The 56,764-nt window shown below is 73.9% G+C and carries 49 protein-coding genes and 1 pseudogene (1 of these 50 only partly in view); 24 read left to right on the top strand and 26 right to left on the bottom strand.

All coding sequences use genetic code 11. The features are described from left to right. From OG689_RS37785 to OG689_RS37765, 5 genes are all read right to left on the bottom strand, one after another. Window positions 1-804: the 5' portion of a hypothetical protein gene (locus OG689_RS37785; RefSeq protein ID WP_266326035.1), read on the bottom strand. It extends 93 nt beyond the left edge of the window; the window shows 804 of its 897 coding nt (coding positions 1-804); it begins with the start codon at window positions 802-804; the stop codon falls past the left edge of the window. Window positions 805-881: 77 nt separating this feature from the next. Beyond that, window positions 882-1,577: a 4'-phosphopantetheinyl transferase superfamily protein gene (locus tag OG689_RS37780; RefSeq protein ID WP_266326033.1), complete on the bottom strand. Its 696-nt coding sequence runs from the start codon at window positions 1,575-1,577 to the stop codon at window positions 882-884. 113 nt (window positions 1,578-1,690) lie between these two features. Next, window positions 1,691-2,725, bottom strand: a complete 1,035-nt coding sequence (locus OG689_RS37775) for a hypothetical protein (protein ID WP_266326031.1) — start codon at window positions 2,723-2,725, stop codon at window positions 1,691-1,693. A 4-nt stretch (window positions 2,726-2,729) separates the two neighbouring features. Further along, a complete protein-coding gene (locus OG689_RS37770) occupies window positions 2,730-3,017 on the bottom strand; it encodes a phosphopantetheine-binding protein (protein ID WP_266326029.1) in 288 nt (95 codons plus the stop codon). 153 nt (window positions 3,018-3,170) lie between these two features. Further along, window positions 3,171-4,103 carry a 3-oxoacyl-[acyl-carrier-protein] synthase III C-terminal domain-containing protein gene (locus OG689_RS37765; RefSeq protein WP_266326027.1) on the bottom strand — a complete coding sequence of 311 codons (933 nt, stop codon included), beginning with the start codon at window positions 4,101-4,103 and terminating at the stop codon, window positions 3,171-3,173. A gap of 97 nt (window positions 4,104-4,200) precedes the next feature. On the opposite strand from OG689_RS37765, the gene OG689_RS37760 reads away from it, so the two are divergent. The 5 genes and pseudogenes from OG689_RS37760 to OG689_RS37740 form a co-directional block, all read left to right on the top strand. Continuing rightward, window positions 4,201-4,518 carry a hypothetical protein gene (locus tag OG689_RS37760; protein WP_266326025.1) on the top strand — a complete coding sequence of 106 codons (318 nt, stop codon included), beginning with the start codon at window positions 4,201-4,203 and terminating at the stop codon, window positions 4,516-4,518. Further along, complete coding sequence (locus OG689_RS37755; RefSeq protein WP_266326023.1) at window positions 4,515-5,714, top strand: glycosyltransferase; 1,200 nt, start codon at window positions 4,515-4,517, stop codon at window positions 5,712-5,714. The genes OG689_RS37760 and OG689_RS37755 overlap by 4 nt, the downstream gene beginning before the upstream one ends. Window positions 5,715-5,807: 93 nt before the next feature. Continuing rightward, window positions 5,808-6,782, top strand: coding sequence for an ATP-binding cassette domain-containing protein (locus OG689_RS37750; RefSeq protein ID WP_266326021.1), 975 nt, complete (start codon window positions 5,808-5,810; stop codon window positions 6,780-6,782). Window positions 6,783-6,977: 195 nt separating this feature from the next. Then, window positions 6,978-7,742: an ABC transporter permease gene (locus tag OG689_RS37745; RefSeq protein WP_266326019.1), complete on the top strand. Its 765-nt coding sequence runs from the start codon at window positions 6,978-6,980 to the stop codon at window positions 7,740-7,742. A gap of 596 nt (window positions 7,743-8,338) precedes the next feature. Next, window positions 8,339-8,647 (top strand): annotated as a pseudogene (locus tag OG689_RS37740) (transglycosylase family protein); the annotation flags it as partial. A 97-nt stretch (window positions 8,648-8,744) separates the two neighbouring features. On the opposite strand, the gene OG689_RS37735 reads toward OG689_RS37740, so the two are convergent. The 4 genes from OG689_RS37735 to OG689_RS37720 all read right to left on the bottom strand — a co-directional run bounded on the left by OG689_RS37735 (window position 8,745) and on the right by OG689_RS37720 (window position 13,301). Further along, entirely contained in the window at window positions 8,745-10,211 is a 1,467-nt protein-coding gene (locus OG689_RS37735) for a PLP-dependent aminotransferase family protein (RefSeq protein ID WP_266326017.1), read from the bottom strand. Continuing rightward, window positions 10,208-11,143, bottom strand: a complete 936-nt coding sequence (locus OG689_RS37730; RefSeq protein ID WP_266326015.1) for an alpha/beta hydrolase — start codon at window positions 11,141-11,143, stop codon at window positions 10,208-10,210. Before OG689_RS37730 ends, OG689_RS37735 begins: the two co-directional genes overlap by 4 nt. 92 nt (window positions 11,144-11,235) lie before the next feature. Then, on the bottom strand, window positions 11,236-12,009 hold the full coding sequence (locus OG689_RS37725; RefSeq protein ID WP_266326013.1) for a methyltransferase domain-containing protein: 774 nt from the start codon (window positions 12,007-12,009) through the stop codon (window positions 11,236-11,238). 173 nt (window positions 12,010-12,182) lie between these two features. Next, window positions 12,183-13,301: an alpha-hydroxy acid oxidase gene (locus tag OG689_RS37720; RefSeq protein WP_266326011.1), complete on the bottom strand. Its 1,119-nt coding sequence runs from the start codon at window positions 13,299-13,301 to the stop codon at window positions 12,183-12,185. Between the two features lie 183 nt (window positions 13,302-13,484). Between OG689_RS37720 and OG689_RS37715 the strand changes: the two genes are divergently transcribed. The 13 genes from OG689_RS37715 to OG689_RS37655 all read left to right on the top strand — a co-directional run bounded on the left by OG689_RS37715 (window position 13,485) and on the right by OG689_RS37655 (window position 27,969). Beyond that, window positions 13,485-14,906 carry an AMP-binding protein gene (locus OG689_RS37715; protein WP_266326009.1) on the top strand — a complete coding sequence of 474 codons (1,422 nt, stop codon included), beginning with the start codon at window positions 13,485-13,487 and terminating at the stop codon, window positions 14,904-14,906. 117 nt (window positions 14,907-15,023) lie between these two features. Beyond that, window positions 15,024-15,305, top strand: coding sequence for an acyl carrier protein (locus tag OG689_RS37710; protein WP_073926500.1), 282 nt, complete (start codon window positions 15,024-15,026; stop codon window positions 15,303-15,305). Beyond that, window positions 15,302-15,616 (top strand): acyl carrier protein, encoded by a 315-nt coding sequence (locus OG689_RS37705; RefSeq protein ID WP_266326006.1) that lies wholly within the window; start codon window positions 15,302-15,304, stop codon window positions 15,614-15,616. Before OG689_RS37710 ends, OG689_RS37705 begins: the two co-directional genes overlap by 4 nt. Next, complete coding sequence (locus OG689_RS37700) at window positions 15,613-16,788, top strand: beta-ketoacyl synthase N-terminal-like domain-containing protein (RefSeq protein ID WP_266326004.1); 1,176 nt, start codon at window positions 15,613-15,615, stop codon at window positions 16,786-16,788. The genes OG689_RS37705 and OG689_RS37700 overlap by 4 nt, the downstream gene beginning before the upstream one ends. Further along, on the top strand, window positions 16,785-17,375 hold the full coding sequence (locus OG689_RS37695) for a hypothetical protein (RefSeq protein WP_266326002.1): 591 nt from the start codon (window positions 16,785-16,787) through the stop codon (window positions 17,373-17,375). Before OG689_RS37700 ends, OG689_RS37695 begins: the two co-directional genes overlap by 4 nt. 197 nt (window positions 17,376-17,572) lie before the next feature. Next, window positions 17,573-19,192: a class I adenylate-forming enzyme family protein gene (locus OG689_RS37690; RefSeq protein WP_266326000.1), complete on the top strand. Its 1,620-nt coding sequence runs from the start codon at window positions 17,573-17,575 to the stop codon at window positions 19,190-19,192. Beyond that, window positions 19,189-20,496, top strand: coding sequence for a beta-ketoacyl-[acyl-carrier-protein] synthase family protein (locus tag OG689_RS37685; protein WP_266325998.1), 1,308 nt, complete (start codon window positions 19,189-19,191; stop codon window positions 20,494-20,496). Before OG689_RS37690 ends, OG689_RS37685 begins: the two co-directional genes overlap by 4 nt. Window positions 20,497-20,533: 37 nt before the next feature. Further along, window positions 20,534-21,529, top strand: coding sequence for a 4-hydroxyphenylpyruvate dioxygenase (hppD, locus tag OG689_RS37680; RefSeq protein ID WP_266325996.1), 996 nt, complete (start codon window positions 20,534-20,536; stop codon window positions 21,527-21,529). 92 nt (window positions 21,530-21,621) lie between these two features. Further along, window positions 21,622-22,557: a phytanoyl-CoA dioxygenase family protein gene (locus OG689_RS37675; protein ID WP_266325994.1), complete on the top strand. Its 936-nt coding sequence runs from the start codon at window positions 21,622-21,624 to the stop codon at window positions 22,555-22,557. Continuing rightward, window positions 22,554-23,546: a thiamine pyrophosphate-dependent dehydrogenase E1 component subunit alpha gene (locus tag OG689_RS37670; RefSeq protein ID WP_266325992.1), complete on the top strand. Its 993-nt coding sequence runs from the start codon at window positions 22,554-22,556 to the stop codon at window positions 23,544-23,546. The genes OG689_RS37675 and OG689_RS37670 overlap by 4 nt, the downstream gene beginning before the upstream one ends. After that, window positions 23,543-24,517 carry a transketolase C-terminal domain-containing protein gene (locus tag OG689_RS37665; RefSeq protein WP_266325990.1) on the top strand — a complete coding sequence of 325 codons (975 nt, stop codon included), beginning with the start codon at window positions 23,543-23,545 and terminating at the stop codon, window positions 24,515-24,517. Before OG689_RS37670 ends, OG689_RS37665 begins: the two co-directional genes overlap by 4 nt. 97 nt (window positions 24,518-24,614) lie before the next feature. Next, a complete protein-coding gene (locus OG689_RS37660; protein ID WP_266325988.1) occupies window positions 24,615-25,406 on the top strand; it encodes a DUF3050 domain-containing protein in 792 nt (263 codons plus the stop codon). A 1,012-nt stretch (window positions 25,407-26,418) separates the two neighbouring features. Beyond that, entirely contained in the window at window positions 26,419-27,969 is a 1,551-nt protein-coding gene (locus OG689_RS37655; RefSeq protein WP_266325986.1) for a pectate lyase, read from the top strand. A 191-nt stretch (window positions 27,970-28,160) separates the two neighbouring features. On the opposite strand, the gene OG689_RS37650 is transcribed toward OG689_RS37655, so the two are convergent. The 5 genes from OG689_RS37650 to OG689_RS37630 form a co-directional block, all read right to left on the bottom strand. Continuing rightward, on the bottom strand, window positions 28,161-29,510 hold the full coding sequence (locus OG689_RS37650) for an acyltransferase (RefSeq protein ID WP_266325984.1): 1,350 nt from the start codon (window positions 29,508-29,510) through the stop codon (window positions 28,161-28,163). A gap of 268 nt (window positions 29,511-29,778) precedes the next feature. After that, window positions 29,779-31,404, bottom strand: a complete 1,626-nt coding sequence (locus OG689_RS37645) for a CehA/McbA family metallohydrolase (RefSeq protein ID WP_266325982.1) — start codon at window positions 31,402-31,404, stop codon at window positions 29,779-29,781. A 149-nt stretch (window positions 31,405-31,553) separates the two neighbouring features. Further along, on the bottom strand, window positions 31,554-34,328 hold the full coding sequence (locus OG689_RS37640; protein ID WP_266325980.1) for a molybdopterin-dependent oxidoreductase: 2,775 nt from the start codon (window positions 34,326-34,328) through the stop codon (window positions 31,554-31,556). Beyond that, window positions 34,325-35,152 carry an FAD binding domain-containing protein gene (locus tag OG689_RS37635; RefSeq protein ID WP_266325979.1) on the bottom strand — a complete coding sequence of 276 codons (828 nt, stop codon included), beginning with the start codon at window positions 35,150-35,152 and terminating at the stop codon, window positions 34,325-34,327. The genes OG689_RS37640 and OG689_RS37635 overlap by 4 nt, the downstream gene beginning before the upstream one ends. Before the next feature lie 889 nt (window positions 35,153-36,041). Then, on the bottom strand, window positions 36,042-37,481 hold the full coding sequence (locus tag OG689_RS37630) for a helix-turn-helix transcriptional regulator (RefSeq protein ID WP_266325977.1): 1,440 nt from the start codon (window positions 37,479-37,481) through the stop codon (window positions 36,042-36,044). Between the two features lie 128 nt (window positions 37,482-37,609). Here OG689_RS37630 and OG689_RS37625 point away from each other — a divergent pair, with 128 nt between their 5' ends. Further along, window positions 37,610-38,998, top strand: a complete 1,389-nt coding sequence (locus OG689_RS37625) for a M64 family metallopeptidase (RefSeq protein WP_266325975.1) — start codon at window positions 37,610-37,612, stop codon at window positions 38,996-38,998. A 219-nt stretch (window positions 38,999-39,217) separates the two neighbouring features. Then, the gene (locus tag OG689_RS37620; RefSeq protein ID WP_266325974.1) at window positions 39,218-40,027 is read left to right on the top strand and encodes a hypothetical protein; all 810 of its coding nucleotides are present in this window, start codon (window positions 39,218-39,220) and stop codon (window positions 40,025-40,027) included. A gap of 57 nt (window positions 40,028-40,084) precedes the next feature. Here the strand turns inward: OG689_RS37620 and OG689_RS37615 are convergent, their stop codons facing one another. Together OG689_RS37615 and OG689_RS37610 are read right to left on the bottom strand one after the other, a co-directional pair. Continuing rightward, window positions 40,085-40,444: a barstar family protein gene (locus tag OG689_RS37615; RefSeq protein WP_266325972.1), complete on the bottom strand. Its 360-nt coding sequence runs from the start codon at window positions 40,442-40,444 to the stop codon at window positions 40,085-40,087. Beyond that, window positions 40,422-41,261 carry a hypothetical protein gene (locus OG689_RS37610; RefSeq protein ID WP_266325970.1) on the bottom strand — a complete coding sequence of 280 codons (840 nt, stop codon included), beginning with the start codon at window positions 41,259-41,261 and terminating at the stop codon, window positions 40,422-40,424. The genes OG689_RS37615 and OG689_RS37610 overlap by 23 nt, the downstream gene beginning before the upstream one ends. A 185-nt stretch (window positions 41,262-41,446) precedes the next feature. Between OG689_RS37610 and OG689_RS37605 the strand changes: the two genes are divergently transcribed. Further along, window positions 41,447-43,360, top strand: a complete 1,914-nt coding sequence (locus OG689_RS37605) for a M12 family metallo-peptidase (RefSeq protein ID WP_266325968.1) — start codon at window positions 41,447-41,449, stop codon at window positions 43,358-43,360. A gap of 138 nt (window positions 43,361-43,498) precedes the next feature. Here OG689_RS37605 and OG689_RS37600 read toward each other — a convergent pair whose 3' ends face one another. Both OG689_RS37600 and OG689_RS37595 read right to left on the bottom strand, forming a co-directional pair. Continuing rightward, a complete protein-coding gene (locus OG689_RS37600; protein WP_266325966.1) occupies window positions 43,499-44,563 on the bottom strand; it encodes a 2-dehydropantoate 2-reductase in 1,065 nt (354 codons plus the stop codon). Window positions 44,564-44,662: 99 nt separating this feature from the next. Next, window positions 44,663-45,472, bottom strand: coding sequence for a class II aldolase/adducin family protein (locus OG689_RS37595; protein ID WP_266325964.1), 810 nt, complete (start codon window positions 45,470-45,472; stop codon window positions 44,663-44,665). Between the two features lie 185 nt (window positions 45,473-45,657). Here OG689_RS37595 and OG689_RS37590 point away from each other — a divergent pair, with 185 nt between their 5' ends. Beyond that, window positions 45,658-46,287, top strand: a complete 630-nt coding sequence (locus tag OG689_RS37590) for a TetR/AcrR family transcriptional regulator (protein WP_266325962.1) — start codon at window positions 45,658-45,660, stop codon at window positions 46,285-46,287. A gap of 121 nt (window positions 46,288-46,408) precedes the next feature. Here the strand turns inward: OG689_RS37590 and OG689_RS37585 are convergent, their stop codons facing one another. After that, window positions 46,409-46,549, bottom strand: a complete 141-nt coding sequence (locus tag OG689_RS37585) for a hypothetical protein (RefSeq protein WP_266325960.1) — start codon at window positions 46,547-46,549, stop codon at window positions 46,409-46,411. A 427-nt stretch (window positions 46,550-46,976) separates the two neighbouring features. Here OG689_RS37585 and OG689_RS37580 point away from each other — a divergent pair, with 427 nt between their 5' ends. Next, window positions 46,977-47,552 (top strand): GNAT family N-acetyltransferase, encoded by a 576-nt coding sequence (locus tag OG689_RS37580; protein WP_266325958.1) that lies wholly within the window; start codon window positions 46,977-46,979, stop codon window positions 47,550-47,552. A gap of 95 nt (window positions 47,553-47,647) precedes the next feature. On the opposite strand, the gene OG689_RS37575 is transcribed toward OG689_RS37580, so the two are convergent. Together OG689_RS37575 and OG689_RS37570 are read right to left on the bottom strand one after the other, a co-directional pair. Then, a complete protein-coding gene (locus OG689_RS37575) occupies window positions 47,648-48,781 on the bottom strand; it encodes a pyridoxal phosphate-dependent aminotransferase (protein WP_266325956.1) in 1,134 nt (377 codons plus the stop codon). Further along, window positions 48,778-49,422 (bottom strand): PAS domain-containing protein, encoded by a 645-nt coding sequence (locus OG689_RS37570; protein WP_266325954.1) that lies wholly within the window; start codon window positions 49,420-49,422, stop codon window positions 48,778-48,780. The genes OG689_RS37575 and OG689_RS37570 overlap by 4 nt, the downstream gene beginning before the upstream one ends. 162 nt (window positions 49,423-49,584) lie before the next feature. Here OG689_RS37570 and OG689_RS37565 point away from each other — a divergent pair, with 162 nt between their 5' ends. Continuing rightward, window positions 49,585-49,995 carry a hypothetical protein gene (locus tag OG689_RS37565; RefSeq protein WP_266325952.1) on the top strand — a complete coding sequence of 137 codons (411 nt, stop codon included), beginning with the start codon at window positions 49,585-49,587 and terminating at the stop codon, window positions 49,993-49,995. 130 nt (window positions 49,996-50,125) lie between these two features. Here the strand turns inward: OG689_RS37565 and OG689_RS37560 are convergent, their stop codons facing one another. The 5 genes from OG689_RS37560 to OG689_RS37540 form a co-directional block, all read right to left on the bottom strand. Then, window positions 50,126-50,845 (bottom strand): phosphate ABC transporter ATP-binding protein, encoded by a 720-nt coding sequence (locus tag OG689_RS37560; RefSeq protein WP_323189396.1) that lies wholly within the window; start codon window positions 50,843-50,845, stop codon window positions 50,126-50,128. A 252-nt stretch (window positions 50,846-51,097) separates the two neighbouring features. Beyond that, a complete protein-coding gene (locus tag OG689_RS37555) occupies window positions 51,098-52,033 on the bottom strand; it encodes a sortase (RefSeq protein WP_266325950.1) in 936 nt (311 codons plus the stop codon). Beyond that, a complete protein-coding gene (locus OG689_RS37550; RefSeq protein WP_266325948.1) occupies window positions 52,030-53,925 on the bottom strand; it encodes a hypothetical protein in 1,896 nt (631 codons plus the stop codon). The genes OG689_RS37555 and OG689_RS37550 overlap by 4 nt, the downstream gene beginning before the upstream one ends. A 132-nt stretch (window positions 53,926-54,057) precedes the next feature. Beyond that, complete coding sequence (locus OG689_RS37545) at window positions 54,058-55,650, bottom strand: Ig-like domain-containing protein (RefSeq protein ID WP_266325946.1); 1,593 nt, start codon at window positions 55,648-55,650, stop codon at window positions 54,058-54,060. A 61-nt stretch (window positions 55,651-55,711) separates the two neighbouring features. After that, window positions 55,712-56,713 (bottom strand): substrate-binding domain-containing protein, encoded by a 1,002-nt coding sequence (locus tag OG689_RS37540; protein ID WP_266325944.1) that lies wholly within the window; start codon window positions 56,711-56,713, stop codon window positions 55,712-55,714. Between the last annotated feature and the right edge of the window lie 51 nt (window positions 56,714-56,764).

Genomic DNA, 56,764 nt, shown 5'->3' with positions numbered 1-56,764 from the left:
GATCCCGAACGCCATGCAGGCGGTGTTCCCCGGAGCGCCTTCGCCGGTGAACCCGAAGACTTCGCCGAAATGGTCCTTGTGGAAGTTCGCCGAGGCGATCGCCTGCACCAGCCCGTCCGCCACCGGCACCTTGAGTTCGTACTTCAACTCCTGGGCCCGCTGGGCCGCCTGGAACAGCCGCCGGGTCGGGCCGAAGAACGGGTCGTCGGCCACCTCGATCTCCACCTTGAGCGACATCCCGCGCATCCAGCCGGCCACCGTCTCCAGCCAGGCCGCGCGCCAGCTCAGGCAGTGCGCCTCGGTACCGGCCGTGACCAGCTCCACCATCCGGAAACTGCGCAGCCGGCCCGGCTCGCTGGTCGCCTCCTGCCGGAAGCACTGCCCTTCCACGGCGAATCGCTCGGGCTGCGCCAACTCCCTTCCGGCCAGACCCGCGTAGACGGGGTAGCAGGCGGCGGGCAGCAGCACCAGGTCGCTCGCCCGCTGCGCGGAGTCCCAGGCACCGCCCTCGAGGGCCTGCGGGGCCAGCTCCTTCCACTCCGCCGGCGTGCCGGCGAAGCTGTGCACCGTGCCCAGCAGTTGCGGGAAGGCCTTCACGTAGCCGGCCCGCTCGACCAGCGCGCGCGGGACCACCGGGGGGATCGCCAGCCGGGGAAAGCCCTCGTCCGCGGCCAGGGCGTCGATGCCCTGGCGGAGCAGTGCGACCACGGCCTCGAACGGCGCCGGGTACAGCTGGACACCGGGCGCTCCGGCCGGGATCGGGGCGGCCTCGCCGTCGGGCATCGTGAAGTGAGTGCTCGTCATGTCCTGTTCTTCCCTGCTCGGTTCGGCGGAGGCACGGGGGCTCAACGGGTGGCCGGGAGGCCGGGGTGGCCTGGGGCTCAACGGGTGGCCGGGAGGCCGGCGGATGCGGTCCACCGCAGGCGGCGGACCAGGAACGGGCGGTCGCCCTCGACCGCGACGGCGGCACGGAACGGCCCCGGCACGGGGACGTCCCGGACCCAGCAGGGCCCCGGGTCCAGCGGGCCGGCGTCCGGCAGCCGCAGCGGGGCCGGGCCGGCCATGGGCAGCCCGAGGCCCTGGGCGAGCCGCCCGCCGTACACCTTGACGCAGGCCTCGCGGCGGCACCAGAGGCGGGTGAAGCGCTCGGCCCGGGCGCCGGGTGAGCGGGCCGCCGCCACGAACCGCACGTCACTGTCGGGGAAGTAGCGGCTGGCGACCCGGGCCGCCACCCGTTCGTCCCTGATCTCCTCGACGTCCGCACCGACCCGCCGCCCCTCGGCCAGGGCCAGCACGGCGAGAGCGCCGGAGGCCGACCAGCTGAGCCGCAGTCGGGAGCCGGCCGCAGACTCGTCGGGCACCGGCTCCGGCTTGCCGTGCGGGCCGCGGCGCCAGGCCAGGTCGCCGGGGGCCACCCCGAGCCGCTCGGCGGCGAGCAGCCGGACGACGCCGTGCACCACGGTGAACCGGTCGGTCCGTTCGGGGTCGCGGCCGGCGCCGGCCCGGTGGAGTTCGGTGCGGTCGAGCAGTTGGCGCAGCCGGTGGACGACCGGTGCGGGCTGGTCGGTCCGGATCACCCACAGGTCCACCGGATCGGGTTCGAGATCGGGCGCGGGTTCGAGATCGGGCGCGGGTTCGAATTCTGCCTCTGGTCCGGCGCCCTGGTCAGGGGCCGGAACCGCGCCGGCGGTCATGGCGCGGCCGCCGGCAGCAGGGTGAGGGTGCTCAGCCGCCCGAGCCGCCGGTCGAGGTCGGCGAGCAGCACCGGCCGCCGTTCGGCCCGCCAGCCGGGCAGCCGCTCGGCAAGCGCGGTCCAGATCCCGGTGAGCGGTTGCCCACCCCTGGCCGCCACCGTCCGGTCGGGGTCGGGCCGGCCGAGCGGAACGGGGTGTTCGGGTCCGCCGGGCCGTACGTCGGCCCCGGAGTCCCGTCCGTCGGGCGGCAGGTCGAGTTCGGGCCCGAGGACGAGGGCCGCCGCCGGCCCCAGCGCCGCCCACTCGGCCCGGACCAGTTCCGGGGCCGGATCCGCGGCCGGGCCGGAGGACTGGCGGACCACCGCGTCCACCCCCTCGCCGTCGTCCCCCTTACCGTCCGCCGCCTCGCAGACCAGGACGACCGCGCAGTGCCGCTGCGGCAGTGCCACCGGCCGCGCCGGTTCGTGATGCAGGTGGGCCGCCTCCATCACCAGGACCACCGCCCGGCGGCAGGCTCCCGTCCGGGCGTAGTCGGTGGCGATCCGGAGCGCCGTGAACGGGGCGGCCGAGCCCTGGTCGCAGACGGCGAAGGCCAGCGGCGAGCCCGGGCAGAACCGGCTGAGGTGCAGGGCGGCGGAGCGGCCCGGCCGTACGTCGGGGGACGAGAAGGCGAGGATCAGCAGGTCCACCGGCTCGTCCGCCGGCAGGGCGTCCCGCAGGAGGCCCTCGGCCATCTCCCCGTAGGAGTGACCGACGCCCTCGGCCAGCAGGTCCTCGCGGAGCGGGACGCCGTAGGGGCGGGTCAGGTCGGCGACGAAGACCCGCAGGTCCGGGTCGAGCGAGGTTTCCGACCGGCCGTGGAAGTCCCTGCTCAGGACCCGGGCGACGCGCAGTCCGGGCCCCGCCGGGCCGCCCGGCCGGGCGGCGCTCCGAGCGGCGGCGCTCCGAGCGGGTGTGGTCGGAGCGGCGGTGCTAGGAGCGGCGGTGCTAGGAGCGGCGGCGGTCGGAGCGGGGGCGGTCGCACCTGGCATCCGGTCAGTCCTCGGGGATGACGTGTCCGGCGACGAAGTCGGCCAGGCTGGCGACCGACCGCAGGTCGTCCTCGCCAATCTCCTCCACGTCGACCTGGATGTCGAGCGACTCCTCCAGCTCCAGGATGAGTTCCAGGGTGCCGGCCGAGGTCAGGCCGAGGTCGTCGAAGAGGCAGGCGTTCTCCGGTACCTCCGCGAGTTCCCGCTTCAGTACGCGCGGCAGCAGGTCACCGATGCTTCGGAGGACCTGGCCGCGCAGTTCGGCGTCGGTCGTTACCGCGGAGTCTGACATGGCTATCTTGTCCCGTCATGCGTGGAGGAGTGGACTCTGTCCGGGCCGGACCGGAGCTCGCCGGCGCGCGGCCCGGTGGTCGCGGGCAGCGGTCCGGGCGCCGGCGGGCGGCAGCGGCTGAGGTACCTACGGGGCAATGTGGCTGACGGTCCGTCAGTGACTGACGACCATGGCCGAGAAGGTGGCTCCGATGCCGGCGGCGGCGATCAGGTAGCGGTCACCCTGGTGGAGCAGGCCCCGTGTGGTGGCGGTGTGCAGATTGATGAAAGCGTCCGCAGCGAAACTGTGCCCGACCGATGGCACGTTGTCCAGCACCACCTTGTCGACCGGATAGCCCATCCGGCGGCAGATCGCCTTCCAGGAAACCTGGTTGACGTTGTGCGGAAGCAGCAGCGCGATGTCCGACAGGTCTAGTCCTGCCTGGTCGAGCGCCGCTTCGACGGCCTCGGCCATCACCTCCGGATACTCCCGCTGGTAGCGCGCCAGCAGATCCGGATCCTCGGCCAGCCGGCCGTCGAATTCCGGTCGCTGCCGGACGGCGTAGGCGAGCACGCGGTCGCGTTCGCCCTCGGCCCGGACCAGGCAGGCCGCCGCGCCCTCGCCGAAGACGGACGTCTCCGGCACCAGTTGGGCATCCCTGGTGAAGGTCTTCTCCCCGGTCAGCACCAGGGCCAGGGCGTCCGGGTCGGGTTCGCCGGCCAGCAGTCGGCCGGCCAGGTCGACCGCCAGCAGTCCCACCGCGCAGGCGTGGTGGGTGACGGTGAAGGCGTTGGCACCGCTGAGGCCGAAGCGGTCGAGCAGTTCGTGCAGGGGGTTCAGCGGGTAGGGCACGGCCACCGGCATGCTCCGCGCGTGCAGCACGAAGCGGACCTGGTGCTCGCGCCCGCGCAGTTCCGGCAGCGCCTCCAACGCGCCGGTCAGCAGGTCGAGCAGCGTCCCGTCCGGATCCAGGCGCACCTGGTCCAGGCCGTGGAAGCGGCGGAAGAGTCGAAGTTGACGTGGGGTCAGGCCGATCCGGGCCCCTACCGCCTCGATGGGAGCGGTGTGGCGGGGCAGGTGAACGGCCACTGCCTCCAGTGCGGTCACCCGGGCTAGTATTCCGACGCCCGCCGGGTCGCACAAGTGATCACGGGCTGTCGCCGCAATTCCCCGCCCCCGTGCCGTCGAGCAGGTGGAGCCCCCCATGGAACACCCCGAACCGTCCCCTGCCCGGGCCCCGGGCCGGGGCGCCGAAGTGCACCCCGAACTGGTCGCGCTGCTGGTGGCGGCCGCCGAAGCACCGCCCGGATGGGCCGCCTCGGTGACGCCGCAGGCCCGGCTGGACGGCGACCTGAGGCTGGACGAGTGCGAACTCGCCGCCCTGGCCGGCCTGCTGCGCGAGCGCTTCGGCGCCGGCGCCGACCTGGCGGCGCTCCGCGCGCGGCTGGACCTGGCCGGGCTGGAGTCGCTCACCGTCGGCGACCTGGAGCAGGCCCTGCTGCCCGGGCGGGTGTCCGGATGAGCCGGTTCCTGCTGGTGGTGCCCCCGCTGACCGGGCACGTCAATCCGGTCGTCGGCATCGCGCGGGAGCTCACCGCCCGTGGCCACGAGGTCGCCTGGACGGGTTCGGAGGCCGTCCTGCGGCCGCTGCTCGGACCCGACGAGCAGGTGCTGGGGACGGGCAGCCGGCTGTTCCGGGCCCAGGGCGGGCACGGCCTCGCCGCGCTGCGCTCGCTCTGGGAGGGCTTCATCGTCCCGTACGCGCGGTTCACCGCGAAGCCGCTGGACGGCGTGGTGCGGGCGTTCCGGCCGGATGTCCTGCTCGTCGATCAGCACACCCCTGCGGGGGCGCTGGCCGCCCACCGGCACGGCCTGCGCTGGGCCAGTCTGGCGCCCGGCGCGATGGAACTGGGCCGCCCGCTGAGGGCGTTGCCGCAGGTCGAGGCGTGGATGCGTGGCCTGCTCGGTGACCTCTGGCAGCGGGCCGGCCTGCCGCCGGAGGAGTTCACCGACCCACGCTTCTCGCCGGATCTCGTCCTGGCGCTGACCGGGCCCGCGCTGACCGGCCCGGCGGTCTTCCCGGCGCATTTCGCCCTGGTGGGGCCGGTGCTGTCGGAGCGTCCGGCCGATCCCGGGTTCCCCTGGGAGCGCCTGGACCCGGGCCGCCGCAAAGTCCTGGTCACCATGGGCACCCTGGCCGGCGACGTCGGCGCGGACTTCCACGCCCGGGCGGCGCGGGCACTGGAGCTGTGCGGGCCGGGGGTGCAGGCCGTCGTCGCCGCGCCGCGCGAGCTGCTGCCGGCCGTACTGCCCGCCGGGACGGTGGCCGTGGACCGGGCGCCGGTAGTGGAGTTGATGGCCCGTGGACAACTGGACGCGGTGCTCTGCCACGGCGGGATGAACACCGTCGGCGAGGCGCTGGTGCACGGAATTCCGATGGTGGCGGCGCCGATCCGGCACGATCAGCCGTTCGTCGCGGCGCAGCTGGTGGCGGCCGGCGCGGGCCTGCGGGTGTCGTTCCCCCGGGTCACGCCCCAGGCGCTGGCGGCCGCTCTGGGCACGGTTCTGGACGGAACGGCGCACCAGGAGGCGGCCGTTCGGGTGGGTACGGCCCTGCGGGCGGGCGGCGGGGCAGCCCGGGCGGCGGACCACCTGGAGGAGCTGGCCGCGGTCGGTGCAGGTGGCGGGACGCGATCAACCCGTTTTCCAATGGTCTAGGCCATTGTTTTCGGCGGTGCCGGAGCCCTAGGGTGGCGCGCAGCACCGAATCCCCAGGTGCGCCGGCAACCCATCCCCTCCCGGGAGTTCTGGTTGATCGAGACCAAGGGACTGCGTAAGTCCTACCCGTCCCGGAAACGCAGCAAGGCCGCCACCGTGGACGCCGTCCGCGGCATCGACCTCTCGGTGGCGGCAGGTGAGATCTTCGGTTTCCTCGGCCCCAACGGCGCCGGGAAGACGACCACGCTCCGCATGCTCGCCACCCTGATCAGGCCGGACGGCGGCGCCGCCCGGATCGCCGGCGCGGATCTGCTCACCGACCCCGGTGAGGTCCGCCGCCGGATCGGCTACGTCGCCCAGGGCGGCGGCACCGCCGACGCCGTCAGCGCCCGCGAGGAGTTGGTGCTGCAGGCGCGGATGTACGGCATCGGCAAGGGCGATGCCCGGCAGCGGACCGAGGACGCGGTGAAGTCCTTCGACCTCACCGAGTTCGCCGACCGCCCCTGCAGCAGCTACTCCGGCGGTCAGCGCCGCCGGCTCGACATCGCCCTCGGGGTGATCCACGGGCCCGACGTGCTCTTCCTGGACGAGCCGACGGTGGGCCTCGACCCGCCCAGCCGCAGCCAGGTCTGGGACGAGATCCGGCGCCTGCGCACCGAGGGCATGACCGTCTTCGTGACCACCCACTACCTGGACGAGGCCGACGCCCTCTGCGACCGGATCGCGATCATCGACCACGGCGGGACGGTGGCCGAGGGCACACCCGAGGAGCTGAAGCGCGAGATCGCGGGGGACGTGGTCCTGGTCGGCCTCGAACTCCGCGACGGCACGGCCGACCGGTCCCAGCGGGCCGCCGACGCACTGCGCGCCGAGCCCTATCTGCACCGGCTCGAACTCCAGGGTGAGGACGGCCTGCGGCTCTACGTGGAGAACGGCGCGGCCGCGATCCCGCAGCTGCTGCGGACGCTGGAGGGCGCGGGCCTGGCGCCCGGCACCGTCCAGCTCCAACGGCCCAGCCTGGACGACGTGTTCCTGGCCCGGACCGGACGGTCGCTCAAGCAGGACTGACACCGGCACCCGGCGGGTCGGGACGGCCCTCGGAGGCCGCCGCCCCGCCGTGCCTGCGCCTGCGCGCCCCGCTTCCCGGTCGGCCCGCCGTGCCCGGACATGTCCGGCCGGCGGGGAGTCGACCGCGCCGAAAGCCGTACCGCGCGAAACCCCATCGCACGACAGCCCAACAGCCCAATCGAGGCAGGGACATCGTTGAAGCTCGCCCGCGACACCTGGCTGGTCTTCCAGCGGCAACTGCTGCTGATGGCCCGCACCCCGGTCTGGATCGCCGTCGGGGTCATCCAGCCGCTCTTCTACCTGCTGCTGTTCGCCCCGCTGCTCAAGCCGGTGTTCGCCCCGATGGGAGCGACCACCTACGCCGAGACCTACCAGATCTACGTCCCCGGCCTGCTGGCCGTGCTGGTCATCTTCGGCGGCCTGTTCACCGGTTTCAGCCTGCTCGGCGAGCTGCGCGCCGGAATCATCGAACGCTCCCGGGTCACCCCGGTGAGCCGGCTGGCCCTGCTGCTCGGCCGGGCCCTGCGGGAGGTGGTGGCCCTGCTGGTGCAGGCGGTCATCATCACCTTGCTCGCCCTGCCCTTCGGGCTCCAGGTCCGCCCGCTGGACCTGCTGCTCGCCTACCTGCTGATGGCCCTGCTGGCCCTGATGACCTCAGCCATCTCGTACGGCATCGCCCTGCTGGTGCCGAGCGACTCGGCGCTGGCCCCGGTGGTCAACACCATCGCGCAGCCGATCGCCCTGCTCTCCGGAGTGCTGCTGCCGTTGACCCTGGCGCCGCACTGGCTGCAGGCGGCCGCCCACTGGAACCCCTTCTACTGGGCCGTCGAAGGGATGCGCGCGCTGTTCTCCGGGCACCTCGACGACAGCGCGGTGTGGCAGAGCCTGCTGATCGTGGCCGCCATGACGGTGGCCGCCGTGTTCTGGTCGGCCCGACTGTTCTCCTCCCGGGTGCGGTGACCGGACGGTCCCGACAGCCCGCGCACAGCCCGGACGGGCCCCGACGGACCGACGTCGGGGCCCGTCCGGACGTGCTGCGACCGCGCGCGAGCAGGGCCGGCGGGCCCGGAATCCGCATCCTCGGACCGCGATGTGACCTGGGCCATTCCGGCGGCCCGGCCCGGGGCCCCGAGCTTCGGCGGTCCGTCCACGCCGGGTCACGCTCGGTCGACAATGTGGCCGAGGTCACCCGCCCCGGCCGGTGACGGGGGCCACATCGAGGCCGTCCGGAGAGCCGCAAACCCCGAGAACTCGGGGCACCGAACGCCCGAATACCGCCGGTAACAACGCTCTGAGCTGGGTCTTTCCTTCGAAACCTTGATGCGGGCACTTGAGGTCCGTAACTTCGAAACCAGTGCGGCGAGCACAACGGCCACTCGGCCGGGAGCACCGCCGTCGCACTCCCCCCAAGTACCGAACGGGCCCTGCCGGGCCTGCTCACACCTGCCCGTGCCAGGGCGCCCGAGAGGATATACATGACCTTCCGTAACGAGACCGCCGCTGCCACCACCAAGACCGCCGTCAAGCGCAACCGCGTGCGGACGGCTCTGATGGCGGGCGCCGTGCTGGCCCTGCCGGTGGCAGGCCTCGTCACGGCCACCTCCGCCTCCGCCGCGCCGGCGTCGACCTGGGACAAGGTCGCGCAGTGCGAGGCGACCGGCAACTGGGCGATCAACACCGGCAACGGCTTCTACGGCGGCCTGCAGTTCACCTCCTCCACCTGGGCGGCGTTCGGCGGCACCGCCTACGCCCCGCAGGCCCACCAGGCCACCAAGGCCCAGCAGATCGCCGTCGGCGAGAAGGTCCTCGCCGCCCAGGGCCCCGGCGCCTGGCCCGTCTGCTCCGTCAAGGCGGGCCTCACCAAGTAAGCAACACCCCCGGCGGCAGCCGAAGAGGGGCCCTGCCCCGCTCTCACGAGCGGGGCAGGGCCCCTCTTCCGCGTTCCACCCCAGGCCGGCGGCCCTACCGCGCCTCGTCCCGGACGAAACGGGCCAGCCCGGCGACGCCCGCCACGATCTCGCGCTCGGTGAGCGAGCTGATCGACAGCCGCAGCCGGCGTTCGCCGCCGCCCGCCGGGTAGAACGGCGCCATCGGCGTCCAGAGCACCCCGTAGCCCCGGGCGCAGCGCTCCATCGCGGCCTCGTCGGCCGTGAACGGCACGCTCAGGACGGCGAAGAAGCCGCCCTCCGGGTGGTTCCAGTCCAGTCCCAGCCGGGTGCGCTCCGACGCCGGGAAGTGCCGTTCGAGCTCGCGCAGCAGGGTGCCCAGATTCGCCGCGTAGAAGGCGGTGGCCGGGGCGTTGGCCTTGCGCAACCGGCAGTCGTTGCGCAGCAGCATGCCACCGATGACGGCCTGGCTGAGGGCGGGCGTGTTGACCGTCGTCATACTCTTCAGCTTGGCCAGCTCGTCGGCCAGCAGCGACAGCCGCCCGCCCGGCCCGGACACCTGCTGGTCGGCGACCACATAGCCGAGCCGGGCCCCGGGGAAGCAGGTCTTGGCGAAGGAGCCCAGGTAGACGACCTGCCGGCGCCGGTCGAGCGCCTTGAGCGTGGGCCTGGCCCCCGGTTCGCGGGTGAAGAAGCCGTACGGGTTGTCCTCCACCACCAGCAGGCCCTCGGCGGCCGCCACCTCGAGCAGCCTGGCGCGGGCCGGTGTGGGCATGCTGGCCCCCGAGGGGTTGGCGAAGTCGGGGACGACGTAGAGCGCCCGGGGCCGCCGGCCCGCCGCCCGGACGTCGCGGGCGGCCGCGGCGACGGCGTCCGGATCGGGGCCGTGCTCCGGCCCCTCCGGCACCGGCACGGTGCTGAGGCCGAGCAGCCGCGCGGCGCCGGTGACGCCGACATAGCAGGGCGAGCTGACCAGCAGGACGTCGTCCTGGTCGGCGCAGAGCGCCCGGAGCACCAGCAGCATGCCCTCCTGGGCGCCGACTGTGAGGACCAGGGACTCCGCCGGCACGTCGAGACCCTCGTCGTTGGCCAGCGTGCGGGCCACCAGGTCGGCGATGATGCCCTTGGTCGGCCCGTACTGGAACAGGGTGGTGCGGACGGCGTCGCGGCTCAGCCCCCGCTCGGCCAGGTGGGCGAGGTAGGCGTCCAGGTGGCCGTGCACCTGCTCGGGCTCGAAGAAGCCCTCGTAGGGGCGTCCCGGGGCGAAGGAGACGGCGTCGGGGTAGCGCTCGGTGACTTCGTTGAGGAAGGTCATCGCGTCGAGCAGCGGGTCGGAGAGCGAGCCGTGCAGCTCGGTCAGCGGGATCGGCGCGACGGCGGACGGGTCCGGGGCAGAGGCGGGCGGGATCGGCGCGACGGCGGACGGGTCCGCCGTGGTGGCCGGCGGGATCGGCGCGACGGCGGGTGGTACCTGCCCGGTGGGGCCGGCTCCGCCGTCCCGGGCCGTGTCCACGACGGTGTCCCGGGCGGGCCCGGCCGTCACCGGAACGCCTCGCGCAGCCGTTCGGCGGCGTAGCGCTGCGCCTCCTGGGCGGCGTCCAGGACGCCGGCCATGGCGAAGAAGCCGTGCGGCATCCCCTGGTAGCGGCGGAGGTCGACCGGTACGCCGGCCGACCGCAGCGCCTCGGCGTACCGCTCGCCCTCGTCGCGCAGCGGGTCGTACTCGGCGGTGATCACGGTGGCCGGCGGCAGCCCCGCCAGGTCGGCGGCGCGCAGCGGGGAGGCCAGTGGGTGGGCGCCGTCGGCGGCGTCCGCCAGGTAGTGGTTCCAGTACCAGCGGACCGAGCGGCGGTTGAAGAGCGCCGGGTCGTCGTTCTCGCGCAGCGAGGCGGTGTCGGCCCGGTGGTCGGTGTTGGGGTAGACGAGCAGTTGGTGCCGCAGGGCGGGGCCGCCCTCGTCGCGGCGGAGCAGGGTGACGGCGGCCGCGAGGTTGCCGCCCGCACTGTCGCCGCCGACGGCCAGCCGGTCCGGGTCGACGCCCAGGTCGGGGGCGTACCGGGTGAGCCACTGGAGGGCCGCCCGGCAGTCCTGGACGGCGGCGGGGAAGGGGTGCTCGGGTGCGAGCCGGTAGCCGACGGAGGCGGTCACGCAGCCGGCCGTGTTGGTCAGCCGGCGGCAGATCGCGTCGGAGGTGTCGGGCGAGCCGAGGGTCCAGCCGCCGCCGAACAGGTAGAGCAGCCCGGGGAGCGGTCCCGGCGGCGCCGAGGGCCGATGGAGCCGCACCACGAGCGGGCCGCCCGGCCCGTCGATCCGGTGTTCCTCGAGCGCCGCGACCGGCTCCGGGTTGCCGGCGGCGGCCCGGATGTCGGCCAGGTCGGCGGCCCGGGCCTCGGCCAGGGTCAGGGTGTAGAGGGGAGGCGCCCCGGAGCGCGCGCGGCGGTCGCGCAGGTCCTGGGCCTGGGGGTGCAGTGGCATGGGTGTCCCGTCGGTCTGTGCGGGGAGTCGCGGTTGCGTAGGGGGTCGGACGGCGGTCCCGTGCGGCGGCGGGGCTGTGGGGCCCCGGGAGGTCAGCGGTCGGCCTCGACGTAGATCGTCTCGTCGGTGCGGAAGGCGGTGTCGAGGTCGGCGACGTCGGGGCGCACGCCTTGGCGGTAGGCGCACTCCCGGACCTGTCCGGCCTCGAAGCCGGCCCTGGTGAGCACGTGTCGCAGCTCGTCCAGGTCGTAGATCCACTGATGGCCGTAGTAGCGGAAGATCTGGTTGACCAGGAAGGCGGGCCGGGCCGGCATCGGCGGGCCGAAGCCCAGCATCCCGAGCCGCCGCCGGTGCCGGGCCAGGAAGCCGTCGTCGTCGGCGTAGCCGCGCAGGTAGCGGGCCAGGTCGGGGGTGGTGATCCGGAGGACGCCGCCGGGTCGCAGGACCCGCCGGGCCTCGCGCAGCCAGCCGACCGCCACCGGCATCGTGACGTGCTCGATCAGGTGCTCGGCGTAGACCCACTCGACGCTGCCGTCGGCAAAGGGCAGCGGCTCGGAGATGTCCAGCTGGGTGAAGACGCGGTCGTCGTCCACCCGGTACAGGATGCCGGGCTCGCTGGTCAGCTCGGGGCTGCCCAGGGCGGCGAGGTCGGTGCCGAGGCCGGCCGGGTGCGCCGTCCGGAAGGCGGCGAACTCGATGCCGGTGAGTCCGAGTTCGAGGAACTCCTCGCGGTCGCGCGGCAGCCCGGAGGCGATCGGTTCGAGCTTCCCGCAGTTGGCGACCTGTCCGCTGAAGTCGTCGAGGAGTACCGCGAGAGCGTCCGGATCGTCCCAGTCCCAGCCGGGAAAGGAGGCCTTTTTTGTCATGTCCGCTGCTCCGCCTTGTCTTTCTTTGGTGCGCCGATGACCGTTCATGTCAAACCGTCGAAAAGATTGTTCGCCGACATACCACCGTCCGATCTCCGGGCCGTCGGGCGGCGCCCGGCGGCGTGCTGGGAAGCGAACTGGTACAGCTCGATATCGGGCGCGCCGTGCGCGTCCTACCCGGCGAGGCCGCTGCCGACCCGCGCCCCCGGCCAGGGCGCCAGGGCGCCCGGATCCAGGTCGCGCAGCCCGGGGCGTCCCAGCAGGGCCATGGCGTCCTCGAGTTCGCTCCGCAGCAGGCCCAGCACCTGGTCGACCCCGGCCTCGCCGCCGGCGGCCAGCCCCCAGAGGACCGGACGGCCGACCAGCACGGCGCGGGCGCCGAGGGCCAGCGCCACGGCGACGTCCGTACCGGTGCGCACCCCGCCGTCGACCAGGGCCGGGATCCCCGGCGGCAGGGCGGCCACCACCTCCGGCAGGGCGGCCAGGCTCGGCAGGGCGCCGTCCAGTTGCCGCCCGCCGTGGTTGGAGACCACGACGGCCGCCACCCCGTGCTCGGCCGCCAGCCGGGCGTCCTCCGCGGTGAGGATCCCCTTCAGGACGAGCGGCAGGCTGCTGCGCTCCCGCAGCCAGGCCAGGTCCGACCAGCTCAGCGCCGGGTCGAACTGCTCCCTGGCGTGCGCCTCGATACCGGAGGCGCCGGCGGCGCTCCGGTGGCTGGCGGCCATCAGGCCGGGGTCCAGGTTGACGGCGCGGATGTCCGCAGGAACGGCGAAGCCGTTGCGGGCGTCCCGCAGCCGGCGGCCGACCCGGGGCGCGTCCACGGTCAGCACCAGAGCCCGGTAGCCGGCCTGCTCGGCGCGCTCGACCAGCGCGGCCAGCGCGTCGCGGCGGCGCAGCCAGTAGAGCTGCAGCCAGAGCGGGCCGGTGGCGGCGGCCGCGATCTCCTCCAGGGTGCGGCTGGCGAAGATCCCGGCGATCAGCAGCGCGCCGGCCCGGCCCGCCGCGCGCGCCGTCGCGGTCTCCCCCTCCTCGTCGACCAGCCGGTGGTAGGCCATCGGCGCGACACCGATCGGTACGTCCAGGGCCGATCCCAGCAGGTTGAGACGGGTGTCGCAGGCCGAGACGTCGACCAGCGTCCGGGGGCGCAGGGCGTGGCGGCCGAACTGGGCGAGGTTGGCTGCCAGGGTCCGTTCCGATCCGCTGCCGCCCTGGATGAAGTCCCAGACCTCGGCGGGCAGTCGGGCACGCGCTTCGCGCTCGACCTCCGCGAGTGTGAAGGGTCCCACGGGCATCCTCGGGCTTCCTCTCCCGGACGGCCGCACTCGGACCAGTCCCGGATCGGCAGCGTAGGAGGTCCAGACCTCATTGGTATAGACCTTGATTTGACGATTCGTCTGTGCGATTGTCTGGATTCGGAATTGACCGTACTGCTTGTGAACCGACGTCCATATCAACCTCCTCTGTGTGGAGTGGCGTTGACCGGCTTTCCCTCCTCTTCACATCCGCACGCCGAAGCCCCGCACGACTGGGTGGAGCACGTCCTCCTGGCCGGCCCCGGGGACGAGGAGTGCCTGCGCTTAGGCGCACCCGTCGACCGGCGGACCCTGCGCGGCCTCGTCGCCGAACAGGCCGCGGGGCTCACGGCCGCCGGCCTGGCCGCCGGTGGCACGGTGGCGCTCCGCCTGCCGCCCTCGCTCGGATTCGTCACCACCCTGCTGGCCGGCTGGCAGCTCGGCGCCCAAGTCGTACTGCTGGACCATCGCTTGACCGACCATGAGATCGGCCTCGCGGTCGAGCGGCTGCGGCCGCAGGTCCTGGTAGGTTCGCGGCACCGCCCGTCGGCGGCACTGCGGGGCTGGGCCGAGGCCGACCCGGTCGCCGAACCCGTGGCGGGCGGCCGGCCGGCCGGCACCGGCCACGCGCTGGTCCAGCTGAGCTCCGGCTCCACCGGTCCGTCCAAGGTGATCGCCCGGACCGCCGGTGACCTGATCCGCGAACTCGACTGCTACGCAAGCCTTCCCGACTTCCCCCGGGCGGGCGGGCGGGTGGTGCTGCTCTCCTCCGTGGTGCACGTCCTCGGACTCGTCGGCGGGCTGCTCAACAGCCTGCACGCACGGGTACCGCTGTGCCTCCCCGAACGGATGACGGCGGCCGGCATCCTGGCCGCCGTCGCCGCCGACGAGCGCCCGACCACCGTGATCGGCGTCCCGTTCCACGCCGAGCTGCTGGCCGCGGTCCCGGCGCCCCCGCCGCTCCCGCAGCTGCGCCGGATGATCGTGGCCGGCGAGCTGGTCCGGGCGGGGCTGCCCGCGGCCTTCACCGCGCGCTACGGCGTGCCGCTGGGCACGATGTACGGCATGACCGAGCTCGGGGTCATCGCCACCGACCTGACCGGCGCCCTGCATCCGCAGACGCAGCCGGTGCCCGGCGTCGAACTCCGCGAGGAGGCAGGCGAACTGCACATCCGGATGGCCGCCTCCCCGTACCCGGGGCTGCTGGATCCGGGCCACTGGTCCGACGGCTGGCTGCACACCAGGGACGCCGGTCTGCTGGACGCCGGCACCGGGCGGATCACCGTCCTCGGCCGGCGGGACTCGCAGGTGTCCATCGGCGGCCTCAAGGTGGACCTCACCGAGGTCGAGCAGACGCTGGCCGGGCTTCCCGAGGTGCGCGAGGCCGTGGTGGTCTTCGCCGAGGGAGCCGTCGAGGCGTACCTGGCCGCGGACGAGGCCACCGACGCGGACGCCGTCCGCGACGGCGTCACCCGCCTGCTCGCCCCCTACAAGCGGCCGCGGCGCCTCTCCTTCCTCGCGGCCCTCCCCCGGACCGCGACCGGGAAGCTCCTGCGGGACCCGGTGGCCCTCCGCGACGCCGCCGCGGCGCCGACCGCGCCCTGAACTCCCCCGCGCCCGACCCTTCTCCACGCCCTGCCCTCCCCGCTGTCTTCCCCTCCCCCGCTTTCCCGCCCCCCGACACCCGTGCGCCGGCGCACAGCACCCCCCAAGGAGCCCACCATGCAGGACCGGATCCGCGAGTTCGTCCTCGCGGCACTGACCGAGATGCAGTACGACGTGTCCGAGGTCACCGGTGACACCGACCTCGGCCCGGCCGGGCTGGACCTGGAGTCGCTCGCGCTGGCCGATCTGTCGGTGCAGGTCGAGGACGAGTTCGGGGTCAAGTTCGACCTGGACGAGATGGAGGGCACCGCACTGATGACCCTGGACGAGTTCACCGCCGACGTGGCCGCGCGGATCGCCGCCGCCGCGACCCCGGCCACCTCCGGCAGCCCCGCGTGACCCGGCTCGCGCCGCCGGACCGCACGGACGTCCTGGCCATGCTCGCCACCTTCGGCGAGCGGTCCCCCGGAGCCGTCCAGGATGCCCTCGGGTCGCTCGAACTGACGTGGCTGATAGCGGAGTTCGAGCAGCGCTTCGACATCGAGCTGGAGCTGTCGGACGAGCGGTTCGAGACGATCCGGACGGTGGACGACGCCACCGAGGTGCTGCGCGCGGCCGTCCTCGCCGCCGGCCCGGCCACCACCGAGGCGGCCGCCGACACCCGGCCCGCCGCCGACAGCACCCGGCCCGCCGGAGCCGCCCGGCCATGAGCGGCAACGTCCCGCCCGCCGCCAGGCCGGTGATCACCGGCCTCGGCGTGCTCAGCGCCTGCGGCTCCGGCCCCGGCCCGCTGGCCGCGGCGGTCAACCACGGCCGGACCGGCTTCGCCGAGGTGCGCCGCTTCGACGCCACCGGGCGCCGGACCCGCCGGGCCGCCCTGCTGCCCGACCCCTTACCGCTCGGCGACGCCGTGGCCGGTGTCATCGCCGACGCCTGCCGGCAGGCCGCCCTCGACGCCGTACCCGACGGCGGCTCGCGCAGCCCGGATGCCGAGCCCCCGGATGCCGGGACCGCCGCCGCCGGCACCCCGATGCCGCTGCTGCTGGCCCTGCACAGTGACCTCCGCACCCAAAAGGTCGCCGCGCGGGTCGCGGAAGCGGTGGCGGGACGCTGGGGCGTCCCGGGCGTCACCAGGGTGTACACCGGCGCCTGCGTGGCGGCCGGCACCGCCGTGGCGGACGCCGCCGCCCTGATCGCCTCCGGCCGGCACACCCGCCTCCTGGTGGCGGCCGGACACCTGGTGGAGCCCGGGGTCTTCGCGGCCTTCGACGCCGGACGGGCGCTGGCCCGCGACGGCGAGCTGCGGCCGTTCAGCGCCGGGCGCACCGGCACCCTGCTGGGGGACGCCGCGGTTGCCGTCGTCGTCGAGGCGGAGTCGGCCGCCGAACGGCGCGGGGCACCCGTGCTGGCCCGGCTGGCCGGCTGGGGCAGGTCCGGGGACGCGTACCACGTCTGCCGTCCCGTCCCGGACGGCGAAGGACTGGCCCGGGCCGTCGGTTCCGCGCTCGCCCGGGCCGGCGTCGACCCGACGGAGGTCGGGTACGTCAACGCCAACGGCACCGGCTCCCCGCTCGCCGACCGGGCCGAGGCCCTCGCCCTGCGCCGGGTGTTCGGCCGGCATCTGGAGCAACTCCCGGTCAGCTCCAGCAAGTCCGTGCACGGACATGCCCTGGAGGCATCCGCCCTGCTCGAACTCGCCGTCACGGTGAGGGCGTTGCGCGACGGTCTGCTGCCGGTGAACGCCGGCTGGCTCGGCCCCGACCCGGATCTCGGCCTGGACCTCGTGCTGGACGGCCCGCGCGAGAGCGCCACCCGGTACGCGCTCAGCCTCAACTCCGCCTTCGGCGGCGCCAACACGGCACTCCTGGTGGCCGCCGGGTGAGCGGGCTGCGCATCCTCGCCGAGGGCCGCTGGCCGGGCCCGGAGGCCCTGGACGGCTGCGGCCCGGCGGCCCCCGCGGCGCTGCCGCCGCTCCCGGGGTTCACCGCCTCCAGCTTCAACCCCCTGGTCGCCGAGACCGCCGAGCGCTGCCTGCGGGCCCACTACGGGCCGGCCGACGCCCCCGACCGGGCCCCGAGCCGGACGGCGCTGCTGCTGGCGAGCGGCAGCGGCGACCGCGCCACCGCCCGGGCGATCGACGCCGCCGCGGCCTCCGGGCGACGGGTTCCACCGCTGCTGTTCTTCCAGTCCAACCCCAACGCCGTGCTCGGACTGGTCGCCGCCCGCTGGCAGCTGACCGGCCCGGTGGTGGCCGTCAGCCCGCTCGGGACCGTCCCGGGCGAAGTCCCGCCGGACGCCCTCGAACTGGCGGCGCTGCTCCTCGCGGACGGCGACGCCGACCAGGTCCTCGTCATCGCCGCCGAGCAGACCGAGCCGGCCGACCAGCCCGAGCAGCCCGGGGAAGGCGAAGCGTCCGGGCCGACCCGCCCCGGCGACACGGCCGTCGCCCTACTGGTCACCCTCGCCTGACCCGCACCGCCGCCGAAGCCCCGCCCCGGCCCCACCGCCGCCCCGAGCCCCGCCACCCCGGAAACCCCGCCCGCGCACCCCCGCCGGCACCGCAGCCACCCCGAACCGAGCCGCACACCCCGTCACCCGCCCCGAGCGGCTCCCGCACGCCGCCTCTCGCACCAACATGGCCCCCGCCATGGGAGGGATCCATCACCATGAGCATCCGCAGCATCCGCAGCCTCCTGGCGGACGATCCGCAGGTCGGCGCCGGCAACGTGCTGACCAGCAGGATCGCCCTGGGCGTGGGCCTGGACGAGCCACTGCTGACCTTCGACACCCCGGTGGACGAGCACGCCGCCTGGCAGCCCTTCACCCTGCGCGAGCTGGACCGCGCCGTCCGCGCCCGGGCCGCCGCGCTGCACACCCTCGGCGTCGTCCCGCGCGACCCGGTGGTGGTCTGGGCGAGCGACGCCGCCGACCATGTGCTGTCCTTCCTGGCCCTGGCCCGGCTGGGCGCGATCCCCGCCCTGCTCAACCCCAACCTGGACGGCGAGCGGGCCGCCCGCTACATCAGCCGGCTCGGCGCCACCGGCATCCTCGCCGACGCCGAGCACCTGGCGGCGCTCGCCGGGCACGAAACCGGCACCCCGGCGCTGCCGGAGATCGCCACGCTGGGCGCCGGCGACCCGGACGCCGCCCCCGAGCCGTACCGCCACTGGTCGGGGGACCCGGTCGCGATCACCCACTCCTCGGGCACCACCGGCCTGCCGAAGGCGGTCGTGCACTCGCACGCGAGCCTGTACGCGGCCATCCGCCACCGCCTCTCGCTGCCCCGCCCGCAGGGCTCCGACCGAATGCTCAGCGCGCTGCCCGCGCCGCACGCCGCCACCCTGATCGCGGTGAACCTCGCGCTGAGCACCCAGGCCGAGATCGCCCTGCTGTCCCGGCAGGCCGGCGCGGGCGTGCTCGACGCCATCGAGAGCTGGCAGCCGCGCGGCGTCATCGGCTTCGCCGCCACCTGGTCCGAGTTGGCCCACCACGACCTCGCCGAACGCGAGCTCGACTCCGTCGCCCTGTGGTGGAACACGGGGGACTGCGCCCACGAGGTGCACATCAGGCGGCTGATCGCGACCGGTTCGCGGGAGACCGTCACCCGGGCCGGCCGCGGCCGCGCACCCGGCTCGCTGTTCGTGGACGGGCTGGGCTCGACCGAGATGGGCCACTCGCACTTCTTCATCACCCACGGCCCCGGCACCGAGCGCTACGGCCGCTGCGTCGGGCGCCCGCACGCCTTCGTGGACTGCGCCGTACTCGGCCCCGAGGGCGAGCCCCTCGGCCCGGGCGAGGTCGGCGAGTTGGGCACCAGCTCACCCACCCTGGCGCTCGGCTACTGGAACGACTCGGCGACCACCTTCCGGACCCGGGTCCGCGGCTACTTCCTCACCGGCGACCTGATGTACCGGGACGAGGAGGGCTACTGGTACCACGTGGACCGGGCCGTCGACTCGGTCGAACTCGGTGACGGGAAGCGGCTGTTCACCTCGATGTCGGAGGAGCGGGTGCTGGCCGCCTGCCCCGAGGTGCTGGACTGCACGGTGGTCGCCGTCAAGGACGGCGAGCGGGTGGTCACCGACGTCCTCCTGCAGCTCGCCGCCGGCGCCGACCCCGCGACCGACCGCACCAAGGAGGTGACGGCCGCGCTCGACGAGCACAGCGCCGCCACGGTCCGCCAGGTCCTGGTGGTCGACGGCGACCGGATCCCGCTCGGGCCGACCGGCAAGGTCCGCAAGGTGCTGCTCCGCCAGCAGTACCTGGACTCGGTGGCCGCCCGGTGACCGCCGGACCCGGGACGCCCGCACCCGGGCGGGCCGCCCCCGCCCCCGCGCAGGCCCGGCCCGGCGCCGTGATCACCGGTATCGGCCTGGTCACTCCGGTCGGCCGGGGGCCCGCCGAGGTCTTCGAGGCGCTGGCCGCCGGCCGCTCCGGCCTGCGGGCCGTGCCGGAGGGCCACCCGGCGCACGGCTGGCTGGAGGCGGCGGGGATCGCCCCCGCGATCGCCGGCCGCGAGGTGCTGCCGCCGACCGAGACCCGCTGCGTGGACCGCTTCGTGCTGCTGGCCCTCGCCGCGGCCGACGACGCCCTGGCCGACGCGGGCCTGGTGGTCGGGCGCGACGCCGACCCGCGCCGGGTCGCGGTGGTGCTGGCGACCGGCGGTGGCGGCCTGGAGACCTTCGAGCAGCAGTCGCACCGGCGGCTGGACCGCGGCCGGCCGGGCGTCAGCCCGTACCTGCTGCCCGGCATGCTGTCCAACATGGCGGCCGCCCGGATCGCCATCAAGCACGGGGTACGGGGCTACAGTTCGGCGGTCGTGACGGCCTGTGCGGCCGGCGCCCAGGCCGTCGCGGAGGGCCTGCGGCTGATCCGCGCCGGGGACGCCGACGTGGTGGTGTGCGGCGGCAGCGAGTCCTCGCTGCACCCGACCATCGCGGCCGCCTTCACCAACGCCCGCGCTCTGGCCCACGGCTGGGAGGACCCGGAGGCCTCCAGCCGGCCCTTCGACGGGGGCCGCAACGGCTTCGTGCTCGGCGAGGGCAGCGCCGTCCTGGTGCTGGAGCGCACCGCCCACGCCGACGCCCGGGGCGCGGCCGGGTACGCGGACCTGATCGGCTGGGGCGCCTCCACCGACGCGCACCACCCGACCATGCCCCGCCCCGACGGCGAGGGCGCGGCCGACTCCATGCGCTCGGCACTGGCCAACGCGGGCCTGTCGCCCGCCGACATCGGCTACGTGAACGCCCACGGGACGGGCACCAAGCTGGGCGACCTCGCCGAATCGGCCGCCCTGCGGGCCGTCTTCGGCGACGACCAGCCCGCCGTCAGCTCCACCAAGGGGTCGACCGGCCATCTGCTCGGCGCCGCCGGCGCCGTCGAGGCGGCGGTCACCGCGCTGGCCGTGGCCCGGGGCCTGCTGCCGCCGACGGCGAACCTGGAGAACCCCGACCCCGGCTGCGACCTCGACCATGTGCGCGGCCGGGCCCGGGCCGTCCCGCTGCGCGCCGCCCTGAGCAACGCCTTCGCCTTCGGCGGCCACAACATCAGCCTGATCTTCGGCCCGCCGTCCACCTGCGCCGCGAAGTAGCGGTCCACCAGTCAGACCATCAGTCCGGGGAGATCCGTTGTCCATCCAGGCCATCACCCACGTCGAGTACCACTGCGCGGACGCCGCGCAGTCCGCGGCCGACCTCGGCGCGGGCTTCGGCTTCACGCCCGACACCCACCAGCCGGCCCCGCAGCCCGGCCTGCACACCGTCCACCTGCACCAGGGCGCGATCCGGCTGCGGCTCAGCTCGGCCAGCCACACCGACCACCCGATCGCACGGTTCGTGGACCGGCACGGGGACGGCGTCGCCGTGATCGCGCTCGGCTGCACCGACCCGCAGGCCGCGCTGGAGCGCGCGGAGCGGCACGGCGCGATCGTCCTGGACCGCGTGGGCGGACTGGTCGCCGGCTTCGGCGACGTCGCCCTGCGGTTCGTCGCCGACGCCCCGGCCGAACCCGAACCCGCCGCGCCCGAGCACCTGTTGGAGGCCCTCGACCACGTCGCGATCTGCGTCCCGGCCGGTGAGCTGGCCCCCGCCGTGCAGTTCTGCGAGGCCGCGCTTGGCTTCCACCGGATCTTCGGCGAGTACATCTCGGTCGGCGAGCAGGGGATGGACTCCAGCGTCGTGCAGAGCGGCTCCGGCGAGGTCACCTTCACCCTGATCGAGCCCGACACCACCCGTCGGCCGGGGCAGATCGACACCTTCCTGGAGGCGCACGACGGTGCCGGCGTCCAGCACCTGGCCTTCCGCACCCGGGACATCGCCGCCGCCGTCCGGACCGGCCGGGAGCGCGGCGTCGAGTTCCTCAGCACCCCCGCCGCCTATTACGACGGCCTGGCCGCACGCCTCGGCGGGACCGCGATCCCGGTCGCGACCCTGCGCGAGCTCGACGTCCTGGTGGACCAGGACCACGGCGGCCAGCTGTTCCAGATCTTCGTGCGCTCGGTGCACGCCCGGCGGACCTTCTTCCTGGAACTGATCGAGCGGCAGGGCGCCGGCACCTTCGGCACCGCCAATATCAGGGCCCTGTACGAGGCCGTCGAACGGCAGAACGCCACCGCCTCCGTCTGACCGCGCCCGTCCGGCCCCACCACAGGCACCACCGCCGGACGCCCACCCCGCACCCCCCGAGCACGCACCGACCGAACGAGGAGGCCCGGCCCATGACGAGCCCGCACGTGACGACGACCCCACACGCAACCTTCCGGCTCACCGACGCCGAGCGCGCCCTGCTGCCCACCCCCGAGGAGGTGGCCGGCTACCTGGAACAGGGCTGGTACCTCTCCCGCCGGCTGTTCTCCGACGAGGAGCTGGACACCCTCCAGGCCGCCACCGAGAAGTACTACGAGGGCCACCGCGACCGCACCCTGGCCGTCCGACCGCCGAACCTCGCCGCCTGGGAGCCCTCGCACGGGCCCGTCCAGCGCCACAACGACTACGTGCACCACGAGAGCGACGCGATCGGCGCGATTCTGCGCAAGCCGCTGCTCGGGGCCGTCGCCGCGCTGCTCGCCGAGGCCGAGGAGATCCGGATCTTCCAGGCCACCCTGATCTACAAGCCGCCGGTGCCCGAGGAGCCCAGCAACCAGGTGCCCTGGCACTTCGACCGGCACTACTGGCAGACCAGCACCTCCGAGCGGATGCTCACCGCCTTCATCCCCTTCCACGACTGCGGGGAGGCGAACGGCACCATCACCATGATCGACGGCAGCCACCGCTGGCGCGAACTCGACTCCGGCGAGGACTCCAGCCGGCACTTCGCCCAGCGCGACCGCTCCGAGCTGGAGGAACTGCTGGTCGAGAACGCCCGGTTCAACGGGCAGCAGGTGCGGAAGATCCCGATGCTGATCCCGCGCGGTCACGTCAGCTTCCACCACTGCCGCACCTACCACGGCAGCGGCCCCAACCTGGCCACCGACCCCCGCCGGGCCGTCTCGCTGCACCTCCAGGACGGCGCCAACGAGTACCGCGGGCACACCCGGCCGGACGGCAGTCCGGTGGTCTACAACCACGACGTGGTGGTCCGCCGCACCCCGGACGGGCGACCCGACTACGCCGACCCGGACATCTGCCCGGCGATCTGGCAGGGAACACTATGACGGATCGTCAATTCCTCCATCTGGCAAGCACAGAGAGCCGGTACCGGATGCTGCGGCTGATCCGCGGCTTCGAGCAGCTGGCGCTCGGCCTGGTGAAGTCCGGGGTCATCACCGGCGGCATCCACCCGTACATCGGGCAGGAGGCCGTCGCGGTCGGCGTCTGCGCCGCGCTGCGCCCGCAGGACCGGATCACCAGCACCCACCGGGGCCACGGCCACGTGCTGGCCAAGGGCGCCGACCCGGGCCGGCTGCTCGCCGAACTGTGCGGCCGGGTCGACGGGTTGAACCAGGGCCGGGGCGGGTCCATGCACGCCGCCGACCTCTCGCTGGGCATCCTCGGCGCCAACGGCATCGTCGGCGCCGGCGCGCCGATCGCGGTCGGCGCCGCCTGGGCCGCCCGCCAGGCCGGCGAGGACCGGGTCGTGGTCAGCTTCTTCGGCGACGGGGCGCTCAACCAGGGCGTCCTGCTGGAGTCCCTCAACCTGGCCGCCATGTGGCAGCTGCCCGTCCTGTTCGTCTGCGAGAACAACGGCTACGCCACCACCCTGCCCGCCGCGACCGCGGTGGCCGGCAGCGGCACCGGCCGGGCGGCCGCCTTCGGGATCCCGGCCGTCGAGGTGGACGGGATGGACACCGAGGCCGTCCGCGAGGCGACCGAACTGGCCGTACGCCGGGCCCGGGAGGGCGGGGGCCCGGCCTTCCTGGAGTGCCGGACCTACCGCTTCGAGGGGCACCACACCATGGAGCGCCGGATGAAGCTGCGCTACCGCTCCGCCGAGGAGATCGAGCACTGGCGCACCCGGGACCCGCTGGAGCGGGCGGGCGCCGCCCTGACCGACGGCCGGCGCACCGCGATCGACACCGCGGTGGACGCCGAGCTCGCCGAGGCCGAACGCTTCGCCCTCGCCTCGGACCACCCCGACCCCGCCGGGGCCTGCGACCACCTGTACGCCGACGGGCTGCGGCCCCGGGCGGGGGCGGTGGCATGAGCAAGCTCTCGTACACCAAGGCGCTGAACCGGGCGCTGGGCGACGCCCTCGCCGAGGACCCGGCGGTCTTCGTGCTCGGCGAGGACATCGGCGCCGGCCTGGCCGGGCCGACCCTCGGCCTGCTGGAGCGCTTCGGGCCCGGCCGGGTGGTGGACACCCCGCTGTCCGAACAGGCCTTCACCGGTATGGCGGTCGGCGCCGCCCTGGCCGGGCGGCGGCCGGTGATCGAGTTCCAGATCCCGGCGCTGCTCTTCCTGGTCTTCGAGCAACTGGTCAACCAGGCGCACAAGTTCTCCCTGATGACGGGCGGCCAGACCGGCGTGCCGCTGACCTGCCTGGTGCCCGGCTCCGGCTCCCGGGACGGCTGGGCAGGCCAGCACTCGGACCACCCGTACAGCCTGTTCGCGCACGCCGGGGTGAAGACCGTCGTCCCGGCCACCCCGACCGACGCCTACGGCCTGCTGCTGTCGGCGGTCCGGGACCCGGACCCGGTGGTGGTCTTCGCGCCGGCCGCCGTCCTCGGCGTCCGCGAGAACGTCACCTGGGAGCTGGCGCCCGTCCCGCTGGGATCGGCCCGGGTGCACCGGGCGGGCACCGACGTCACGGTCGTCGCCGTGGGCCATCTGGTGCACGACGCGCTCGCGGTGGCCGAGGAGCTCGCCGGAGAGATCTCGGTCGAAGTCCTCGACCCGCGCACCCTGCACCCCTTCGACTGGGCGGCGCTCGCCGCCTCCCTGGAGCGCACCGGCCGGCTGGTGGTGATCGACGACTCCAACCGCAGCTGCGGAATCGGCGCCGAGATCCTGGCCACCGCAGCGGAGGAGATGCGCCTGATCGCCCCGCCGCGCCGGATCACCCGGCCGGACGGAGCCGTACTGCCCTTCGCCCGGGACCTGGACCGGGCCCTCCAGCCCGGACGCGAGCAACTGCGGCACACCGTCAGATCAGTTGTGAAGAATCCGTGGCGCTGACTCACCGGTCCCGCCAGAATCGGCGCTCCGCACCGCACCGGACACACCCCCCACGCCCGCCTGCACCGAAGCCGGGCCTGCCCCGAGGAGCCCTCAGATGTCCAACAACCGCTACCACTGGGACCGTTCGCACCCCGGCCTGTCCGGCCTTCAGCAGGCCATCGAGCCGCTGCGCCGCGAGGTGGTCGAGCACACCGTCTACGGCGGGCTCGACAGCCTCGACCGCGTCCGGGTCTTCCTGGACCGGCACGTCTTCGCCGTCTGGGACTTCATGTCGCTGCTGAAGAGCCTGCAGCGCGAACTGACCAGCGTGGACGTGCCGTGGGTCCCGTCCGGCCCGACCGCCAGCCGCCGCCTGATCAACGAGATCGTGCTCGTGGAGGAGAGCGACGAACTCGGCGAGGGCTTCATCAGCCACTTCGAGCTGTACGTCGACGGCATGCGGCAGGCGGGCGCCGACCCGACACCGGTCGAGGCCTTCCTGGAGCTGCTGCGCTCCGGCACCGCCGTGCCCGAGGCGCTGCATGCGGCCGGGGTGCCGCAGGCCGCCGTCGACTTCACCAGCACCACCTGGGAGATCATCGAGAACGCGCCGGTGCACTGCCGCGCCGCGGCCTTCGCCTTCGGCCGGGAGGACCTCATCCCGGACATGTTCGCCCAGGTCATCAAGATCGACGACGCGGACGGCGTCCTGACCACCTTCAAGGACTACCTGGCCCGCCACATCGAGGTGGACGGCGAACAGCACACGCCGATGGCCATGCAGATGCTGATCGACCTCTGCGGCGACGACACCGCCAAGTGGGAGGCCTGCGCCGAGACCGTGCGCACCGCGCTCCGGGCCCGGGTGCAGCTCTGGACGGCGATCGAGGCGGCCTTCACCGGCTGACCCGCCACCCCTTCGCCCAGCCCCGACGGGGCCGGTCGCCCACCCCGGGCTGCCGGCCCCGTCGGCCGTCCGCCGTGTCCGCCGTGTCCGCCGCGTCCGCAACTGTCTGACTACACGTCAGATCGACGCGGAGCAAGCGATCTTCGGGAGCCTCGACCACCACCGATGGCGCCCGTGCGGCTCGACACCTGCCTGCGCGGACTCCCCGGTACTCGTCCCGAAAGGCGGCCGGGCAGGCCTGGTCCCGCCGCACCCAGGACCGCAAGGCCCCTACCGGGCCATGTGTTTGATTGATCGTCACATCCTCCCAGCATCGCCACAAGAGCAGCAGAGTATCCATTTCTGTTCACATCCTCGAACATTGCTCGGCATCTTGAACTTTTCCAGTCGCAGGGCCAGTGGCGATCGAACCGTCAAATACGCCTTGAGCCGCAGGATTTACTGCTGGATAGCTCTTTTGCAGGAATAACATCCCTCAAATCCCACTTAGACCGTACAGCAAGGCCATCCAAGAGAAGACGGCACAAATTCCATATGTGACCGGAACCTTGTCAGTCCGTCAGACACGGACCTACGCTCGCGGACAGAAACGCTTCCCCTCGCAAGCCACGTTCCGGTTGGTGCGGCCGTCACGGCATCGACCGCGACTTCCGCATGGGCCGATGCCGGTGCGGGGCTTGGCGCAGGTGGTCGACCCGCTACGGAACGAAGGGTGCACGTCATGCCGAAGACGCGACGCACCGTCCGTTGCCGCTGCCGCGGCGGCGGCCGCGGCGCCGGCCGCGGTGACCGGCGGTGGTGACCGGCGGTGGTGACCTTCCGCGGTGGTCTTCGGCCTCGCGGGGCCGGGCTCCGGCGGAGACGCCGGCCCGGTGGCGTCGGGGAGCGCGCTCACAACGGGGACCAGTGCGGGCCCGCCCGGCGACGGGCCCGTGGTCCCGGCGGTCCGTCGGCAGGGCCGTCGCACGTACGCAGCACCACTCGGAGTCAGACAACGAATCTGGAGACGGATATGAGACGACCAGTCGCCCTGCGGCTCTGCGCGACGCTCGCCACGGCGGCCCTTGCGGCCACGACCGGTGTGCTGGTGGCGATGCCCTCGGCATCGGCCGCGGCGACCGGCAGCGCCACCGGCTACGCGTCCCAGAACGGTGGGACCACCGGCGGCGCGGGCGGACAGACCGTGCGCGCCACCACGGGGACCGCGATCCATGCGGCCCTGTGCGGCCGGGCCAGCGCCAGCACCCCGATCGTCATCGAGGTCGAGGGCACCATCAACCACGCCAACACCGACAAGGTGTCGGGCGCCTCCTGCAACACCGCCGCCGGGGTCATCGAGCTCAAGCAGATCAGCAACGTCACGCTCGTCGGCGTCGGCAGCGGCGCCGTCTTCGACCAACTGGGCATCCACATCCGGGAGTCCAGCAACATCATCATCCAGAACGTGACCGTCAAGAACGTCAAGAAGTCGGGCTCGCCGACCTCCAACGGTGGTGACGCCATCGGCATGGAGACGAACGTGCGCAACGTCTGGGTCGACCACGCCAGTCTGGAGGCGTCGGGCGGCGAATCGGCAGGGTTCGACGGGCTCTTCGACATGAAGGACAACACCCAGTACGTGACGTTGTCCTACAGCACCCTGCGCAACTCCGGCCGCGGTGGCCTCATCGGGTCCAGCGAGACCGAGCTCTCGAACAGCTTCATCACCTTCCACCACAACCTGTACGAGAACATCGACTCCCGCGCGCCCCTGCTCCGTGGCGGCACGGCGCACATCTACAACAACTACTACGTGAAGCTCAACGAGTCCGGGATCAACTCCCGGGCCGGGGCCCACGCCAAGGTGGACAACAACTACTTCAAGGACTCCAAGGACGTCCTGGGCACCTTCTACACCAGTGCGGCCGGATACTGGCAGGTCGCCGGCAACATCTTCGACAACGTGACCTGGTCCAGCCCCGGCACCGACAACAACCCCGCCGGGCCCGACGTGAAGTCCACCACCACCGTCAGCGTCCCCTACTCCTTCAGCCTCGATGCGGCCTCCTGCGTGCCGGACATCGTGGCCCAGACGGCCGGGGCCAACAAGGGACTGAAGGTGTCCAACGGGACCTGCACGCCGCAGACGCCGTCTCCGACCCCGACCACCCCCACCACCAGTCCCACCACCCCCACGTCCACCCCGACCCAGCCCGGCGGGACGAACCTCAGCATCGGCGCCGGTGCCGACGGCTCCAGCAAGGCCGCCGGGACGAGCTACGGCAACGTGAAGGACGGTAACCTGAGCACCTTCTGGTCGCCGGCCGGCTCCACCGGTTCCGTCTCGGTCAAGTGGTCCTCCCCCACCGCCGTGGCCGGCCTCAACATCCGGGAGGCGGCGGGCTCCGCGGGCAGCATCGGATCCTGGCGGGTCCTCAACGGTGACACCGGCGCCGTTCTGACCTCCGGCAGCGGTGCGGGCGCCATCACCGTCCCCCGCACCTCGCTGAGCAAGATCACCTTCGAGATCACCAGCTCGACCGGAACGCCGAAGGTCGCCGAGTTCGAGACCTACGCAGGGTAGCGGCGCGGTCCCGTAGCACGGGACCGGCCCCGTCGGGGATCTCGGAAGTCCCGGGCGGAGGGGCACGGTGACCGGGCAGGCACGGCCTGGGTCCTCAGGCCGTTCGCCTGGCACGAGGTCAGCCGGCGCCCCTCCGTCCTCCCGCGTTCCGGTGAGCATGTTCGTTACGGAACAACGATTCTGACGCCAACTCAGATGATCTTGGGAACGGATCCGGCCGCCGCCGGGAACACGTCGGCCGGATCGCGGAACCGGTGCAGCACGGCCCGGCCCTCCGCCCCGCGCAGGCGCCCGGCCAGCTTGGCGGGCAGCACGACGGTGAAGAGGTACCCGCTGCCCTCGAAACCCTCGACCATCCAGGACACCCAGGGCAGCGGGAGGTTGGCGGCCGGGCTGAAGAACACCGGGCGCCGCCCTCCGAACTCGACGTCGTACGCGCCGAACCGGCTCCAGTTGGAGAAGGTGAACCTGCGCCGCTCCGGATCGAACCCGAGCGGCACGCAATCGGCGAATCGCTCACGTCCGATCGACTCCAGGAACCGGAGGTTGGCCCGGAGGTTGAGGTGCTCGGCGGTGAAGTCCTCCACCGCCCCCCGGAGCGCCTCCGCGAGCGCGGCCGTACCCTCCTTCGGCGCCCAGGGCAGGTGGATCTCGCTGAGCAGGTTGCCCACCAGACCGGCGGACAGCCCCAGCGGACGCCGGACGTTGACCGGCACGGTCAGCCATCTGACCTCCGCGTCGGCATCCAACTCTCGCACGGAGGAGACGACATGGGCACAGAGAACGTCGCCGGAGGAGAGCCTCCGGCCGGCCTGGGCACTCAGCTCCTGGCGCATCCGGTCCACCTCGGCCTGGCCGAAGTACACCTGGACCGTCCGGTTGGCCCGCAGCGCGCCGGCCACCTCCCGCCCCAGCAGCGTGGCCTCCTCCGGGCCGGGCAGGCGGAATCCCGGGCGTCCGCAGTCCCCGGCCGGAAGCACCTCGTCGAGGAAGGCGTCCTGGTCCTGGACGAGTTCGGCCGGCGGCGGTTCTACCCCCTCCACGGCGGCGGACCAGGTCCGCATCAGCAGCATGAAGGTCTGCACGTCGCCGACCGCGTGGTGCCAGGAGCAGCCCAGCGCGGTGCCGCCGTCCGCGAGGCGGCTGACCCGGACGGTGAACAGCGGCAGGCCGCCCGCCCGGGCGGCGGAGGCCTCCACCGGGTCGACCAGCCGCGCGGTGGGCAAGGTGACCCGGCCCATCGCCTCGGCGAGGGTCTCGTCCAGGTCGTAACTGTCCACCGGCACACCGGAGTCGTCGCAGACGATCTCCAGCCGGCCGTCCACCGTGCGCAGCCGGCCGGCGAAGACCGGCAGCCGCTCCAGGGCGCGGGCCAGCCCGGCGGTGAGGCGTTCCTCGTCCAAGGTCTGCTCGAAGAAGTACACGACCGAGACCGAGAGGTCGGCCAGCATGGTGTCGACCAGCCCGCAGCGCACCACCGTGCCCGGGGCCTGCCCGGCACGGACGGTACGGGACTCACGCAGCTGCGGCCAGGCGCTCATGGTGTCGTGCTCCGTTCCGGGGCATGGGTGCCCGACGGCGGCCGGGCCCGGGGCGCGCCAACGACCTTGTGGTGCCGGGGAGACGGCCGCTGGACGGCCCGCCGGGCGGGTGGATTCCGATCACCTCGAACGATAGGGCAGCGGTCACCCGCAGGGCCAGTGGTCTAGGCCATTTCTCTTCAACTGCTGCCGCTCCGCGACGGGGTGACCGTCGCCCGGCCGGCCGCCGGACACCCCGGCACGCGGGACGCACGAGGCCGCCGGCGGCTCACCGGTCCTTCGGCCCCGTCCCGAGGAAGACCGGGTTGGTGAGTGCCGCCATCGGGCCCCAGGGCAGCTCCGGGCCCATGCTGTTACCCCACCCGGGCGTGCCGTCGGCCCTGGGGTGGCGGACCTCCGCGCGGACGTACCCGGCCAGCGAGGCCGTGGTGCGCCAGACCACCGTGCCCGCGCCGTCGGCCGCCAGTGACTCCTGGTGCATCTGCCCCTCGTCGCTGAGGAACCGCACCGTCCCGCCGGGCACCCCCGACACCGTGAGCCGGACATCCACCGGCGCGTCCGCCGGCACCGCCAGCCGCTCGCCGACGCCCGCTTGCCAGCCGGCTCCGGTCGCGGTGAACTCCAGCCGGACGGCGGCGGATTCGGCGATCCAGCTGCGGCCGGCCCGGATCCCGTCGAGCACGTCGTCCCGGGTCAGGTCCGCCGCCAGCACCACGTTGTGCGGGGAGCCGACGACCTGCGGCGCGCTGTGCGCGTCGCTGTTGCCGACGGCCGGCAGCCACGGCCGGCCCTGCCGCAGGGCCGCGGCCAGTGCGGCGTCCCAGCTGTCGACGGCCGACTCGTCGTCGTAGGTCCACGGGCCGTTCCAGACCTCGACGGCGTCCGCGTCCTGGTAGCCGAACTTCCACTGGCAGCCGACGTACGGGCAGTAGGGGTGCGCCGGCACCACCAGGCCGCCGTCCCGGCGGACCTGCCGGGCGAGCCGCGGGAACGCCTCGTCGCGGGCCCGGTAGCGCCAGTCCACGAAGCGTCCGGCCGGCAGGCCCAGCGCCAGCCAGTGCCCGTTGCGGGTGGTGACCTCCTCACCGGTGATCACCAGCAGGTCCGGACCGGCCAGCGGCCCCCAGCTGCCGTGCGCGGAAGGCGTGTTGTGGTCGGTCGAGACGATGAAGTCCAGCCCGGCCTCCCGGGCCGCGGCCGCCACCTCCGCCAGCAGCCGCCGTCCGTCGGAGTGCACCGTGTGCAGGTGGCAGTCCCCCCGGTACCAGGCACGGCCGCGGCCACGGGCCCGCTCCGGCGGGTAGGCGGGCTTGAACTCCGGGCCCGGCTCGCCGAATCGCAGCGTCACCTCGACCCGGTACTCCAGTCCCTGCGGCGCCACCTGGTACGGACCGAGCGTGATGTGCCAGCGCCCCGGCCGCACCGGGCCCGGCAGGTAGCCCGGGGTGGCCTCGGTACGGCTGATCGCGAAGGACGTCCGGAACCCGCCGGACCAGCCCCGGAACCCCTTGCCGCCGAGCTCGGTGCCGCGCTCGTCGAAGATCCCGATGTCGCAGGAGTTCCCCGGCGTCCCCGCCGGGACGGGCGGCCGGTCGTAGGAGTACGAGACGGCGATCTCCCGCACCCCGGCCGCCACGTCGATCGGCAGGTACACGAAGTCCGGTGCACCGGTCTCCAGACGGCCGCTCAGCACGATGGTCGACTCGCCACCGGGCGGCCCCCCGCCACCTTGCGGGGCGCCGCCCGGCTCCGCCGCGGCCCCGCCGGCGGTCACCCCCGTCGCCAGGGTCATCGCACCGGCCAGCGCGCCCGCCCGGAGCAGGCCCCGGCGGTCGATCGCCGGCCCGTCCCCGGATCCCTCGCCGGCTTCGTCCCGTACCCGGTCGTTCGTCATGGCGGCCCTCCCGGTCGTCCCGCCCTCTCCCTACCCCGGCCGGTGAACCCCGGATGAGGCGCGGACGGCGGGTGTCGGTCGATCGGACGACCAAGGGCCCCCGCCCGGGACATCACGAGAAGTCGGGCGGCCCGGGCGGAGGGCCGGGGTCAGCCCATCGCCGCCCGGCGGCCCGTCCGAGCCTCCTCCAGGGCCAGCCAGACCTTGTCCCGCAGGAACGGCGCCTCGGTGAAGCGGATGCCGGTGGCGTCCCGCAGCGCGTTGGCGAAGGCCGGCGGGACGGGGTTGAACGGGCTCTCGCTCATGGACTTGGCGCCCAGCGGGCCGATGGCGTCGGACGTCTCGCTGAAGTGCACCTCGGTGCGCGGCACGTCGGCGAAGGCCGGCAGGCGGTAGCGGCGGAAGGCGGCGGTGGTGACCTGGCCGGCGTCGTCGACGAGGACCTGTTCGAAGAGGGTCGCGCCGAGCGCCTGCGCGACGCCGCCCTCGACCTGGCCGCGGCACTGCATCGGGTTCATCACCCTGCCCGCGTCGGCCCCGTGCACACTGCGCAGGATCCGGATCTCCCCGGTGTCCGGGTCGACCGCGATCCGGAACCACTGGGAGTTGAACGCGATCGACCTGGGCGAGCCGCCGAAGTACCCGTCCGCCTTCAGCTCGACGCCCTTGGCGCGGGCGGCCTCGAAGATCTCCTTCAGCGACAGCAGCCGCCCCTCGCACTCCACCGAGTCGGCGGTGAGCCGCAGCAGGCTGCGCGGGGTGCGGGCGTACTCGCTCGCGAAGGAGAGGATTTGCTCGGCGAGGGCGTTGGCGGCCTTCATCACCGCCTTGCCCGCGACCACCGTGCCGGCCGAGCCGAACGCGCCGGTGTCGTGCTTGACCACGTCGGTGTCGGACTGCCGGACGGCGATCCGGTCGACGGTGGTGCCGAGCGCCCCCGCGGTGATCTGCTTGTGCACGGTGGTGGTGCCGTTGCCGAACTCCGCGGTGCCGACCGCGATGTCGTAGGTGCCGTCCTCCAGCAGTTGCACCGTGGCATCCGCGATGTGGCCGCCGGGCGGGCCGCAGGCGATCGCCGACATGGCGAAGCCCTGACCCACCAGCCAGCCCTCGGGGGCGAGTTCGGCGCTGGTGTCGTCGGCGAGCGCGTCCCGGACGACCTTGAGGCACTGGTCGAGGCCGTAGCTCGCGATGTGCAGGTCCTCCTCCTCGCCGAGCGGGCCCTCCATGTGCTCGCCGGGGCCGATGACGTTCTTCTCGCGCAGCACCAGCGGGTCGATCCCCAGCCGCCGGGCGAGTTCGTCCATCGCCGACTCCACGGCGAAGGTGACCTGACCGAGGCCGTAGCCGCGGAAGGCGCCGGCGGGCACCCCGTTGGTGTACACGGAGTACGCGTTGACCTTCTTGTTGGGCGCCCGGTACACGCCCATCGACTCGCCGACGCTGTGGAACATCACCGCGGGGCCGTGGTTGCCGTACGCCCCGGTGTTGGAGACCACCCGGAACTGGATGGCCGTCAGGATGCCGTCGCTCTTCGCGCCGAGCTTCACCGTGACCTTGAACGGGTGCCGGGTGGTGGCGCCGTAGAACTGCTCGGGGCGGGTGAACTCCAGCTTGACCGGGCGGTGCAGCTTCATCGCCGCCAGCACCGCGATGTCCTCGGTGAGCATCTCCTGCTTGCCGCCGAACCCACCGCCCACCCGGCCCGCGATCACCCGGACCTGCTCCATCGGCAGGTCGTACAGGTCGCAGAGGGCGCGCCGGGTCAGGAACGGCACCTGGGTGCTGGAGCGGACCACGATCCGCTCCTGCCCCGGCTCGCCGCCGTCCTCGCCGGAGGTCTCCTCGAAGTACACCACGCACCCGTGCGTCTCCAGGCTGGCGTGCTGCACCCGCCGGGTCCGGTAGGTCTCCTCGTAGACCACGTCGGCCTCCGCGAAGCCCTGCTCGACGCTGCCCATCTCCCCGTGCACCTCGCCGCAGACGTTGTCCTGCGCGCGGAAGATGCGGGACTCGGGGCCCTTCGGGTGGATCACCGGCGCGCCCGGCAGCATCGCCTCCTCCGGGTCGATGACGAACGGGAGCTCCTCGTAGTCGACGACGATCCGGCGGCAGCCCTCCTCGGCGGCGCCCTCGGTGTCGGCGACCACGGCCGCGACCCGCTGGCCCGCGAACCGGACCACGTCGTCCAGCACGCGGGTGTCGTCCGGGTCCTCGGTGGGGTGCTCGTGGCGGGCGGAGGAGTAGAGCTTCGCCGGCGCGTCGTGGTGGGTGAGGACGGCGTGCACGCCGGGCACCCGCAGCGCGGCCGTGGTGTCGATCGAGCGGATCCGGGCGTGCGGATGCGGGGAGCGCAGCAGCTTCATGTGCAGCAGGCCCTCGACCTCGACGTCGAAGGTGTAGCGCGCGGTACCGGTGACCACCTGCGGGCCAGCCGGCGCGCCGAGGCTACGGCCGACCGCCTGGCCGGCGCGCGGCTCCTCGGCGTGCTTGACGCCCCGGATCGAGTCCTCGATCGCCCGGTAGCCGGTGCAGCGGCACAGGTTGCCCTTGAGCGAGCGGGGCAGGTCCGTGAGCTGTTCCTCGTCCAGGGCGGAGGTGGTCATCAGGAAGCCGGCCGTGCAGAAGCCGCACTGGAACCCCTGGGCGTCGAGGAACCGCTGCTGCATCGGGTGCAGCTCGCCGCCTTCCCTGGCCAGGCCCTCGACGGTGGTCACCGCGCGGCCCTCGGCGCGGACCGCGGGGAAGATGCAGCTGTGCACGGGCCGACCGTCGACCTGCACGGTGCAGGCGCCGCAGTCGCCGGCGTCGCACCCCTTCTTCACGCCGAACCAGCAGCGGTCGCGCAGATAGGTGCGCAGGCACTGGCCCGGGCGCGGTTCTTCCTCGAACGGCTGGTTGTTGACACGGATCGAGAAGCTCATCGTCCGGTCTCGCACTCGATCAGTTCGCGGCGGATCTCCTCGGCGAACCGGAAGGTCATGTGCCGGCGCCAGGCGGGCAGCCCGTGGATGTCGTCGAAGTACTCGTCGGGGCGGATCGCGTACTCGACGGCCTCGCGCACCGCCTCGGCGTTGGGTGCCAGGGGGAACCGCAGCCGGACCGGCCGCTCGCTGGAGGCGGTGACGGTGAGCGTGAAGGTGCCGTCCACCTGGTCGAGGGTGCCGATCAGCAGCGCGGCCGAGCGGCCCAGTCCGTACAGCGAGGCCTGCCGGAAAGCCGTCCGGCAGGACAGCGCCCGGGCGGGGAGGGTGACCGAGCGCAGCAGTTCGCCGGGTTCCAGCACATTGCGCCCGGCGCCCACGACGAAGTCGGCGACCGGCACCTGGCGCAGCGCCCCGGTCTGGGCGCGCAGCAGGGCGACGCCGTCCAGGCCGGCGGCCAGCGAGATCATCGGGCCGGCGGGCAGCGAGTTGCACAGGTTCCCGCCGAAGGTGGCCATGTTCCAGATCTTCCAGGAGGCCAGGAAGGCCCGGCAGCACTGCTCGAACAGCGGCCGCGCCGTCCACGGCGCGTTCCGGGCGTACCGCGACAGCTGAGCGATGGTGCAGGTCGCGGCGATCTCCAGATCGCCCTCGGGGGTGATCTGCAGCGGTTCCCAGCCGGTGCGGCTGAGGTCGATCAGCCGGCGCAGGTGCGGCTGCGGCTCGGAGAACAGGTAGGTGCCGCCGCCCAGCCAGGCGTCACCAGGGCGCCACACACCGCCGTTGCGGGCGTCGCGCACCTCCAGCACCGTGTTCAGATCCACGTTGTCCCACCGTCCTCAGCAGCTTCGATCGCAGCCCGTTACGGCGATTGAAGCAACGCCCGACGGCCGGGACGAGTGGTGTCGAGCACCAGTGATCCACCGCCCGGCTGGAGGATCGACCAGCGAGGTCCGCTTTCCCAAGGCCTCGCATCTGCCATCCCTCTTCTCGAACTGGCCTTGCTTGTGCGAGGCGTTCGACGCGGATGGCTTGGCGCACGGCAGCGGGCGGGACGACCCGGGCAGTTACGGGTACGGGCGCGGACACGTACGGGCCCGGACGGCACGCACGGCAAGGACGGGTGCGGACGGCACGGACGGCACGGGCTCACCCCGGGGCGCACGGAACCGGTACAGCTCGGACGGCGGAGCGACGCCCCCGTGCAGAGTCGACCGGCCCAGCACTGCGGGCCGGTCGACTCTGTGTGCACCTGCACGGAGCGGGCCGGTCCTAGAGCAGGTCGGCGACCGCGTACAGCAGGTTCGCGACGGCGTCGGCCACGGGCTGGAGCAGGCCGAGAAGGCCACTGTTGAGGATCATGTTCTGCGTTCCTTGTCGGTGAGGCCCCCGGGTGGGGGCGCGCCATGTCCCCCCGGCTGATCACCCCCGGCTCATTCACTCAGCGCCGCATCGGACCGGCAACTCCGGCCCTGCCCGCCCGGTCGCCACCCCTGTTCCCGTACGGGTGACCGAGGGGCGCCGCGGCGGGCCGGGCGGACGCTCCAGGGCCCGGGACGCGCCAGGGGCAGCACGGGCCCCCGGCCCGGGGCGCACCCGGGCTCCCGCCGCGCGGAGCCTTGCGCCCTCCGGAGCAACGACCCCGTACCGGCGTCCGAGGCGTTCGGGTGCCCCCCCCGGGGCCGACCCCGGCCGGGGTCCCGCGGCCCGGCGCTACGGGTGCCCGGCCGCCCCGGAGCCACCGAGCCCGAGCGGAGGGGCCGCGGGCGCGGGCCCGAGCGTGGTGGTCCCGGGGGCGGCGCGGTGCCCCAGGCCGGTCCGGTAGACGTCCAGCGCCGCTTCCATCCGGCCGGTACGGCGCAGCAGGTCCCCCAGCAGCCGGCAGAGGTCGGCCAGGTCGCCGGCGGCTCCGGCGCGCTCCAGCAGCGACAGGGCGTTGACGTAGTGCTCCTCCGCGGCCTCGGTGTCACCGAGCTCCTCGGCGATCAGGCCGAGCAGGCGGTGCGCCCCGGCGGCGTGGACGGCGCCGCGCTCCGGACCGATCCGGCCCAGCAGGCTGCCGAGCAGCTCGCCGGCCTCGGCGGCGCGCCCCCGGCGGCGCAGCACGTCCGCCAGTTCGACCTCGACCTGGTCGGTGAACAGGGCGGCCTTGCGGGACGCCAGCATCGCCCGGGCGGTGCGCAGTTCGCTCTCGGCGCGGTCCAGCTCGCCGGCCTGCGCGTGGACGTACCCGCGCATCCAGTGGCACTTGGCGAGGTCGGCGCTGAGCCGCAGCCCCTGGTAGAGCTCCTGGGCCTTGGCCAGCGAGGCGTCGGCCTCGGCGGTGCGGCCTTCGGCGATCAGGGTCCGCGCGACGCTGCGGTGCATCCCGGCGACCAGGGCGGGGTCGGTGGCGCCGGGCGCCAGGGCGAGGGCCAGTTCGGCGGCCTGGGCGGCGCGGGCGTGCGCACCCATGTCCATGTAGGGCCCGATGGCGGCCGAGTAGAGCAGCAGCAGGGCGTCCGGGTCATGCAGGCCGCTCTCGTTGAGCCGGTCGATCGCGGTTTCCAGCAGGTAGCAGGCGTAGCGGAGTTCACCGGCGAGCAGGTGGGCCACGGCCCGGCCGCGGACGGCGGCCGCGCGGCGCGGCAGCGGCTCGCCGGCCTGCAGCCGTTCGGCCTCCTCGAAGTGCTCGCGGGCCTGGTCGAGGCGGCCGCTCTCCAGGGCGCACTCGCCGAGGCCGAGCAGGGCGGCGGGCTGGACGGCCGGCAGGCCGTGCCGGCGGGCCCGGTCCAGGCAGTCGGTGAAGCGTGCGGCCGCGTCGGCGGTGTCGCCGGCCGCCAGGGCGCCGTGCGCCTCGGTGAGGGCGAGCCGCAGCTCGGTGGCCAGGTGGGCGGGGCGGCCGGTGGCGAGTTCGTCGTAGGTGACGCCGAGTCGTTCGGCGAGGTGCCGCAGGGCCGGCTCGCTGGGCTTGACCCGGCCCGCCTCCAGGGTGGAGACGTACGCGGCGGTGTACGCGGGTTCGGCCAGTTTCCGCTGGGTGAGGCCCCGTTCGCGGCGGAGCCGGTGGACGCGGGCCCCGATGGCGGCCGCGTCGCGCTGGTCCGCGGGGGCTTCCTCGTCCGCCGCGGCCGCGGGCGTTCCGGCACCGTCCGTCCCGGTCCGCTGGGTCATGGCCGCCTCCTTCGTCGTTCGCTGCATTCTTCCCCGCACTGTTGCCCGAGGCGTAGGGGTGCCCTACATTAACTCCGCGCTTAAGTCTGATTAAGCGTCAAGTTAACATCAGCCAGGAGGTTGCTCCAGTGCGCAGAGCCCCTTTCACCGCCATGGCCCTGGCCGGCCTCACCGCCCTGGCGGTGCTCGGCCCGACCGGCGCCCCGGGTGCCGCGGCCACCCCCACCCCGGCCCCGGCCCCGGCCGTCAACGCCTTGGCCGTCACCGGTACTGACGCTCCGACGACGGCACCGCGCGTCCACCAGGTCGAGGTCTTCGGCGAGGACGGCAGCATCGGCCGCACCCGGGTGCCGGCCGCCTCCCCCTTCGCCCCCGACCCGTCGGGCGGCCGGGTGCAGGGCCGAGGGGCACCCGGGAGCGCCGCTGCGGACGACGGCACCGTGACCCCGATCGTGCACAACGGCGGCACCGACGCCAAACTCGACGTCGTCGTCGTCGGCGACGGCTACACCGCCGCCGAGCAGGACAGGTTCCGCGCCGACGCGGCCGCGAAGTGGCAGGAGATCACCGCCGTCGAGCCGTACGCGACGTACCGCTCGCTGTTCAACGTCTGGGCCGTGGACGCCGTCTCCGCCGAGTCGGGCGTCTCCGGCGACCCCGACCGGGCCACCGTCCGCAGCACCGCTCTCGGCTCCTGGTTCTGGTGCGAGGAGGTGGAGCGCCTGCTGTGCGTGGACACCGACGCCGCCGATCGGTACGCGGCCAAGGCGCCCCAGGCCGACCTTGTCCTCGTCGTCGCCAACAGCGCCAAGTACGGCGGCGCCGGCTACAACGACGTGGTGTCGCCGCTCGGGTACTCGGGCATAGCCACGGTGGCCGGCGGCAACGCCAAGTCCGGCCAGATCGCGGTGCACGAGACCGGCCACTCGCTCGGCAAGCTCGCGGACGAGTACTCCTACGAGGACGGCGGCGCCTACCAGGGCGACGAACCGCCGGAGGCCAACCTCACCGAGCTGACGGCGTCCCAGCTGCGACGCACCCACAGCAAGTGGTACCGCTGGCTCGGCCGCACCTCACCCGACGGCGGCACCGTCGGCACCTACGAGGGCGGCGGCTACCACCCGCTCGGGCTCTACCGGCCCACCGACAACTCGATCATGCGGTCGCTGGGCCGGGAGTTCAACCTCCCCGGCCGCGAGGCCATGATCGGCGGCTTCTACCGGTACGCCTCGGTGCTGGCCAGCGCCACCCCCGCCGATGCCGTCCTCGGCCGGGACGACCGGCTCACCGTCGACCTGGCGACCCCCGACACCCGGCTGCGCTGGTTCGTCGACGGCCGGGAGGTCCGGTCGCTGAGCGGCCGCACCACCGTCCAGGTCGGCGCCCTCGGCCTCACCGGGCCCAAGGGCCTGCGGCACCGCCTCACGGCGGTGGCGACCGACCCGACCCCGGACGTGCTCGACCCGGAGCTGCGCGACTCCCTGACCGACTCGCTGTCCTGGCAGGTCACCCGCTGAGCCGCCGGGCCCGGCGCCCACCGGGGCGGCGGGCCCCGCCCGCGGGTACGGACGGTGGGCGGGCGCCGGGGGCCGGGACGCGCCGGGTACGGACACAGGGGAACGCGCCCGGAGTCCCCACCTACCGGACCGAACGCCCCCGCCGGGCGGAGAATGGACCGGCCGACCGTCGCACCGCAGGCCACCGCCCTTCTCCCCCGGCCGGCCTCGGAGGAATCCTTGCGCATCACCGACGCCCGCACCGGCCGCAGCACCGAGATCCGTCCCCGCCGGGCCGGACTGCTCCGGGTCCGCACCCTGGTCGGCCGGCCCGGCCACCCGTTCGACCTCGGCGACCTGCGCGCCCTGCTGGTCACCGACCTGCTGCTGCGCGCCGCCGAGATCCGCCACCTCCAGGTCACCACCTCCCTGGGCCACCCGGCCACCGCACCGCAGGAGGTCAAGCTGCTCCGGCGGGACGCGGGCCTGCTGGGCATCCACCCGCCGGCCGACGAGGACACCGGCCCGGGCGACCTGGAGGTACGGGCCCACCGGGCGCAGCCGGCCGAGCCGCCGGACACCTCGGCGGTCGCCCCGGACGCGGCCGGGCAGCCGCCGCGCATCGAGGTCGGGTCGGTGACGGCGCCCTTCCCCCCGGACGTGTCCGGGCTGCCGAGCCCGCTGGCCGCCCTGTCCCTGGCCGGCCCCGAACCGCTGGCCGTCCGCCTCGCCCTGTTCGCCGCGCCCCACCACGCGCCCGTCGAACTCACCGCCGAGTCGCTCGCCGAGGCCCAGGCCACCTTGCATCGGTGGCGCCGGGTGGTCGCCGAGGCGGCCCGGACGGTCTCCAGGCCGCCGTTCGCCGACGCCGTGCAGCGCGCCTTCGACGGCTTCGCGGACGACCTGGACCCGGCACCGGCGCTGCGGGTGCTGGACGAGCTGAGCACCCGCCCCGAACTCCCGACGGGCGCCGTCTTCGAGACCTTCGTCCGGGTGGACCAGGTGCTCGCCCTGGAGCTGAGCCGCGACGTCGGCTGGTCACCCCGGTAGCGGTGGCGGCCGGGCGGCCCTGCAGCCCCCTCCGCCCACCGGCGGTCACCGACCGGGTCAGCGCAGCAGCACCTCGATCCGGTGGTCGGCGAAGACCTTCAAGATCTTGTCGAAGTAGTTGTGGAACCGCCCGTCCCAGGGGCTGATCAGGTTGCCCAGGTGCCGGCGGGCGACGTGCGAGGCGTGCCAGGCGAGGGTGAAGGGGGCGGTGGCTCCGAACCCGCCGCCCAGGCAGTCGTCCAGGGCGTCCAGGTTGCAACCGAAGTAGCCGCCGGGGCCGTTGACCGCCTCGCCGAGGGCGCACCAGAAGCCGGCCGCCTCGGTGGCGTGCCGGCCGTCCAGGTGGAAGGTGCGGCCGGGCGGCTGGACGGGACGAGAGGGCCCGCAGCCGGAGTCACGTACGAGCGCGAGCCACACGTCGCGGCCGGCGGCGTCGAAGTGCGCCCAGCTGCCGACGGTTGTGGGGGGGACCGGCGAGCCAGGCCTCGACGGCGGGTCGGAGCCATGGCGCGGGGGCGTCCCAGGGGGTCCCGCGCAGGACGAGGTCGAGCGGCCCCGCACCGGACCGCGCCGGGGGCCAGGCGACCACCTCGGTGGGAAAGCACCAGGAGGCGGCCGCCACGCCGGTCGGATCGAGCGCCGTCAAGGTGACCTCTTCGTAGCGGCGGGCGCGCCGCCCGGGCGCGGACAGCGCCGCCGCCAGCTCCCCGCCCACGGCGCAGTCCAGCAGCCGCAGCTCCGCCTCGTCCTCGGTCTCCGCCGGGAGCAACGCGACCAGGTCACGGCAGTCGGCCAGCCACCGGCGTCCGTCGTGGAGACGGACGCCGTCGGTGAGGTGAGGATCGGCGGGTGCGTCGTCCGGGTCGTCGACCGCCGACACGGCCAGGTCCACCAGGGTCCGGTCGACCCTGCTCGGCCGGTGACCGAGCAGGCGGACGTCGACAAGTCGCCAGGGGTGGAGCCCGTCCCCGTCCTCCGGGCACTGCCGCTCGGCAACGGGCTGCACCCACAGGTCGCCGAGCCGGATCCGGTCCGGGTCACCGGCGAGTGCCTCGGCCAGCCGGCCAGCCGGCCGGCACCCGATCAGTTCGAACGGCCGCCGCGGCGGGTCGACGAAGAGTCCGTCGACCCGCGCGCAAACGGCGAGCAGGGTGGCGGCCCGCGTCAGGCCGAGCGCGAACCGGGGCGGGCCGGCGGGCCGGGACGCGTCCGCCGGCCATCGATACGTCGTCATCGTCGGCCACCCTAAGGGCCCTTGGCCGCACCGGAACGGGATTTCGTAGCGCCGGGCTCCGGCGGGCGGTCCGCCACGGACCGGCCACCGGGGGCGCCCGGCGTCGGTTCGTCCGAGGAGCCGTCGGAGTGACAGCACGCCGTGCCGTGACAGGATGCGATCAAGTCAGCACCTAACGTGACAGCATGAATGTACATCGCTCTCTCGGCGCCGCAGACGGGCCGGGCATCTTCGACATGCCCCGCCGAAGCAGGTTCGCGGCGCTCTTCGTGCTGGCTCTGGCCCTGCTCACCTTCATCGCGGTGATCACGCCCGCCGCGGCCGCGCGCCGGGCGGGCGGCACCGTGACCGTGTTCTTCGACAACAAGAGCGACCGCGACGTGACGGCCGCCAGCGCCACCCAGCCCGAGGGCTGCGTGATCCCCTTCGTGCCGTCCACGATCCCGGCCGGCACCTCGGCGAGCTGGACCGTCGCGCCGTGCAACTCCGCCTACGGCGCCAAGGCGACCGTCAACCTCTTCGTCCAGGGCGAGGGCAACGCGACCCTCCAGGTGGGTTGGGACGTCCCGCTCACCGGAGCGAACACCTTCACCGAGACCGCGCCCACCGGCTACGTGATCAGCCACACCGGCGGCACCGACCCGGAGACCCCGGTCCGGTTCGCCTTCGACTGCAACTCCAAGACCTGCGACGGCATCCCCGACGCGTGGAAGCTGAACGGCGTCACCCTCGACCCGGGCGACGGGAGCCCCAGCAAGTTCATCGACCTGAAGAAGATGGGCGCCGACGTCAACAAGCCCGACGTCTTCATCCAGCTGGACTGGATGTCCGACACCACCCACAGCCACGCGATCGCCCCCGCCGCGATCAAGCAGGTGGTGGACGCGTTCAAGAACGCGCCGTACAGCAAGCGACAGACCGGCACCGGCATCAACCTGCACATCGACGCCGGGCCCGACAGCATCATGGACTTCGCCAACAACACCACCTGGGGCACCCTCAGCCAGGCGAAGATGCTGACCGAGACGACCAACCTGGGCACCAAGGCCGACGGCCTGTACCAGTGGAACGCCTTCACCGCGCTGAAGAACGCCACGGGCGGGTTCCGCAGCACCGCACGGGCGCCGATCTTCCACTATGCGATCTCGGCCCACAAACTGGAGGTAGGCACCAACTCCAGCGGCATCTCCGCGGGTACCCCCGGCAGCGACTTCATCGTCAGCCTGGGCGGCTTCACCAACCAGGTCGGCACCGTCGCCGAGCAGGCCGGCACGCTGATGCACGAGTTGGGCCACAACCTCGGCCTGCGGCACAGCGGCGACTCCGACCTGCCCAACCACGAGCCGCAGTACTTCAGCGTGATGAACTACAGCTACCAGTTCGGCCTGGCCACCGGCACCACCACCGGACTGGTCGACTACTCCCGGCAGAACCTCTCGCTGAACGAGACCACCCTGGACGAGCGCGTCTACCCGCCGACCAGCCCGCTCTACGACGTCAGCCACTACTGCCCCGGTGTCGACGGTACGGTCGGCAAGTTCGTGACCGTCCCGTCGAGCAAGGCCGCGGTCGACTGGGACTGCAACGGCAGGATCGCCACCAGTACGGTCAGCGTCGACGTCAACGGCGACACCCAGCGGACCTCGCTGGCCGGGCACGACGACTGGGGCGTCCTCCAGCTGCGCGGCGGCTCGGTCGGCCACCAGGGCGCGAACTCCGGCGTGTCGGCGCCGACCCTGGACAACGAGGCCACCCCGGAGGACGAGGCCATGGACCTCCCGGTGGACACCACTCCCCCGGTGACCACGGCCACCACCCGCCCGCCGCACACCCACAAGCAGGGCGGTGACCACCAGGAGGAGGTCGTCGTCACCCTCAGCGCGACGGACGACATCTCGGGTGTGGCGCTGACCGAGTACAACCTCGACGGCGCCGGCTGGACGACGTACACCGGCCCGGTCACGGTGCGCGGCCAGGGCGTGCACGAGCTGCTCTTCCGCTCGGTCGACCGCGCGCAGAACCAGGAGGCGGACCAGCGCCTGGTGCTGCCGATCGACTGCGACTCCGAGTGGAAGCAGGAGCCGGGCGCCGCGAGCTGACCCCGCACCACCTGCCCGTTCCTCCCCTCTCCACCCGCCCCCGGGCCGACTCCTCGGCCCGGGGGCCCGCTTGTCGGGCCTGCTCGTCCAGGCCTGCATCGTCCGGGGCCGCGAGCCGGGGGTCGCGAGCCGGCCGCGCTATCCGGCGGCCCCGGTGAGTTCGGCCAGCAGGTCCCGGCCGCTCCACCGTCGTGCCGTGCCGGCGGCGGCGGTCTCCGCCTCCCGGACGAGCTCCACCAGCCGGGCGTTGGCCGGGGCCGCCAGGCCGAACTGCCCGGCCAGGGTGACGATCTCGCCCTGCAGGGTGTCGATCTCGGTGGTCCGGCCGCGCTGCAGGTCCTCCCACATCGAGGAGCGGGCCTGCCCGTCGATCCGCAGTGAGGCCCCCGCCAGCCGGCGGAACAGCCCGTCGGGCAGGCGCAGTACGGCCGGCGTCCAGGCCGGCGGCACCGGGCCCAGCCGGGCCGGGCGGACGCCGGCCGCCCGGAAGGCCGCGAGCGCCTCCCGCTGGCACCGGGCGAGGCAGGCACGGTAGTGGCGGCCGCCGAGCTGTTCACGCAGCGGCAGGCCGGACAGCGCGTTCACGGCGTTGTTGAGGTTCATCAGCAGCTTCGCCGCCTGCACCGCCGCCATGTCCCGGCGCAGCTCCAGCCGGAGCCCGGCCGCCGCGGCCGCCGCGGCCAGCCCGTCACCGTCCGAACCACCGCCGGCCGCCGGACCGCCCGCGTCCAGCATCACCTGCCCGCCGCTGCCCTGATGGAAGGCGGCCGGGCCGGTACGCACCACGTTGTACGGGACCATGCCGGCCAGCACCCGGCGGCCGGGGAGTCCGGCGCGCAGCACCCGGGGGTTGTGCAGGCCGTTCTGGAAGCTGGCCACCACCGTGCCGGGGGCGAGGTGCCCGGCGAGGTCGCGGGCGGCGGCGGCCGTGTCGTTGCTCTTGACCGCCACCAGCACCCAGTCGGCGGCGGCCGCGGCCGCCGCGTCGGTGGCGAGCGTGAGGTCGTCGATCTCGCGGCGGGCCTCGCCGGGGCCGGTCAGCGTCAGCCCCAGCCGCCCGATCTCGTCCATCGCGGCCGGTCGTCCGATCAGCGTGACGTCGGCGACCGCGGCGAGCATGCCGCCAAGGTGGCAGCCGATGCTGCCGGCGCCGAGTACGGCGATCCGCAGGCGCGGTGGGGCGGGGACGGCGTCGGTGGGCACGGGCGGTTCCTCCGGACGGGGCGGGCGAATCAGGGGCGGCGTGGAGTGGGACGCGGCGGGTGGGGCCGGGCGGGTGGGACGCGGCGGGTGGGGCGGCCGTCAGCCGAAGAGGTCCGGGTCGGAGGCGGTGATCTGGTCCCAGAGCGGCCGGGCCTGGAACCAGCCCGCGAGGTGCGAGCCGATCTGCGCCCGGGTGGTCAGCGCGGTCTCGCGGTCGATCAGCCTGGGCGTGCCGGCGGCCATCGCGAGCAGCTGGGCCTGGCAGGACCGCTCCATGGTGATGAACCACCAGACCGCCTCCGCCACCGAGTGGCCGACGGTGAGCAGGCCGTGGTTCTGCAGGATGACGGCCTTGTGGCCGCCGAGCGCGGCGCCGATCCGCTTGCCCTCCTCGACCTCGTTGACCACGCCCCGGTAGTCGCTGTAGAGGCCGTGGTCCTCGAAGAAGGCGCAGGCGTCCTGGGTGATCGGGTCGAGCGGGACGCCGAGGCTGGAGAAGGCCTTCCCGTACAGCGAGTGGGAGTGTGCGGCGGCGATCGCGTCGGGGCGGGCGGCGTGTACCTGGGAGTGGATGACGAAGGCGGCGCGGTTCACCGGGCGGCTGCCGTGCAGGAGGGTGCCCTCGTGGTCGACCAGGACCAGGTCGGAGGCCTTGATCTGCTGGAAGCTCATCCCGAACGGGTTCACCCAGAACCACTGCGGGTTCTCCGGGTCACGCACGGTGATGTGCCCGGCGACCCCCTCGGAGAACCCGAAGCGGCCGAACAGCCGGAATCCGGCGGCGAGTTGTTCCTTGCGGTACCGGCGTTCCGCGGGCACCGAGTCGAAGGTCGGCGGCATCGGCAGGGTGACCCCCTCCGGCACGGGTCCGACGACGGCGGCCAGGGCGGACGGCAGTGTGGCGCTCATGACAGCTCCAGGGGTCAGCGACGGTGCGGACAGCTCGAAAGATACATCGCTGTATCGGATACGCCAATGCATCCGCGCCGTCGATCCGGGCGGTATCGTGACGGACGAACGAACGAACGGACACCGTCGCCCCGCAGCGCGCGGCGTCACCCGCCGTCGCACCGCACCGCTCGGAGAGGGAGCCCATGCCCAGGGGAGTGACCAAGCGCCGCCCGCGCACCCGCGCCGCCCTGCTCGCGGCCGCACTGGAGGTCTTCGCCGAGTACGGCTTCCACGCCGCCCCGATCGAGCAGATCTGCGAACGGGCCGGCTTCACCAGGGGCGCCTTCTACTCGAACTTCAGCAGCAAGGAGGAACTCTTCCTCGCGCTGTTCGACGAGCACAGCGAACGGGTCGTCGCCCGGATCACCACCCTGGTCGACTCGATCGCCACCGAGAACCTCACCCTGCAGGGCCTGGTGGAGGTCCTCGCCGACATCGAGCCCGCCGAACGCGACTGGTACCTGGTCACCACCGAGTTCACCCTGTACGCCATCCGCGACCCGCAGGCCGGCTGGGCCCTCGCCCAGCACGACGCCCGCCTGCGCGCGGAGATCGCCCGCTGCCTCACCGAGCACCTCGCCCGGGCCGGCCGCACCCTCACCGTGGACGCCGACGAACTCGCCCGGCTCCTGATCGCGATCCGCGAGGGCGGACTGGCACAGAGCTACGTCGAACCGGAGCAGCTCCCGCCAGGCCAGCTCGAACGCCGCTTCCTCGTCCCCCTGTTGACCGCCCTCACCAGCGAGCGGACGGACCTGCCCGGCCCGGGCTGACACCCCGCTCCCCCGGTCGGCCGGGGATCCGGACCGGGACGGCCGATCCCCGTCCCGTCACCGCTCACCGACCGGCCGGACACACCCGGCCGACCGCTCGACGCGCCGGTGGCGACAGGCTTCAGGAGGGTGTCCCGGCCGGTGGGGTGTTGTGGGCCACGACGAGCCGGGACATCCGGTGCAGCCGGTGCCAGATCTGCGGGCTGTCGTCCTCGGTGAGCTCGGGCAGGATCCTGTCGAGCTCACCGAGGAGGAACCTCACCGTCCCCGTCCCCCGCTCGTGGAGGGACCCGCCGTTGGTGACCCAGGTGTACGTACAGCCCCCAGCCTGGTCTCCAGCGACGCCAGATCGACGCCCGCCACCTCAAGTCCGTCCAACCGCTTGGGCCACGGCTCGCTCCGATGTTCCTCCCACAAGCCCGCCACCACGGCCACCGGGTCTTCGACAGCATCCATGCCCCCATCCTCGCGGGGGCGTCGGCCCGACGTAAGGGCGGATCCGGCCCTCCGCCCGAAGCGGTCGCACGACCCGGTCACGGGATGCGGGAGGCTCGCCGCCGCCCGAGGGGCCGCACTTCACCCCGCGCCGGTCCGATCCGGCTCCCCGGACGACCGAGGGCCAGGCCTGAGGGCAGCCGGGCTCCGAAATCCCGTTGCCGACAGGAGCGGCCACCCACGATTCTCCCGGCATGGACATTCCGCAGCAGGTGATCGAACTGGACGGCCTGACCCTGCGCCGCTTCGACGGCGAGGCAGACCTCCCGGAGTTCTTCCGGGTGATCGAGGAGTCGCTGGAGCACCTGCGCGCCTGGATGCCCTGGGTGGCCGAGCACAGCCGGGCCAGGACGGCCGAGTTCCTGGCCCGCCGCCCGGAGCGCTGGGCGAGCGGCGAGGAGTACACCTACGCGATCGTGCTGGACGGCGCGATCGTCGGCGTCTGCGCGCTGTTCCGGCGCGGCGACACCCCGGCGAACGGCCGCGAGATCGGCTACTGGCTGCACCCCGCCGCCACCGGCCGTGGGCTGGTCACCCGGGCCGCCCGCGCCGTGGTCGAACAGGCCTTCCGGCTCCCCGGCGTGGACCACGTCGAGATCGTCCACGACCTGGCCAACCACGCCAGCGGCGCCGTCCCGGCCCGGCTCGGCTTCTCCGAACACCTCCGGCGCCCCGCCGAGCGCCGCGCCCCGGCCCAGACCGGCGAGAACCTGATCTGGCGGATCACCCGCGAACTCCCGAAGACCCCGGCCGTCCCCGAGGCCGGTTGACGGGCGCGGGCCGCAGTTCCGCGCCCGGCGGCGGGGTGCACCGCGGCCCGGCCCGGGAATCCCGGGGCCGGGCGCGGCCAGGCCCAAGGGCACGGTCAGCGACGCTCGCGCAGCCAGCGGGCGAAGGCGTCCAGCCCGTCCTGCGGGTTGCCGCGGCCCACGCCGATGCGGAAGCGGTCGGTGGGCGTGGGGGTGAGCTCGGACCGGTAGATGCCGGCCGGCAGCAGCAGGACGCCGGCCTCCTCCACCAGGCGGGTGCAGAACTCCTCGACGCCGTCCCGGCCGAGGTACCGGGGGTAGGCGACGCAGCCGCCGTCCGGGGCACGCCACTCGAAGAGGTCCTCGAACTCGGCGAAGAAGGCGTCGAAGAGCGGCAGATTGGCGGCGATCAGGGCCCGGTTGCGCTCCAGGATCGTGCCACCGGCCTTCAGCGCGATCCGGGCCAGCACCTCGCTCGGGGCGGAGTTGCAGATCGTGGTGTAGTGCTTGGCCCGTTCCAGGCGCGCGCGCAGGTCGCGGTCTCGGCAGGTGATCCAGCCGATCCGCAGGCCCGGCAGGCCGAGCGACTTCGAGGTCACGTTCAGCGAGAGGGCGCGCTCCGAGAGGTCCGCGGCGTTCGGCAGGGTGCGGGTCCGGTCACGCTCCAGTCCGCGGTAGACCTCGTCACTGAACAGGTGGATGCCGCGTTCGTCGCACAGCCGGACCAGTGCGCCGAACTCGTCGGCGCCGATGACCTTGCCGGTCGGGTTGTTGGGGAAGTTGACGGACACCACCCGGGTGTTCGGACGGATCGCCGTGGCGACCTGGTCCAGGTCCAGCGCCCAGTCCCGCGCCGGGTCGAGGGCCACGCCGGTGACCTCGCAGAGTGCGAGCGGCACCGTCTCGGCCGCCTGGTAGTTGGGGGTCAGCACCACCGCGTGGTCGTCGGCCCCGAGCAGTACGTTCATCGCCAGGTAGAGGGCCTCCTCGGCGCCGGCGAAGCAGATCACGTCGTCGGCGCCGGCGTGCTCGTAGGTGGCCGCGATCGCCTCGCGCAGACCCGGGTCGCCGAAGGTCTCGGTGTAGCCGAGGGACAGGTTCTCGAAGGCCTCGACGTCCTTGTCGTCGGCCAGCGCGAGCAGTTCCGCCAGCGTCATGGTCTGCGCGTCGGAGGCGGTGAGGTGGTGGCGGGCGGTGAACTCCCAGCGGGAGAACCAGGTTTCCAGGCGGAAGTCCGGCAGTCGGGTCACGAGCTGGTCCTTCGGTCGCGGTGTTCGGCGAGCAGGGCGTAGACGGTCGAGCGGGAGGCCTTCAGGGCGGCGGCGACGACCGGTGTCGCCCGGCGCACCGCGAAGACGCCGGCCTGGTCCAGCCGTCCGACCACGGCGAGGCGGTCCTCGCGTCCGAACCGCTCGACGGGCCGACCGGACTCCCGAACGTAGCTGCCGACGGTGTGCTGGACGCGGTCGGCCCAGTCCTGCTCGAACAGTGGCTCCGGCCGCTGCACGGTGGGGGCGGCGAAGCCCGCCAGGACGGCGGCGGCCTCCTCCAGCGGGGTCCGGTCGAGGTTGATGCAGAGCACCGCCGACGGCTCGCCGTCGGCATCGCGCAGGACGGCGCTGACCGAGGACAGCCGCCGCCCGTCGGCCAGCACCTTCTCGTAGGGGCCGAACACGTCCTGTTGCGTCGGATCGAGCGCGTCCAGCTCGCCCAGCAGCGACGGGTCACCACGCTGGCGGGCGGTCATCGGGTTCCAGATCCCGAGCACCCGGTCCGTCCCCGGGTCGTGCAGGACCACCTCCGCGTACGGCCCGAGCAGCAGGACGACGGCTTGGCACACCGGCGCCCACATCCGGACACGCGGGTCCTGTCCCACCTCTGCATCTGCCATGTTCGGACTGTACGTCCAGTTCGGACGAACTGTCCAGGCCGAGGGCGGGCGGTGCCCGCCCCGAGCGCCCCCTCCCGTCGGCCGGGCCGGAATCCGGTCGCGCCGGTCGCGCCGACCGGGAGAGGATCACGTCGGCGGGGTGGGGACGAGCGGGGAGTTCGGATGACTGGTCGGACAGCGAGCATCGAAGCGCCCTGCGCGTGCGGGAGCACGGCGGTGCGGCAGGTGAACCAGTTCGTGCTGAACGACGAGCTCTGGTGGGATTCCGAGTTCTCCTGCGAGGCCTGCGGCAGGTACATGTGCGAGCACGCCGGCCCCGGGGCGGCGCCCGACGGCGTCCGGGAGGCACTGCTCGCGGCGCACGGGCCGGTCAGGCTGCGACCGGCCGGCCCGCTGCCCAGCGCCGTCGCGGCCATGAAGGTCTTCCGGGAGGTCTCGGCGGCGTCGCTGTCCCGGGCCCGCGAACTGGTCGAGGAGCTGCGCCGGGACGGCCTCGTGGGGACGGCGGCGGAGATGGAACTCCTGGCTTCCCGGCTGACGCGCCGGGGCGTACCCGTCGAGGTGGGCCGGTGACCGCTCGCGATGGACCGGGCGTTCGACCGGCGGCGCCGGGCGACGCGTCGGCGAAGTGAGCGTGCGGCCTCCGTGGGGCAGGGCGCGCGCCCCGGGGCCCGGCCCGCGGCCCACGCCCCCACCGCCTCCCTCAGCCGAAGCGGCCGTTGACGTAGTCGGAGGTGCGCGGGTCGACCGGGGTGCTGAACATCGCCTCGGTCGGGCCGTGTTCGACGATGCCGCCCGGGGTGCCCTGCTCGGCCAGGAAGAACGCACACCGGTCGGAGACCCGCTGGGCCTGCTGCATGTTGTGGGTGACGATCACGATGGTCACCTCGTGGACCAGCTCACGGACGGTCTGCTCGATCCGGCGGGTGGAGGTCGGGTCCAGGGCCGAGCAGGGCTCGTCCATCAGCAGGACCTTCGGACGGACGGCGAGCGAGCGGGCGATGCAGAGCCGCTGCTGCTGGCCGCCGGAGAGCGCGCCGCCGGGCTGGCGGAGCCGGTCCTGGACCTCCCGCCACAGGCCCGCCTTGGTGAGGCACTCCTCGACCAGGAGGTCCTTCTCCGGGCGGCTCGCCCGGACGCCGGTGAGCTTGAGGCCCGCCACCACGTTGTCGTAGATGCTCATCGCGGGGAACGGGTTGGGCTTCTGGAAGACCATGCCGATGTCCCGGCGGGCGGCGGTGAGACGGCGTTCGGGGGCGTAGATGTCGGCGCCGTCCAGCAGCACCTCGCCCGCGAGGGTGGCGCCGGGGATCAGCTCGTGCATCCGGTTGAGGATCCGCAGGAAGGTCGACTTGCCGCAGCCGGACGGGCCGATCAGCGCGGTGACCTGCCCGGCGGGCATCAGCAGCGAGACCTGCTCCAGGACCTTGCGGTCGCCGAACCAGGCGGAGACGGCCCGGGCGTCGAGGGTGCCCGCCGCACTGGGCCGGACGGCGGGCAGGACGGCCGTGGTGTCGAGGCTGGTCACGGGACGGCCCCTTTCGTGAGGGTGACGGTCGATCGGCGGAGCAGAACGGTGCGGTGCGGTCTGCTGCGGTCCGCAGCGGGCAGGACGGTCGGCGGGCAGGACGGTCGGCGGGCAGGACGGCGGGCGGGCACCTGCCACGCCCGCCGGTCAGACCAGGTTCGGCAGCAGGCGGGCCACCTGGTCCGCGACCGCGAGGGCCGGCGCGGTCAGCACCGGCACCCCGACGATCCAGACCTGCCGGCGCCCCCAGCGCGACCAGCCCATGGCGAGCGCGACGGCGGCGAGGAGCAACCCCTCGCCCCAGAGCACCAGCGGGATCCAGGCCGCGTCCTCGGTGCCCATGGCCCGCTCGGCGGCGGGCAGCGCACCCGGCGTCAGCGGGCGGGCGTCCGCCGGCTTGGCCTCGGTGATCAGGTCCGCGTCGACCAGCAGCAGCCCGGACGGGGCGTACCTGGAACCGCTGCCGGTGACCAGCGCGATCCGGCCCGCGCCGGAGGCGAGCGCGGGCGGCACCGGGTCACCCGCGCGCCGCAGGCCGAGCACCCGGTACGTGTGGGTGCCCTGGCCGGTGGTGACCGTGAAGGTCTCACCACCGCGCAGGTTCCCCAGCACACCGAACGGACCACCGAACCCGGCCTGCCGGCCGAGCAGCACACTGGTACCGGCCTGACCGGGCATCGGGGTGTCCCGGCGGTGCCCGGGGCCCTCAGCCAGGACTCCCCCGGTGGTGCCCTCCCGGATCACCTCGCGCAGGCCGAGCTGCGGGATCTCCAGCAGGGCGACCGGCGTCCCGAGGCCGACCGGTTTGCCGTCCTTGTCGAGCTGGCCGACCGGGGCGGTGCCCATCGCGAGGGTCTGCCGCAGGTCCGCGTAGCCGGTCTCGTGGTCGCGCAGGTGCCGGAGCCCGCCGAGCGGACCGAGGTCGAGGAGCAGGCCCAGCAGCAGGGCCGCCACGATGGCCAGCCCGGCGCCGAGCGCCTGCGGACCGTCCGGACGCAGCCGGGCCCTGGCGGGCGGCGCGACCACCGGCGGCGGACCGGGCGGGGCGGCGGCCGGCGCCGGAGGGAGTTCGGTGACGGTCATTCGGCGGCCTCCGGGGCCGGGCGGCGGCGCCACCGGCGGGCGTGCGGCAGGGCGATCCGGCCGAGCAGCAGTGCCCCGGCGCCGACGGCCGGCAACGAGTACCAAGGGGTTCCGGACGGACGAGGCGCGGCCGCGGCCACCGCCGCCGGGGCGGGCGAAGGCGCGGCCACCGGGGCCGGTTCGGCCGCCGCGGCGACGTGGATCAGGCCTTCGGGGGCCACCGTGACGGCCTGCCAGGTGGTGGGGGTGGTGAAGGTGAGCACCCCGCTGAAGTCCCGGCGGGAGGTCGGGTTGACCTTGCCCCGGCAGCTCGCGGTGATGGTGTAGGCACCGTTCAACCGGCCTGCGCCGCTGCGGGTGGCCACCACCCGCAGGGTGTTGCTGAGCGGCAGCACGTAACCGCCGTTGGCGGCCGTCCGGTAGACCGAGGCGGCCACCGTGCCGGTGAGCGGGGCGCCCTCGGCCGGGAAGCCCTCGCCGGTGATCCGGACGACCAGGTAGTCGGCCGCCGGGTCCGGGCACTGACCCGAACTGAGCAGGTCGAGGGCGTCGTCGTCGCGGCCGGCGGCGTAGTCGAAGGCCAGCGTGCCGACCGGTTCGGCGGCGGACGCCCGGGGGGCGAGCGGGAGTTGGCAGAGCGCCAGGGCGGCGAGGAGCAGCGTCGTGGCGGTGACCGCCGCACCGGGGCCGGCCGGCCCGGCGGACCTCGCCCCGGCCGGTACCCGGGCCGGCTCGGCGGTGGCCGAGGGACCAGCAGGGACCGCCGGCGGATCCGCGGCACCGGGCGCGCCCGGCACGACCGGCCGCGCCGGCGCGACCGACCCCCCGGGCGGGGCGGCCGGCGCCCCGCGGTCGCGGCGGCGGCGCCACCACCAGCCGCCGAGCAGCGCGAGCGGCAGCAGGACGGCGAGCAGTGCCCAGGGGATGCTGGCGAAGCGCCGCTTGTCGACGCTGCTGGAGAGCGCCGGGTCCTTGTCGCCCGCGATCGGTAGCGGGTCGATGGTGATCCCGGCGGTGGCCCAGAGCGTCGGGTACGCCCCGGCCACGTCCAGCCGGTGGTGCACGACGTTGCCGGGCAGCAGTTCCTGCAGGTCGGCGGGCGCGTCACCGGTGGCGATGGTGCCGAAGACGTTGGCGACCCGGACGGCCTGCCTGCCGCCCAGCCGGACGTTGCCGGTGTTGCGGACCGAGTAGCTGATGGTGGTGTGCCCGGTGGAGAGCGGGTTCAGGCTGGGGTGGTACACCGCATGGGCGTCCTCGACCTTGAGTGCGGCCCGCAGGTCGCCGGAGACCCGGATGTTGATCCGGGCGCCGACCCGCTGGTCGACCGTCACGGCGTTGCCCTTGGCGTCCTTGCTCTCGCTGCGCAGGGTGGCGACGATCCCGGCGGGGTGGTCGCCGGGCGGGGCGGTGGCGGGGACGGCCAGGGTGAAGGGGACGATCTGGCGGCTGCGGGCCGGCAGTTCGAGGGTGGCGGCGCCGGTCCGCAGCCAGCTGCCGGCCTGGGTGGAGGCGGTGCCCTCGGGGAGCACGTCGTAGCCGCCGGTGTCGGTGTTGAAGGCGTCGGCGGGGTAGATCCGCAGGGTGAGCGGCTGCTCGCTGTAGTTCCAGACCGCGACGTGGTCCTTGAGGACGGCGCCGGGGGTGACGCCGTAGCTGAAGGTGCCCCGGGTGTCCGGTTCGGTCTCGCTCGCGGGCTGGATGCCGAAGGTCTGCGCGGCGGCGGGGCCGGCCGCCGGAGCGGGAGCGGCCGGGGCGGGGGCCGCCGGAGCGGGAGCGGCCCGGGCGGGGGCCGCCGGGGCGGGAGCGGCCGGCGATTCGTCGGCGAACGCGGGACCGCCGGCCAGCAGCAGCGCCGCGAGGGCGGGTACCAGGAGCCATCGATGCTGCATGGTGGCGTCATCCTCGGTTACGGGAAGGGAAGTTGGAGCACGACCGCCGGACCGTCCAGGCTCGGGTACATTTCGTCTGGACGGTCCGGCCGCCGGGTTACGGCCTGACGGGATCCCGGTGAAGAGTGGGCGTCAGATCGCGGTCAGGGTGAGCACGCCCTGGTACGTCCCGGCCTGCGTGGAGGTCGGGGCGAGCAGGGTCAGGTCGGCGCCGAACTTGGCGGTGCCGAGGCCGGTCGCGACGGCCAGCGTCCGGGCGGACTTGAGGCCGAGCACGCCCGCGTCGTTCGCCTCGACCGCGTTGGCCGGGTTGACCTGCCCGCCGAGGGTGACCTTGAGGCCGTCGCCCTTGGAGACCAGGTTCGGCGCCCAACCGAGGTTCTGCGCGTTGATCGCGTTGCCGTTGGAGGCGAACTGCGCCACCTGGCCGCTGACCGACCAGCCCGGCGCACCCGCGCGGGTGTCCGTGACGGTGACGGTCTGGATCGGGCCGTTGGTGCTGAACAGGGTGCTGGTGCTGTTCAGGGCGAGCGGCGGCAGGGTGACGTTGCTGCCGGCCACGCTGATCACCAGGGCGCCGGGGGCGACGGTGGTGGTGATGGTCTCGCCGACCGGGGCGGGCGGGGTCGGACCGCCCGGGTTCGGCGGGGTGACCACGGGGGTGACGGTGAACGCGACCGCGTCCGAGGCCGAGGCCGCGTAGGCGGTGCTGTCGGTGGGCGTGAAGGCGGCGGTGAAGGAGTGGTCGCCCTCGGCCAGGCCGGTCAGGGTGACCTGCGCCGAGCCGGCCGCGACCGCGGTGCTGCCGACCACGGCGCCGTTGTCCTTGAACGCCACGGTGCCCGCGACACCCGGGGTGACCGTGGCGCTGAGCTGCACCGGGCTGCCCTGGGCGGCCGAGCCGGCCGGGGAGACGGCCAGCGCGGTGTGGGTCGCGGCGGCGCCGCGCGGGCTGACGGTGTAGGCGACGGCCTGGGAGGTCGAGCCGAGGAAGCCCGCGCTGTTCGAGCTGAACACGGCCGACAGGCTGTGCGCGCCCTCGGTGAGGGCCGCGGTGGTGAGGGTCGCCCGGCCGGCCGCCACGGCGACGGGGGCGCCGAGCGGGGTGGCGCCGTCCAGGAACTGCACGGTGCCCGAGGCGGCCGGGGTGACGTCGGCGGTCAGCGTGACGTCGCCGCCGGCCGTCGCGGAACCGTTCGGGGTGACGGTCAGCGCGGTGCTGGTGGCCACCGCGGCCGGCGTGTTCGGGTCGGTGGAGGTGTAGCTGGTGGGGCTGGTGAACCAGACGGCGCCGACGAAGTCGCCGAAGTAGCTGGTGCCGATCTTGGCACGGCAGCGCAGCCGGAACTCGTACTTGCCGGCGAGGGTGGAGAAGCCGTTCTTCTGCGCGAAGCTGCGCATGGTGTCGCTGAGCGGCAGGGTGAGGTGGCCCTGGGCGTCCGGCGGGAAGACCGACTGCGCCTGGTTGGGCGTGACGCCGTAGCCCTCGGCCGGGAAGCCCTGGCCGAAGACCAGGGTCTGCAGGTTGGTGCCGCCCGGGCAGGAACCGGAGCTGACGACGCTGATCAGCTCGTCGTCGGCGCCGGTCGCCGGGTTCAGCGCCAGGGTGCCGATGGCCGGGCTCTCGTCGGCCGCGTGGGCGACCGAGCCGATCATGGAGATGCTGCCCGCGGCCAGCAGGGTGGCCGCGCCGAGTGCTACGGAGCGTGTGATGCGGATGCTCACGGTGTTGCTCGCTTCCAGGGTGAAAGGAGGGGCACGCAGGAGGGAGAGGCAGTGGTGAGGGTCAGCCGGTGGTGCGCGAGGTGTCGCCGCAGTTGGTGTTGACACCGAAGCCGTACTGCTTGATCAGGGAGGAGCGCTGGCAGATCTGCGAGGTGCCGCCGACGAAGACGTCGCTCCACGGGGAGGTGCCGACCTTGCTGGTCGGGATGACGTTGTAGACGTCACGGGTGGCCGGGGCGCCGGTGTTCAGCAGCACCGAGGGCACGCCGTTGATGTTGCCGAGCTGGGCGGTGCCGCGGATGTCCGCGATGGTGTTGGAGCTCTGCGCGATGTACTGGGCGATCGAGAACGGCACCAGCGAGGTGGTGTCCAGCACGCGGCCGTCGTGCTCCTCGATCTTCTTGCCGCCCTTGGTGTCGCTCACGCAGGGGTACTTGTTCGCGACCACGTCGGCCTCGGTGATGCCCACCACGGAGAGCCAGAACGAGCGGGTGCCGGAGCCGGCCTGCGGGAGCAGCGGGTGGACGCCCCAGTTCGGGGCGGTGCCGACGTAGCCCGGGTCGCAGCTGTAGATCGCGTGCAGGTCCGCGGTGGTGAGGTCGAGCGGCAGCGAGCTGCCGGCGCTGACGGCGTAGGTGACACCGTCCACGGCGAACGGGACGTAGGTCAGGCCCGGGGTGGCGGCGGCCAGGTTCAGGCTGGAGGAGCGGGCGAAGTCCAGGCAGCCCTTGCCCTTGTTGAGCTCGTTCAGCAGGGCTGAGCGGCCGGCGCCCGAGCCGTTGGGGCGGGCCAGCGCCTGGCAGTCGGCCGATTCCTTGGTGGCGATGGTGGCCGAGCCGAGCGCGTTGTAGGAGCCGAGCACCTTCTGGCCGCCGACGGTGATGTCGCCGGCCAGGGCGTTCATGACGCCCTGGGTGGTGTCCGAGCCGACGCCCGCGAGCGGACGGTAGGTCGGCGCGCCGGAGGGGTCCGCCTGGGCGGAGCCGGTGCCGGCCACCACCAGGCCGAGGCCGGCGGCGACGGTCACGCACTTGGCGAGGTGGCTCTTGGTGAGGCTCTTCATGGTGATCTTCCCTGTGTGGAGGCATCTCTCGGGCACGGCCGAAGGTGCCCT

Source organism: Kitasatospora sp. NBC_00240, from assembly GCF_026342405.1.
Taxonomy (GTDB): Bacteria; Actinomycetota; Actinomycetes; order Streptomycetales; family Streptomycetaceae; genus Kitasatospora.
The sequence above is the reverse complement of the archived record's forward strand: the minus strand, read 5'-3'. Positions and strand labels throughout refer to the sequence as shown.

What these genes read in the sequence shown, in the direction of transcription:
- OG689_RS37590 (WP_266325962.1), top strand. Translation starts at nt 45,658, where the DNA reads ATGCCCAGGGGAGTGACCAAGCGCCGCCCGCGCACCCGCGCCGCCCTG.
- OG689_RS37725 (WP_266326013.1), bottom strand. Translation starts at nt 12,009, where the DNA reads ATGACAAAAAAGGCCTCCTTTCCCGGCTGGGACTGGGACGATCCGGAC.
- OG689_RS37660 (WP_266325988.1), top strand. Translation starts at nt 24,615, where the DNA reads ATGTCCAACAACCGCTACCACTGGGACCGTTCGCACCCCGGCCTGTCC.
- OG689_RS37670 (WP_266325992.1), top strand. Translation starts at nt 22,554, where the DNA reads ATGACGGATCGTCAATTCCTCCATCTGGCAAGCACAGAGAGCCGGTAC.
- OG689_RS37610 (WP_266325970.1), bottom strand. Translation starts at nt 41,261, where the DNA reads ATGACGACGTATCGATGGCCGGCGGACGCGTCCCGGCCCGCCGGCCCG.
- OG689_RS37710 (WP_073926500.1), top strand. Translation starts at nt 15,024, where the DNA reads ATGCAGGACCGGATCCGCGAGTTCGTCCTCGCGGCACTGACCGAGATG.
- OG689_RS37565 (WP_266325952.1), top strand. Translation starts at nt 49,585, where the DNA reads ATGACTGGTCGGACAGCGAGCATCGAAGCGCCCTGCGCGTGCGGGAGC.
- OG689_RS37690 (WP_266326000.1), top strand. Translation starts at nt 17,573, where the DNA reads ATGAGCATCCGCAGCATCCGCAGCCTCCTGGCGGACGATCCGCAGGTC.
- OG689_RS37720 (WP_266326011.1), bottom strand. Translation starts at nt 13,301, where the DNA reads ATGCCCGTGGGACCCTTCACACTCGCGGAGGTCGAGCGCGAAGCGCGT.
- OG689_RS37700 (WP_266326004.1), top strand. Translation starts at nt 15,613, where the DNA reads ATGAGCGGCAACGTCCCGCCCGCCGCCAGGCCGGTGATCACCGGCCTC.
- OG689_RS37730 (WP_266326015.1), bottom strand. Translation starts at nt 11,143, where the DNA reads ATGCCACTGCACCCCCAGGCCCAGGACCTGCGCGACCGCCGCGCGCGC.
- OG689_RS37550 (WP_266325948.1), bottom strand. Translation starts at nt 53,925, where the DNA reads ATGCAGCATCGATGGCTCCTGGTACCCGCCCTCGCGGCGCTGCTGCTG.
- OG689_RS37555 (WP_266325950.1), bottom strand. Translation starts at nt 52,033, where the DNA reads ATGACCGTCACCGAACTCCCTCCGGCGCCGGCCGCCGCCCCGCCCGGT.
- OG689_RS37650 (WP_266325984.1), bottom strand. Translation starts at nt 29,510, where the DNA reads ATGAGCGCCTGGCCGCAGCTGCGTGAGTCCCGTACCGTCCGTGCCGGG.
- OG689_RS37580 (WP_266325958.1), top strand. Translation starts at nt 46,977, where the DNA reads ATGGACATTCCGCAGCAGGTGATCGAACTGGACGGCCTGACCCTGCGC.
- OG689_RS37605 (WP_266325968.1), top strand. Translation starts at nt 41,447, where the DNA reads ATGAATGTACATCGCTCTCTCGGCGCCGCAGACGGGCCGGGCATCTTC.
- OG689_RS37760 (WP_266326025.1), top strand. Translation starts at nt 4,201, where the DNA reads ATGGAACACCCCGAACCGTCCCCTGCCCGGGCCCCGGGCCGGGGCGCC.
- OG689_RS37640 (WP_266325980.1), bottom strand. Translation starts at nt 34,328, where the DNA reads ATGAGCTTCTCGATCCGTGTCAACAACCAGCCGTTCGAGGAAGAACCG.
- OG689_RS37570 (WP_266325954.1), bottom strand. Translation starts at nt 49,422, where the DNA reads ATGGCAGATGCAGAGGTGGGACAGGACCCGCGTGTCCGGATGTGGGCG.
- OG689_RS37675 (WP_266325994.1), top strand. Translation starts at nt 21,622, where the DNA reads ATGACGAGCCCGCACGTGACGACGACCCCACACGCAACCTTCCGGCTC.
- OG689_RS37655 (WP_266325986.1), top strand. Translation starts at nt 26,419, where the DNA reads ATGAGACGACCAGTCGCCCTGCGGCTCTGCGCGACGCTCGCCACGGCG.
- OG689_RS37645 (WP_266325982.1), bottom strand. Translation starts at nt 31,404, where the DNA reads ATGACGAACGACCGGGTACGGGACGAAGCCGGCGAGGGATCCGGGGAC.
- OG689_RS37595 (WP_266325964.1), bottom strand. Translation starts at nt 45,472, where the DNA reads ATGAGCGCCACACTGCCGTCCGCCCTGGCCGCCGTCGTCGGACCCGTG.
- OG689_RS37770 (WP_266326029.1), bottom strand. Translation starts at nt 3,017, where the DNA reads ATGTCAGACTCCGCGGTAACGACCGACGCCGAACTGCGCGGCCAGGTC.
- OG689_RS37630 (WP_266325977.1), bottom strand. Translation starts at nt 37,481, where the DNA reads ATGACCCAGCGGACCGGGACGGACGGTGCCGGAACGCCCGCGGCCGCG.
- OG689_RS37540 (WP_266325944.1), bottom strand. Translation starts at nt 56,713, where the DNA reads ATGAAGAGCCTCACCAAGAGCCACCTCGCCAAGTGCGTGACCGTCGCC.
- OG689_RS37775 (WP_266326031.1), bottom strand. Translation starts at nt 2,725, where the DNA reads ATGCCAGGTGCGACCGCCCCCGCTCCGACCGCCGCCGCTCCTAGCACC.
- OG689_RS37755 (WP_266326023.1), top strand. Translation starts at nt 4,515, where the DNA reads ATGAGCCGGTTCCTGCTGGTGGTGCCCCCGCTGACCGGGCACGTCAAT.
- OG689_RS37665 (WP_266325990.1), top strand. Translation starts at nt 23,543, where the DNA reads ATGAGCAAGCTCTCGTACACCAAGGCGCTGAACCGGGCGCTGGGCGAC.